Here is a 54,147-nt window from a genome sequence, read left to right as displayed (position 1 = left end):
TAATGCCCATTCCGAATCCCTATGGAGTCGTTGCCTGGGTCTCACTGCCGGGTTCAAGACGGGTGCCGGTTTTCACCTGATTGAGAATCTGAACAACGCGTTCAATGAAGGCGTCGGAGATATCCGCGTCGCTGTCGGTCCAACTCAGGCCGAGCGGCTCGATGGTCGAATCTTTGTAGGTGAGTCCACGTCGGTCGTAAACGTAGATCATCGGGCGGGACGGGTCAGCTGAGAACTTGAGTTCGACAGTCCAGTCTGCTGATGGAAAGTGGTAGGCATTCCACGTCTCTTCTCGGATGCCGCCGTGCGCTTCCCATCCTGTCTCCAGGCTCAGCGCTTCGAGACGGTCGGCGATCAGAGGTTCGATGCGCTTCCTTCGATCGCGAATGAGACGCCCGATGCTGCTGCGCGCTTCCTCGAACGCGGTGATCGCGAGTCGGTGTTCGTCTAGAACGTGCCGCCACTCATCGAGCCGCTGTACTTCATCTTCAAGGTCTGTCATTTCTCTCTCCCCGTGTCGGGCTTCGATGAACTGTTGTAGGAGGTCGAGGCTGCGCCGCTGGTCCGTATCTCCGGGGTTCATCAGGAACTCGACCAGCTCTGGTGCCCGCTTGATCTCAGCGCTCAACTCGGCGTAGGTGACAGCTCGGGACAGGTAGTCGCTCTGTGCTGGGTCGGAATGCTCCCGCGCCTCAGGTGCGAGTACCGCCACGATCACCGTGTCGAAACCGTCGTTCTGGGCGTACTCCGCATACTTTCTTAGCGGGTTATCGAGCACATGGCCGATCTTGTTCTCAAGCACAACCGCAATGCCCAGATCCGGGTTTGCTGCATACACGTCGATGAAATCGACCTGCGTGGCGATCTCCCACGCGTTAGAGCCTTCCGCTTCCTTTGCGATCAACCTCTTGCTGCTGTGACCGCCCGCGTCGATGCCCGGTGCTCCGTCGAGGAGGCGGAGGAGTGCGTCCATTACGAGTGACCCGAGACCATGGCGTTCCGTCGGGTCAAGGAAGAACTGCAGCGTCATGTCGACACGGGTCTCCCGCCACCCCTCACGCAGGATGTCGTACACATTGACCGGCCGCTGGACGCTCCGGGCTGGCGACAGGGAAACCTCAAGGAACGACAAGTCGAGCGTCATGATGTCACGGTACTGGACGCGTATAGAGGACGGGAGGTGCTGCATGGTCAGGTGACGTCTTGATCTGTCACCTAGCCATGCAGCAGATCCCTCATCTAGTAGATTTCGGTCGCGCTTGGGTCGTAAAGCTCGATCTGCGCGACGCCTTCGTGGAGCGTGATCACTCCCGAGGTGCAAAGCGTCCTGCCGCCATCGATGGGCTCGAGAGATCCAACGTCCCACACCACGATTTGGAAGCGTGCGGGGTCGGGATAGTCGCGACCGAGGTTGAGGAACACGTCATCGTAGTCGTTGCCACCTCCGGCAAGCGGCCCGCAGACTCGCTGAATAGTGCCGGCGTAGCCGATGGCCTGGTTCCAGGCAATCCCGCCGCCAGGCTGCTGTGTGGCGGGAGGGGGAACGGCGGCCTCCGCTATGTCGGAGCAGAGGCCGTCTTGGTAGAGGAGCCGGACCGCCTCCATGGTTAGGTACTCGGACAGGAAATCGCACGACTCAACCCCCGTTACGGAAACCGATGTCTTGGCTGAAAGGGACTGCTGTCAGAAGCGTGGAAGTCCGGTGCGCACGGTTGGACTGCAGAGCAGAGGCAAGCCTTCGCCAACGACCTAGACTTCGGACCGTCGCTGGTCGCGGTTACGGACAACGTCAATCAATCGAAGGGTGATCGTGACCCGGCCGTCTGGTTGCCGCCTGCTTCTGCCGTTCACTGTCAGTACGCCACCGAGTGGGTGCTGGTGAAGTATCGGTGGCAGCTATCTATCGACGCCGCCGAGCAGAGTGCGCTCACTAACTTGTTGTCAGGGTCGTGCGGATCAGCCCTAGTGACGCTGCCTGAGGTGGTCGGTCCCGGATGGACGCCGAGTCCGCCGGTGGCAGGCCCTGCAGCTCCTGTCTACCGGTTCTGGAGCGACAAGCACATGGGCCACTTCTACACCATCAGTCAGGCTGAGCGCGACCACATCATGCGGACCTACCCGACCCACGTGTGGAAGTATGAAGGTCCGAAGTACGGCGCGTTCGCAACGCGGCAGCCGGGGACCGTTCCGTTGTTCCGGTTCTGGAGTGACGCGTTCGCTGGCCACTTCTACACCACCAGCGTGGCCGAGCGTGACTACGTCATCAACGCTTATGACGACTACGTGTGGAAGTACGAACGCGTTGCCTACTACGTGTACCCGATGGACACTTCGGTCACCCCCACCAACGCGGTCTCACGGTTCTGGAGCGACACCTACCGGCATCACTTCTACACCGCCAGCGCAACGGAAGCGGCGCACGTGCGAGCAACCTACCCTAGGCACATTTGGCTGTATGAGTCGGAGCGGTTTAGGGTTCCCACCGGCGTGCCGGCAGCAGCGCCGCTCCCCGCACTACCGCCGCCTCCTCCGCCAACGACGCCAGCACCATCTGTCCCGAGCAACCCTGGCGATGTTAAGAACTGCGCCGACTTCGCGAATTATGCGGAGGCGCACGCATGGTTCTGGACCTATCCCCCATTACGGAGACATAGCGCGCCTCGATCAGGACGGCGATCTCATCGCATGCGAAAGCCTTCCCGGCGCTCCTTGACAATGACAAAAGAAGCCGTGGCAGACCATAAAATTACTTGCTTTCTCGATATCGGCCGTGTTCGCTGGTGTCTCTGCCGCCGTAGTACTCGGAGTGTCCATGCGTGCCGAGAGGCTCTCATGTGGGGACAGTGGAGCTTGGCGCTGCGAACGTCTACTCCACGCCGCGAACCGTGAAGCAGGGCGGGTTGTCGAGAGACGGGGCAGAGCCAAGGCTGCAGTTGTTGGGGTTCGGCCAGCACAGGACATATGAGTGAGCCCCGAACTGGGGTGACAGACGGACCTAGCTGTACCCGGTCAGCACGTTGGTGACTGACAGATGAGGAGAAGGCCTCCATTCTGGGTGGTGTCTAACGTCACCCAAGAACTGGAGGCCTTCTCTTGGTCCACCGTAATGCGAGGCTGGCTCCGGCTGGCCGTTTGATCCTTGTCCAGCGAGTCCTTTCGGGCCGTCCGGTGTCGCATGTCGCGAAGGAACTCGGCGTCTCGCGGCAGTGCGCCCACCGATGGGTTGCCCGATATCGACAAGCCGGGCTGGCGGGGCTGATGGATCGCTCCTCGCGCCCGGGCCGCTCCCCGGCAGCGACCGCGCCGAATGTTGCTGCTCGGCTATTGCAATTGCGCCGCGCGGAGCGGTTGGGTCGAGACGAGTTGGCCCGCCGGGTCGGGGTGAGTCCCTCGACCGCGTCCCGAATCATTACTCGGGCCGGGTTGCCGCGACTGCATGAGTTGGATCCGGTCACCGGGATTCGCATCCGCGCCGCCCGCCGCACCCAGCTGCGTTACGAACGCGACCATCCCGGGGATCTGCTCCACATCGACGTGAAGAAACTCGGCCGCATCCCCGAGGGAGGCGGATGGCGGCTGGGCGGCCCGGCCACGATCAATCACAACACCGGGCGGGTCCGATCGAAGAAGCTCGGATTCGACTATGTCCACGTCGCCGTTGATGACCATTCCCGGCTCGCGTTCGCCCAGATCCTCCCCGACGAGAAGGGCAGCACCTGCGCCGAGTTCCTCGCCGACGCGGCAGCGTTCTTCGCCGACCACAACGTCCAGCTCAAAGCGGTCATGACCGACAACGCCCTCAACTACCGAAACTCCAACGACTTCCAAGCCGTCCTGAAGGCGCTAAACGCCAAGCACATCCTGACCAGGCCATACTCACCCTGGCAGAACGGCAAAGCAGAACGCTTCAACCGCACCCTGCAGGAGAACTGGGCCTACCGGCACCCATTCCACAGCAACGAGCAGCGCACCGCAGCACTGGCGCCATGGCTGGACCACTACAACTACGATCGAGCACACACCGCCTGCGGCAGCCAACCCCCAATCAGCCGAGTGTCACCAACCTCATGACCGAGTACACCTAGCGAAGGTTGCCGTATGACCGCTATGGTCGCTACCTTCGACGGAGCAGGTGCGTCGGTCTGTAGCTTGGCCTAGGGTCGCGAGAGTTTCGGTAGCCAAAGAGTACGTGCCCGTGACAGCTGAGCGCTAAGGGGCCTTCCGGATGGTAAAACGTCTACTCGCATCAGTGCTATCGATAGCACTACTGGTCCCGGCGAGTCTGGTCATAGCCGCACCAGCGCACGCATTCCAAGAAACCGTGGTCGTGGACGGGATGAGCTTCTGGGCATTCGGCGACGGTAGTGCAAGGCTCATTTCCTTCGATCCTGCCGCTGGTGGTTCCGATCCCGTCATTCCGAGGCACGTCGAAGGCCAGGCAGGTAATTATGCTGTAACCGAGATTGTTGCGCATGCCTTCGTTGACAAAGCTTTGACATCGGTGGTCATCCCCGATTCGGTCACCAGCGTCGGCTATCAAGCATTCCAGAACAATGCATTGACCTCGGTAGTGATCCCTGATTCGGTCACCACCATTGGCGATTGGGCCTTCTACGCCAACGATTTGACATCCCTGGATATACCCAGATCTGTGACATCGGTCGGGAAGGGTGCCTTCGGATTCAACTCGCTCAGTTCTGTGAACATCCCTGATTCGCTTGCGACTATTAGCGATTGGGTGTTCCGCGACAACGAGTTGTTGTCAATTTCGATCCCTGATTCAGTCACCAGCATCGGCGCGTGGGCGTTCAAGTCGAATGCCTTGACATCGGTGTCAATACCCAGTTCAGTGACGTCGATAGGCGGCGGCGCGTTCGAAGATAACGCGCTCACCTCGGTGGTCATACCCGACTCGGTAACCACGCTCGGCAGCTCCGCTTTCGCGCTGAACGATCTGACTTCGGTGGTCATCCCCAATTCGCTGACCACCATCGCGAATAGTGCGTTTCACAGCAACGCTCTGACAGCGGTTACCATACCGGCCACTATCACCAACATCGAGCCGCACGCATTCGCGGAGAATGCGCTGACGTCGGTGACCATCCCGGAGTCGGTGACCAGCCTCGGCTGGGGAGCGTTCAGGTTGAACGCTCTGACGTCTGTCGTCATTCCGGACTCGATTGGAGTGATCGACGGGGGCACATTCCAGCATAATTCACTGACCGCGGTGGCCATCCCGAGTACCGTTTCCTACATTGGGGAGAACGCGTTCTCGTACAATGCGCTCACGTCCGTAACGATCCCTGACCGGGTAAGCCACATCGGCCAGTATGCGTTTTATACGAACGAGTTGACGTCGGTGGTTATCCCAGATTCCGTGACCAGTGTCGGCGACTCCGCGTTCGCTACGAACGCGCTGACATCTGCGGTCATCCCAGCTTCCGTAACCAGTATCGGTCGCGGCGCATTCTCCGGAAACAAACTACTATCAGTCGACCTACCGGATGCCTTAACCAGCATCGGCGACGGGGCCTTCAGTACTAATAATCTGACGTCGATCGTCATCCCGTCGTCGGTTACGACCATTCCCAAGGGGGCGTTTTCAAGCAACGATCTGACATCCGTGACCATCCCAGATTCGGTCGTAGACATCGCAGACCAGGCTTTTGCATACAACGCTCTCGACTCGGTAGTCATACCGGATTCGGTTTCCAGCATTGGCAAGAGGGCGTTCGAGAGTAACCACCTAACGTCGGTGGTGATTCCGGACGCCATTACTCACGTAGCCGAATACGCATTCGCGAACAACGATTTGACGTCGATCGTCATGCCAAACTCGGTGACCACCATTGACCCACACGCTTTCGAGTCCAATGCGTTGGCGGCCGTAGTGATCCCTGATTCCGTCACCATCATCGACAGATACGCCTTCCGAAACAACCCTCTGACGTCAGTGACCTTGCTAGGGCCGCCGCCCTACATCGAGCCGGCGACTTCGCCGAGCGCATCGTTCTTGTACGGATGGGGTGGTCGGGATACCGGGCTGACCATGTACTACCTTCCCGAATTCGACGCGACTGTGTACCCCAACGGTTACACCTCGCCATCATGGGCGGGATATACCGCGGGAGTGCGGTTCACCACCACCAACCCGACCTTGACCGGTCGCGCACAAGTCGGCGAAACCCTCATCGCATCGACTACAGCATGGACCCCGGCGCCCGCTACGACCGCATACGAATGGTTAGCAGACGGCAAGCCGATCCCGGGCGCCACCGAGCTGACATACAAAATAGGTGCAACAGACCTGGGCAAGAAGCTCTCATTTGCAGTCACAGGCCAAAGGGAGGGTCACGTCACGGCGCGTGCAACGTCTGCAGAAACCGAATCCGTGGCAGCCGGCACCATCACCACTGGCACTGTCACTATCGGCTCCACTGCACAGGTGGGCCAAGTATTGGTCGCAACGACTCACGATTGGAGCCCAACCCCGAGCGCGATCACCTATCAATGGCTTGCGAACGGGGAGGAAATTCCCAACGCCACCGATTCCACTTACGAGATAGATCCGGAATACCTCGGAAAGAAGCTCAGTGTCACGGCGACGGGGACAGCCCCGGGATACGATGAGGCCTCCTCAACGTCGTCCGAGACCGATGCAGTCGCAGCCGGAGAGTTATCCACCGACATTCCGACCCTCTCGGCTGTCACTCCCACGGTGGGGGACACGCTCACGGCCACACCGGGCAACTGGAGCCCCGGAGTGACACTCACATACCAATGGTTGCGAAACGGCACCGAGATCGCCGGAGCCGAGTCCGCGACATACACCGCAGTGGAAATGGACAAGGGCAAGACCCTAGCAGTAGCGGTGACCGGGACAAAGCTCGGCTACCTCAGCGTGACGAAGACAAGCGCTCCGACCGCCGCAGTCGCGTCCGCACCCCTTCCGAAGACCACGCCGGTGTTCAGGTTCTGGAGTGACGCCCATCAAGGACACTTCTATACCGCCAGCGCGGCGGAGCGCGATCACATTATTAAGACGTATCCCTCGCATATCTGGAAATACGAGCGGGTCGCCTATCAAGCATTCACGACACAACAGCCTGGGACGGTGCCGCTTTATCGTTTCTGGAGTAGCACTCTGAACGGACACTTTTACACAGCTAGCGCGTCTGAACGCGATCATGTGATCCGTGCGTACGACGACGCCGTGTGGGCTTATGAGCGTGTTGCGTACTACGTGTATCCGAGCGGATCGGCCTCGGCCGGCACAAACGAGGTCTATCGGTTCTGGAGTGACAGCAAGATGCACCACTTCTACACGGCCAGCGCTGCGGAGAAGGATCACGTCATCCGCACGTATGCGCCCTCGGTTTGGTCGTATGAGCGCGTCGCCTTCCGGGTACCTGGGACAGCGCGGCGATAGCGGATTCTCGACACTGTCTGCAGCGGCTCGAAGAGATGCATCTCTGCCCCTGTCGATCGTAAACGTGGTTGGCCACATCAGGGCTGAGCGCATCCAGGGGCGGGGGCGCTCCAAAGAGAGACCGACCGGGCTCCTCGAAAAGAGGAAAATCCGGAGGGGTGTGGAGGAAAACGACTTCCGCGCATGGGAAAGAGCCCCGCGATACCGGCGGACTTTGAGTTCTTGGAACAGCCCACCAATGGGCCGTTCTAAGAACTGGTCCAAAAACTTCATGCGAAATCCCTTCCGGCAGTTGTCGGGAGGGATTTTGTCGTTTCGGAGTTCGTGTCGACGGCGGTTGATAGCGCCCTCTGCCGGATGCGCGACTCCGGGGATCAGAAGTCCTACACCGGCACCGATGAGAAGGGCGATGAGATAGAGCGCCACCTGGTGTCGTTCCACCCATTCGACCCCAGTACGCATGCTGCCCATTCTCCCAGCCCCGGCATTGATCAGTGACTGCTGTATAGTCATTGGATGCTGACTATAGCTTCTCGTATTGACGTAATGAACCGTCTCGGTCGAGCGATGGCCGATCCGACCCGTTCCCGAATCCTGATGACGCTGCTCGGCGGACCAAGCTACCCTGCCGTGCTTTCGCGGTCGTTGGAACTGTCCCGGTCGAACGTCTCTAATCACCTAACGTGTCTGCGCGATTGCGGAATCGTGGTGGCAGAACCGGAGGGGCGGCAGACGCGATATGAAATCGCGGATCCGCACCTAGCGGCCGCGCTCACCGCACTCGTCGACGTGACTCTAGCCGTCGACGAGAACGCCCCGTGCCTCGACGACTCGTGCACCGTCCCTGGCTGCTGCGGAACGGGAGCGACCGCATGAGCGTGCCACTGACCACTGAGCGTCGTTCCACGCTGCATCGTCGCGTCCGCTTCATCGTCGCTTTCACGATCACGTACAACGTCATCGAAGCCATCGTTGCGATGTGGGCCGGTACTGTCGCGTCCTCCGCCGCCCTGATCGGGTTCGGCCTGGACTCCATCGTGGAAGTGCTGTCCGCGGCCGCGATCGCATGGCAGTTCACCCGCAAAGAACCGGAGCGCTGGGAGAAAGTTACGGTGAAGGCGATCGGTATCGCCTTCTTCGCCCTCGCGGCCTACGTCTCGATCGACGCTGTCCTGAGCCTTGTTCGGGTGGAGGGGCCCGAACATAGTCCTTTCGGACTCGGGATCACAGCGCTCAGTCTGGTCGTCATGCCCCTCCTCGCCTTGTTCGAGATGCACACCGGTCGCGAACTGGACTCGAAGAGCGTCATGGCTGACGCTCGGCAGCTCGTCCTCTGCATCTACCTCTCGGGAGCGGTCTTCATCGGCCTCGCTCTGAACAGCCTGTTCGGTTGGTGGTGGGCCGATTCCGTGGCCGCCCTCGCCGTCGCGGTGCTCGCGATCCGTGAAGGCATCGAAGCATGGCGCGGCGATGTCGAATCGTCCTTCGAGGTCCTCGAGGCCTTGGAGCACGAAGACGATGAACACGAGCCCGAGGAGACGGTCAGATGACGCGCGTCGACCCCATCGAGAACGCTGGGCGTCTGTTGGGCAGTCGCATTGTTGCGCGCTGACCCTGTCAACGTGGATGCAGCGTGGTTAGTATCCGCTAAGAGTGCAGCGTCGTCTCTCGGTGCCGTGAACGTGCCGCGGCGTTGCCGGTAGGAGGACCAGATGAAAGCCGTGCGCTTCACGCAGTGGAAGACCTTCCCCACGCTCGAGGAAGTTGAACGCCCGACGCCCGCCCCCGGCGAGGTGCTGCTGAAGATTGCCGGCGCGGGTGCCTGCCACTCCGACGTCGCGATCTTCGAGCAGTTCGACGAGAGCATGGGGGAGCAGCTGGCCCCCAGCTACACGCTGGGCCACGAGAACTCCGGCTGGGTCGAGGAGGTTGGCGAAGGTGTGACCGGCTTCGAGAAGGGGGAGGCCTACCTGGTCTACGGCCCCATCGGCTGTGGCCGCTGCCCCGCCTGCTCTCGCGGCCAGGACACCTACTGTTACAACGCAGAGACCCAGCCCTACCTCGCGACCGGGCTGGGACGCGACGGCGGCATGGCCGAATACATGACGGTGCCCGCGCGGAACCTCGTCCCACTCGGCGATGCCGACCCGGTGGATGCCGCGCCGCTCGCCGATGCCGCCCTGACCCCGTACCACGCCATCAAATTGTCGCTGCCGAAGCTTGCCGGCGGTGGAAAGACCGCCCTCGTGATCGGGCTCGGCGGGCTCGGCCAGCTGGGGGTCCAGCTCCTGCGCGTGCTCACCGGGGCGACCGTCATTGCGACCGACATGAAGCCGGAGGCGATGGCTGAGGCAGAGAAGGCAGGCGCGGTGACCGTGCCGGGCGGCGACGACCAAGTGGAGCGCATCCGTGAGCTCACCGGCGGGCAAGGTGTCGATGCGGTCTTCGACTTCGTCGGGGTGACCCAGACGATCGGGCTCGCGCAGAAGGTCGTGCGACGCCAGGGGCGCATCACCGTCATTGGGGTCGCCGGGTCGCCCACCCAGTGGGACTTCTACTCGAACCCCTACGAGGCAGAACTCACCAACACCTACTGGGGCACCATCGAAGAACTGCACGAGGTGGCTGCCCTCTACCGCGCCGGCCAGATCACCCCGAGTGTCACCCGTTACTCAATGGATGACGCGCTGCAGGCTTACCACGACCTCCACGACGGCAAGCTCTCGGGCCGTGCAGTCGTCGTACCGCACGCGTGAGCGACTGAGGGAGACCGGCCCCGGTGGTATCGAGGTCCGGAACGAGCAGCGACTTACACGCTGAGGAAGCCGCCAAGTGCTTCGGCTTTGAGTGGTCGTGAGTAGTGGAACCCCTGGGCAATGTCGCAGCCGAGTTCGGTGAGACCCGCGAGTTGCTCACGGGTTTCGACGCCCTCAGCGACGACTGTGACATCGAGTGCGTGGGCGAGTTCGATGCAGCTTGTGATGATCGCAGTCGCTTCCGGGGAGACGCCGAGTTTGCTGACGAAGGAACGGTCAATTTTGATCTCATCGATCGGAAAGTCGGAGAGATACGAGAAACCGGCGTGCCCGGTGCCGAAGTCGTCCACAGAGAGACGGATGCCCAGCTGGTGAAGGCGCTCCAAATTCTCGTGGGCGTGCGGGGCATCCGTGATGACCTCGGCGACGTTTGAGGATGGCGAGTTCCGCATCGACATCGGTGCGGACGGGCCGTTCCAGTCCACGGACGACTTCCTCGCGATCGGCAGCAGCCTCGGTGGTGAGTTCTCACTCGTCGAGGATGGCGACGGCTATGTCATCACCGGACAGCCCTGGAGCGGGTCCGACACTGCCCTCGGAACGGGCACCATGCAGTTCAGCTGCAACTAGCGCCCGGCTTATGGGCTGAACGGACTTGGCATCAGCAACGCCCCGGCGTCTGTAACTGCTCGGCGACGCGTTCGCAGGCACAGGGTGCTTCTGGAAACGACCTTTGACCGCAGCTCAGACGTGAATGTCGAATCCGAGGTCGGCGTCTGCGGCGGGTATTCCGGTGCTCATTCCCCAGTTCTGAGGGTCGATCTCGTGCAGGATCACCGTGACATGGCCGGGTGGGATTCCGGCTGCCTCGTGGAGTCGGTCGCGGAGCTCGGCGAACAGCCGACGCTTGGCATCGATGGTGCGGCCCGCAAAGCAATCGATCGTGACGATCGTGTATCGCTCCGGTTCATTGAGCCCGTCGGGCGTGATGAACCGGCTCGGCGCATGCTCGACAAGAGGTGAGTGGGTCGACCCACCCATCGCGCGCGAATGCCGAGGCGTTCGAGCGGGCGATCGACGAGATCGCGCAGACCACGCGACGGCTGCTCGATGACCTCGTTACGAACGCCCCTCCCAAGAGCCGGGAAGCAGAAGCGCTCAAGGGCCGCGCCCGTCATGAGAAGCGCATGGAGCGCGAGGTGCGCATCCGCACCTCGTCGGCGTGAGGTCGTCAGAAGAGCAGCGAGACCAACGACACGATGAAGCCGGCCACGCCGGTGGCCAGCATGACCATCGCCAGCGTCATGAAGATCCGCTCGGCCTGTGAACGCCTGTGGAACGTCACGCGCTCGGGGCGGGCCGGGGAGACATATCCCGTGACAGTCCAGTCGGAGAGGCGGATGCTCGGGTCGAGCGCCTGCGAGTAGGTGCGGTCGTCGACGGTCCAGATGGCGACGAGGCGCTGTTCGAGGTCGTCGACCACCGTGACCTGCACGGGCTGGCGCTTGCCGCCGGCCACGCGCAGCAGGAGTGCGACCGCGAGGCAGAGAATTCCAACCACGCCGCCGATCCACGACATGAGCTCGCCGATGATGCCGACGGCCTCGGCGGTGGTCATCCTCGGGCGCGAGAGGGACGTGGCGTCAAGGGCCTGCTTTCGACTCGGTGGCGCGGGATGGGAGCGATCGGAGTCTATCTGTGCCCGACCGCTCAGATCCCGAGCAGGTGCTCCAGTGCCGTGACGACGCCGTGCTCCTGGTTGCTGGGCGCGAGATAGCGGGCGTTGTCGCGCACCGTCGGGTGCGCGTTGGCCATCGCGAACGACCAGTCCGCCGCATCCAGCATCTGCAGGTCGTTGAGGTAGTCGCCGAAGACGACCGTCCGGGCCGGCGTGACCCCGGATGCTTCCTGCAGCTTTCGCACACCACGACCCTTGTCGACGCCATCGTTCATGATGTCGACCCAACGCTTGCCCGAGACGACCACCTGGTGGGTCTCGGCGAGCTCGCGGAAGGTCGTGCCCGCGGTGTCCTCCGCATCCGTGAAGTCGCAGATAGCCAGCTTGAGCACGTCGTCGCTGACGTCCATCAGGTCTGCGACGGTCTCAAGGCGGGCATAGTACTTCTGGGCCTCGGCAAGGAACGCCGGTTCGCTGTTGTCGATGTAGGCGCTGGCAAGGCCACACACCACAAGGCCGAGGTTCTTCTCGCTGTGCCGCACTGTCTCGATCACCCGCTGCACGGTGGCGGCATCCATGGCCGTCGACGACAAGACCTTCCCACCCTGCACCACGAGGTTGCCGTTCTCCGCGACATAGGTGAGGTCGCCCGGCACTCGCGAGAACACCTCACTCAGGGTGGCGTACTGGCGTCCGCTCGCGGGCACGAACGCGATCCCGCGTGACTGCATCACCTCGAGGAGGGGCCAGAACGACTCGGGCACGTTTCCGTCATCCGTCAGCAGGGAACCATCCATGTCGCAGACGACGAGACGGATGTCATGCGGCCCCGGCGGGATGGAAGTCCAAGGGCGAGCCATGATGGTTCGGTTCTCGTGCGGGGTGATTGCATCCTCCAGTCGTCGCGTCTCAAGGCTACCCGTGCGGCCACGAAGCGACGGCGGCGTCGATCGCGCTTCGCGTTCGCGCCGGCACGTTCTCGACGATGTCGACGACGGGCTGCTTGTCGCGCGGCATCCGCCAGGTCCCCACGACGACGCCGTCGACCAGGACTGCGGGGCGGAACACGCCGTTGTTTCCGGGGACGAGCGCCGCGAGCATCCGCGGGCTCGCGACGAGCGAGCGGTCTGCGTAGCCGAGGATCCACTCGTCAAAGGCCGGCACGAGCGTGACCCCGCTCGCTTCCGCCGACGTCGCTTCGCCGATCATCCATGCGGTCGCGCCGTCCACCGAGACGGTGACCAGGTCGTCGACGGATGCCACGGCGCGGCGCAGCACGCCGAGCGGCAGTTTCGTCCACCACGCCAGGTCAGCCTCCGTCACGGGCCCCCTCGCCGAGACGTAGCCGCGCACCACCGCGGCGAGCGCCGCATCGGGGTCAGCTGGTTCGTGCGCGGGGGAGAGGGTCAGCAGAAGTGCAGCAGGGCGGCCAGCTGCTCGGGCGTGGTCGCGAAGAGGGTGCCGCGCATGGGCCACGAGCGCACGAGTTCTCCCGCATCGAACGCCGCGCGCACGTCGGCGAGTGTCGTCTCCGCACGCGAGCGGATAGCGATCGCCCGCAGCACGCCGGGGAGGTCCTGTCCCTGCAGGGCCACGGCACGCCGCACGACTTCGGCGGGGGTGAGCGACGAACCGCCCAACAGTTGGGTGTGCCAGCGCTGTCGCCGGGCATCCGTCGCGGTGAGGTCCATTGGAGGCGCCTGTCACTCCCGGGTCGCAGCGAGTGAGCGCTCGAGGAGCTCTCGAAGCACGTCCCGGTCCACCCCGGTGAGGCGGGTGAGATAGAGGCATGCCGTGCTGGCGCGGTGCGGGCCGAGCCTCTCCAACAGGTCCGGCCACTGTTGGGCGAAGTCCCGCTCGAGGTAGATGGTGTGCTTGGTGCCCGTCGCGAAGGCGAGTTCAGGCGCCCGTCCGCCATGGCCGCTCTCGTAGCGGTACTCGTACTCCCCGAAGCCGACGATCCGGCCTGCCCAGACGACGGGCTCGTGTCCGCTGACTTCTCTGTGGAGCGCGAGAAGCTCTTCGGCCTCGGCGCGGCGCGGCCCCGTTGCACGCTCGAGCGCCTCCGCAACGGGCATGTTGGATGGCGACATCGCGGGTTCCTTCGCAGCCACAGTGCGTCTCTCTTCCACTCGTTCACCGGCTCGGATGCCGGTCACACTACCGCCATCCTCAGTCGACGCTGTCGGAGCCCCGCACCTTCGTGTCGCCGATGTCACTGAGCCGGTTGTCGGCCAGCTCGATGTCGTCACCGGCATCGATACGGATGCCATTCGGGGAGCGCTGAATCCTGTTGTCGGTCACCGCAACAGCACGCGGCACGCCTCTGCCTCGGCCGTCGGCTCCGTCATCCTCTCGCAGCCGTATCGCCCAGAAGTCGCCCTCGCCGCCGCTGATCCTGTTGTTGCGGATGATCGTTCCGGGCCCGTTCCGCACTTCGATCCCGACCATCGACTCATCTCCAGCCGTGATGTCGTTGTCCTCCACCACCGTGTCGGGGGTGCCGAGGATGACGAGGATCCCCCGCTCGTTGTTTTTCAGTGTGTTCCCGTGTACCCAGTTGTGTTCGCCGCTCGCGTCGTGCTTGTGCTTCTTGCCGCCGGAGTTGCCGAGCGCATTCCCGGCCCTGTTACCGACCACGAAGTTGTGCCGGGAATCGTCTTCGGCCCGAGGATCGCGCTGGTCTGCCGTGCCCTCGATGGCGATTCCGTAGCCACGTCCGCCCGGCCCGACGCCCGTGGCATCCGCCAGGTGGTTGTCGGCGAGGGTCACCTCACGCGTCGCCTTCGCCGAGATTCCGTGCCGCTCGAACCGCTCGACACGCACGTGCTCGACGAGCATGTGGCTGCTGGGTCGGCCGTCGCGCGGGCCGAGATGGATGCCATACATTGGGCCGCCCCCAGCATCCGCGTCGTTCGGGTCGTCGGCGAGGGGGCCGTCGTGGCGCGACGTAATGGTGAGGTCAGCCACGATGACGTCGGTGACACCGGCACCCCGGATGACGCGGCTGTCGTCGTCGCCATCGAACGACGTGACGAGCACGGTCTTGCTCGCGCCGGCGCCGCGCAGGTGAACTCCGCTGCGGAGCAGGAGGTTCGCCGAGTCGTCATTCGGGTGGGTGGACTTCAGATCGTAGGTGCCCGGTGGAAGCACGACCTCGTCGCCCGAATCTGCCGCCGCGATCGCGTCTCGGATCGCCGCAGCATCATCACCGGACTCGGGCGCCGGGTCGGCACCGAACTCTGTGACGTCGAGCAAATCGCCACCTGCGTCAGCCGCTCGATGTCCCGGATCGGCACCTGGAAGGTGCGGAACGGTCCCAGCGGGGGAGTCGCCTCGCTCGCCTCAGCACGGTGGAACGCCTCCTGCAGGTCGACACCATCGAGCTCGGCGCCCTGTTCAAGGAGAAAGCCGGCCGCCGCGAGCGCCCCGGCCGCATCCGACCAGATGGCGATCTTCCAGAACGCCAGCGGAATCTGCACGCCCCGATAGAGCGGGTCTGCATCTGCGAGCACTGGCCCCGTGAACACCGTCAGGCGCAGCGAGTGGGCCCGCGCGTGCTCCAATACGTGATCCTCGAGGCCAAGTCAGAGGAGCTTCGACTGGTTGAAACCGGATGCCTGGGGTGCGGCGTTCGTGTAGGCGAAGGTGTCGAGGTTTGCTCTCTGCGCAACATCCTGAGCACCCCACACAGGGTCCCGGCGCCGCACCAGGTGCCCGCGATCGAGGTCGTTGTTGCGATAGAGCGCAGGCCCGGCCTGTTCATCGGCGGGGATGCGACTCTCCAGGTGCCAGTCATCGCCCCGCGAGACCTCCACGAGACTGGCGCCATCGATGTTCACGGCGGTTGCGGTCGCGAGGCGTCGCTCCCGATCGTGAAGGACAGTGAAGTGCGTGTAGGGGAGCTCGGCTACGCGGCGTCCGTGCTCGGGTCGCGGCAGCGGCACATTGGTAGCCAGGAAGGTTGACTCGTAGCCGTCCCCGAACTCGTGGTCCATATGCGTGAGAGTAGGTCGCGCCACTGAAGATTCCCACCGCAAGAGCCGTGCGGAGTCGGCTGCGCGCTACCGTTGACCCATGCCCACGAACCTGCTCGGCCCGGAGCCGACCCTGCTGCCCGAAGAGCCTGATGTTGTGAAGGATGTCGCCGACGACGACTTCACGTCGGCCGACGTGGCCCTCGCACACCCCACCTCGTCCCTCGCGTGGGCGCTCCTTGCCGATGAGGCCTACGAGCAGGGCAAGACCCTCGAGTCCTATGCCTTCGCGCGGGTCGGCTACCACCGCGGCCTCGACGCGCTGCGCCGCTCAGGCTGGAAGGGCCACGGCCCCATCCCGTGGTCGCACGAACCCAACCGGGGGGTGCTGCGGGCGCTCTTCGCCCTGCAGCGCGCCGCCGACGCGATCGGCGAAGAGGATGAGGTCGAGCGGCTGGCCAGGTTCCTCGACGACTCCGACCCTGTGGCAGCCGAGAAGATTCGCAGCGGCGAGTAGCTGGCCGCGCCCGATGCGAGCAGCCGACACGCGCATCCGGGGCCTCGATATCGCGCGAGGTGTCGCCGTGCTGGGCATGTTCACCGCCCACACGGTCTCAGTCAGCGAGCCCACGGGGGCGTTCGTCGTGCTCGACGAGCTTGCGGGTGGCACGCGACCGCGGATGCTCTTCGCCCTCGTTGGCGGCATCTCGCTCGGCCTGCTCGTGGCAGGGACTCCGCGTGGCCGTGTGCATTGGCAGGTTGCGATCCGCGGCATCCTGCTGCTGGCACTCGGCCTGCTCCTGGAGTCGTTCTTCTCCGGCGTCAGTGTCGTGATCGACGAGTGGGGCATCCTCTTCCTCCTGATGCTGCCGCTGCTCTTCGTGCCGTCAGCATGGCTGCTGGCCGGCGCTGCCGTGCTCCTGGTGGCCGGACACATCGCGATCCTGGCAGGCGTCGGGCGCACGGTTCCGGTCGGTGACGGCCTGCTTGGGGTGATCGGCGCTGAGGCGATCGGTTGGGTGCTCACGGGCTCCTACCCGATGGTCACCTGGCTCCCGTCCATCATCGCCGGATACCTCCTCGCCCGAGCCGACCTGCTTCGCCCTAGAACCCAGGTGGCGATGGTAATCGCCGGGGCGGTGTTCTTCGCCGTGGGCCTCGCGCTCACCCTCTCCCTCGATCCCGACGGCGGACCCTCGTCGTGGCCGTCCGCTCTCGCCCTGCAACTCTCGGCCCTCGGAGCCGCGGCACTCACCGTCGCCGTCCTGATCTGGATCACGTCGCCACGGGCGGGTACCGCAGGCGGCATCGCCGGACGCATCCTGTATCCCCTCGCCGCAGCCGGCGCCATGCCCCTCACGGTCTACACGACGCACGTGCTCGCGCTCGCCGCCTGGTATGTGCTCGACCCGGCCGGGTGGGGCCCGGATGCCACGACCTGGATGATCTTCACGGCAGTGACGCTCGTCGTCGCCCCCGTGTGGAGGAAGACGATCGGGCAGGGCCCCCTCGAGTGGCTGCTCGCCTTCCTCAGCGGGCGGACGGGATTCGTGGCGCGGCTCGCCGCGAACCGAGCTTAGGCGGCGGGCGCCCCGAACCAGCGGCCGAGGTGCTCTCGCAGTTCAGCCACGTCGTGGCCCGCCCACGCGACGTAGCCGTCTGGGCGCAGCACCACGGCCGGGGCGTCGAGCTCATCGCAGCGCTCGGGAACGTGATCGACGCGGTCGTGCCAACCATCGACGGTGTACCGGCCCGAGGGGTCGATGAGCAGGCCGCGCGCCCCGTGCATCCGCTCGTAGAGCCTCTCGTCGCCCAGGGGCATGTCGCGCAGGTGGGTGCCGATGAGCGGATGCTCGCCCGATTCATAGCGCACATCGACGCCCGTGACCTTCTCGGTGAGCCTGCGGTTGACCTCGTCGATCTCGATGAGTTCCGCGAGGAGACGGCGCACCGCCTGGGCTCCCGGATCGAGCGACATGAGGTGCATCTGGGCGCGCGTGTTGTCGAGCACGGCGGATGCCACGGGCCGCCGTTCGCGCTCATAGCTGTCGAGGAGCCCATCCGGCGCCTGGCCGAGCACCTCGGCGGCGAGTTTCCACCCGAGGTTGGCGGCATCCTGGAGCCCGAGGTTGAGCCCCTGGCCGCCGACGGGAGGGTGCACGTGTGCGGCGTCTCCCGCGAGCAGCACCCTGCCGACGCGGTAGCGCGCCGCGAGTCGGGTGCCGTCACCGAAGCGCGAGAGCCAGCGGGGCGAGTGGGCGCCGAAGTCGGTGCCCGCGGCATCCCGCATCGCCGCTGTGAGATCGTCGAGGCTCGGCGGCACCGAACGATCGCTTGCCACCTCACGCGCCGGCGCCACAACGCGAAAGTAGCCGTCGCCGATCGGGCCCGCCCCGAAGCGAAGCTGCGTCGCGCGAACCTGGGCGACAGTCGCCATGATCTCCTCGAGCGGTGCGCTGAGCGCCACCTCGGCAAGGAGGGTGTCGTTGCGGCTCGGCTCGCCGACGAAGTCGACACCAAGCATCCTGCGCACCCGGCTGCGCCCACCGTCGCATCCGACCAGGTAGCGGGCTCGAAGCGACGAGCCATCTGCGAAATCGACCGTCACGCCGTTGTCGTCCTGCCCCAGGCCGACGACCTCACGCTCGCGCCGTAGCTCGACGCCGAGCTCCTCCGCCCGCTCGAGCAGGATGCGCTCCGTGGTCGTCTGTGGGATGCCCAAGACATAGGGATGTGCCGTGTCGAGCGTAGGCGCGGGAGCCGTCAGCCCCGCGAAGAACCCGCCGACCGGGTATGTCTGGCCGAGCGGGAGCATGCGCTCCAGCAGGCCGCGCTGCGCCATGAGCTCGATGCTGCGAACGTGTAACCCGAGGGCTCTCACAATCTCGGTCGGCTCGGCATCCCGTTCCAGTACGAGTGCCTCGACACCCTGCAGTGCGAGCTCGCACGCCAGCATCACCCCGGTCGGACCGCCGCCGACCACAATCACATCGTGCATCGCATCCCCTTCGCCTCGGCGAACGATCCTGCCCCAGGCAGGGGGTCTTGCGGCAAGCCCCCACTGCGGCCGTACCATGGAACTGCGGGGGAGAGGCGGCGCTTACTTCTTCTTGCGCCGCCGCGTGAGGATCAGGCCCGTCACGGCCGCCGCAATCCCCGCGAGCGTCGGTACCGCCATTACGCCGAGCGCGGGATGATCACTCGCCATTTCGGCGCTCGCCCAGAAGAACAGGATGAGCGCCCCGAGCGCCGAGGCCGGGGCCAGCCACCGGATCATGTCCCGCAGCAGGCCTGGGCGGCGGGCCGTCTCGCGGAGCGGTCCCCTCGCGAGCGCGAGCAGTCCGAGTCCGACCGCGATGACGGAGAGCACCCCGACCACCACCGTCGGCATGTTCTTTTCCGCCTCGATGTCGTCGAGGGCCGAGGCGTCGGGTCCGGCGAAGGTTCCCTCAGGGAAGTCGAGGATCGTGCCGAGGTCGGTCCAGCCGAGACGCGAGGGGTAGCTGTCGTGCTCGCCATGGCGGAGTTCCAGCAGGTGCACCCGCGCGCCATCCTCGCCGCGTGACGTCGTGTCCTCCGTGACGCTGCCCGGCTCGGGAGCGTCGTCCCCGTAGTGGTCGAGGAGTGCGACGGTGCCAAAGGGGATGGGTGCCTCCATCCACTCGCGCACGACCTCGGAGGTGTCGGGGTCCTTCGTCAGCCAGCCGCCGTCACGCACGAGACCTTCGAGCTCCTGCGGGATGCGCAGTTCCAGCGTGAACGGTTCGAGTTCGTCGTCCGGGTCCCAGCCGTAGTCGTACTCCCAACCGTCGACCAGTGCTGCCCACCGCACGCGGTCGACGCGGTCGCCACCGACAGCATCCGCCGCTGTCGCCGCGGACGTATAGCGGTAGTCGATACGCACCTCGTGCTCACCGCTCACAACTTCGACCATGCGGGTGACGATGTAGGTGTCGTCCCCGTCGATGCCTGTGTCGAACGGCACCGCCTTGCCGCCTACTGTCACACGCTCGATCTCGAGGCCGAGGTCGTGGCCATCGTGCACGCGCGGCCACTGGTGCATGTACTGGGGCGGATGCCGCATGCTGTCGTCGAAGTCGACGAGCGCCGTCTGGCTCACCTCGAGCACGGCCCGGTCATCCGCGCCGCGACTCAACTCGGCGCTCGCCTCAAAGGAGCGCACCGTGTGGCCCCAGGTTCCAGGCAGGTCGCCCTCATACATGAGGGCATCCGGCTCGTAGTTGTACGGGCTCGTCATCGTGCTCGCGATGGCGATCGAGCCGCCGACGAGTGCGAGGGCGAGCAGGCGCACGAGGATGCGAGTGGGGGAGAGGTAGCCTTCGGGGTCCGGTTCGCGATCGGCCGCGTCATCCGAAGCAGTCGCCTCCTGCGCGGCAAGCTCGCCCACCCGGCGTGCGGTCGCACGGGGAGCGCCGAAGAGCACGACGTAGGGGAGCAGCCTGTCGCGTGTCGTCGTGCGGTCGAGGAGCTGCGTGCGCTCGGCATAGGCCTCGATGCCGAGCAGGTGCTGCCGAATGAGCGCGCCTTCCTTCGTGAGCGGCCGTGCCGAGAGCGCGATTGCGAGCACGATGAGTGCGATCGCGGACGACACGAGCACGAACGCGACGGGCCACCACACGATCGCGAGCGTCGCCTGGTGCGAGAGCTGGCGCACGAGTCCCCACTGCACGATCGTCAGGGCGGTGGGTGCGGCGATGAAGAGGTCGCGCACGAAGCCATGCGGGATGCGCCGCAGCCCCCTTCTGAGTTGCTCACGGCGTTCCCCCGCGCGTAGGTATCGCGTCAGCGCCCGCGGCAGGTCGCCGACGCGGCCGGCCCGCCGCGCAACCTGCGCGACGCGCACCCGACTGCGACTCTCCAGCGCCTCCGCGAGTTCCATCGTGCGAGGTGCGCGCAGGATCTGCGCGGCGAGACGCGGCGAGACCTCGCGCGGCGGCTCAGCCTGCGCGGTGAACCAAGGGCGCCCGCGCTCATCGCTCCAGGCGACCGCCCGGGCCGCGAGCGCGAACAGGAGTGTGACCGCGAGGAAGGCCAGCGGCGCGAGCGGACCGAAGGTCTGCACCCACCAGAGGGTGGACTTCGGCGGCATCGTGAAGGTCTCGGCCTCGAAGGGCATGGTGAACCACGCGTTCGAGTGCGGTGGCATGTTCTGCTCGTTGGTGAAGTTGTAGACCGCGGTGCCGGGCGGGGCATCCGCCTCTGCCTCGATCCAGTCGCTCGCCGCCAGGAGCGTCCACGCGAGCCCGCCACGCGGCTGCCGCAGCAGTCGCTCGTCGAGTTCCTCCGGCAGCGTGACCGTCACGTCGAGCGCCGCGAAACCCTGCGGCCACGACGGCCCGAACACGTCCCACTCGAGCATGTCGATCGGCGCACCCGAGGCCTCATCCGTCGTCTGGTAAGCCAGATGGTGCAGCGTGTACTCGAGCACGTACTGGTGGTCGCCCGTCAGTTCCTGCTCGCTCATGATCGAGAGCCGAAGCTGGTCGGGCGTCGCGCTGCGCCCCACCTCGATGGGGGCGCCGTCGAGGGTCGCACGGATGTCGCTGGGCGCGAGATCGTGCCCCTGGTAGTTCGTGGCGAGCACGCGTTCGATGCCGCGCTCGCGCACGTCCTCGGGAAAGAGCGCGTCGATCGTCTCGACCACCTCGGCGCGCACGGTGCCGTCGGGTGCGCGCGTGATCGTGTAATCGACGTCGAACTTGCGGGCGATCCACGTCTCGGTCGCGGAGGATGCCGAGGAGGTGATGTCGTCAAGCTCCATGGGCTTGTTGATGACGGGCCCGAACGTGAGCACGAGGCCCGCGACCCCGACCATGGCCCAGAAGGCACGGATGCTGTACTGCAGCTTCTTGCCGCCGTGCGAACGCAGCCACGCCTCGAGCGCGAGCAGCGCTGCGGAGAGGAACGCCCAGACGGGCGTGTGCCTCGGGGCAACGTCGGGAATGCGCTCAGCGTCATCGAGGGTGGGCTCGTCGGCCGAGGAACGCTCGCGGGGCACGCGTGCAGTCTAGCCATCGGTTCGCCAAGCACCTCGCCGCCGAGCGCCAAGCACGGGGGCACTGTGATCACGCGGCCGACGACAGAGCTGTGAGACGTTCGGGCAATACAGAGGTCACGCTCCTACCGTCGCAACACAACGACCAAGGAGGACACGGATGCCCGGAGCAAAGGAACTTCCCTCGACCCTTGAGCGCTCGCCGAAGCACGCGCAGGAGATTTGGATCAAGGCCCACGACTCGGCCGTCGAAAGCTACGGCGAGGGCGAACGCGCCCACCGCACCGCGTTCTCGGCGCTCAAGCACGAGTATGAGAAGGTCGGCGACCACTGGGAGAAGAAGTCATCGAGTGGCCCCTCCGACAAGAAGGCAGCGGGCGGGCGCGGCTCAAAGGGCGAGACGAAGGGGGGCGTCGATGCCAACGCGACCAAGAAGCACCTCTACGACGTCGCCAAGCGCCTCGACGTGCCCGGCCGCTCGCGCATGAACAAGGACGAGCTCGTCGACGCGATCCAGAAGGCCAACGATCGCGAGACGCGCAAGAGCCGCTAGATGAACTCGGCCCGGCAGTTTCACTGCTGGTGGCGCGCGATCTCCGCGCTGTAGATCTGTGGGAAGCTGCCGCCATACTGTACGGGTGACCGACGCATCCGCTACCCCGTCCGCGACGCCCGCTGGCGGCGTCGACCACCGCCCGCAGTTCTTCGTCAAGCAAAAGATCACCATGATGGTGAACCGCTACGAGATCCGCGCAGCCAATCCCGACGGCAGCGAAGGCGTCGTGATCGCGATCGCGCAGCAGAAACGCATGGCCTTCAAGGAGCAGGTCACGTTCTATGCGGACGAAGCCCGCACGCAGCCCGTCTTCTCGTTCAAGGCACGCCAGGCGCTCGACCTCGCCGCCGTCTACGACGTGTTTGACGCATCCGGCGCCGCCATCGGGTGGTTCCAGAAAGACTTCGGGGCGAGCCTGCTGCGCTCCAGCTTTCACCTCGCAGGCCCCGGCATTGACGCCTACGGGCAGGAGCGCAACCAGGCCATCGCGATCATTCGCCGCTTCGTCGAGCTCCCGTTCGCGTTCCACTTCGACTTCACCGACAAGGCCACCGGTCAGCTCGTCATGTCGAGCGAACGGCAAATGAGCCTCCGCGACCGATACACCGTCACCGTGCCCGACACCCGCGTCGACTTTCGCCTCGCCGCCGCCATGGCGGTTGGGCTCGACGCGCTCATGCAGCGGTAGCCGAAGGCACCGACCGAGTCCCGACTGCTCGTCGACACCCCACGCAATGTACCCTCGAAGCGCGGGGGATACGGCGCCACCACCGGCGTCATGGCGAGCATCCGCGAGGGGCGAAGAATGACGGATGCCACGGGCCGCGGTGTGCTCATCACGGGAGCCTCACGGGGCATCGGTCGCGCTACCGCGATCGCCTTCGCGCGGGCGGGCAGTCGCGTCGCTGCGCACTACGGCAGTTCCCGCGAGGACGCCGAGCAGACCCTCGCCCTCCTGCCAGGCGAGGGGCACACGATCATCGGGGGAGACCTCTCGACGCCGGATGCGGCACGCCACATCGTCGACACTGCCGTCGCTGAGCTCGGCACCCTCGATGTGCTCGTCAACAACGCCGCGGTCGGCCCTGACGCGGCCAACGCCCACCCAATCGACGCAGGCGACTGGAACACCTGGGTCGACGCGTGGGACAGGATGACCCGCACGAATCTGCTCGGGCCCGCCCACGTGACCTGGGCCTTCGCGCGGCACCTCATTGAGCGCGGTGCTCCCGGCGCGATCGTCAACGTCGGCTCCCGCGGCGCGTACCGCGGCGAGGCAGACCACGCCGCCTACGGCGCGACGAAAGCGGCCCTGCATGCCTTCGGGCAGTCGATCTCACAGCGGCTCGCGCCGCACGGGATCGCCGTGACATCCGTCGCCCCCGGCTTCGTCGCGACTGAGCGGCAGCAGGAGAAGCTCGCGGGGGAGCGCGGCGACGAGCTGCGCGCCCAGAGCCCCTTCGGGCGGGTCGGCACCCCCGAGGAGATCGCCGACACGATCGTCTACCTCGCGTCGCCCGCCGCCGTCTGGGCCTCCGGCGCGGTCGTCGACCTCAACGGGGCGTCACACCTGCGCTGACGGTGCCTCCTGGCGCCGCACGATCTCCGCGATCCAGATCGGGGCGAACGGCGACGTACAGTTTGGAGGCGTCGGATAGTCCTTGAGCACTTCGAGGCGCTCGCCGATCGCGACCGCCCGGTCGCGGAACTCGGGGTGGGTGATGCCAATCTGGGCGAGGCACGTGTTCATCGCCCACTGCAGCCGGTCGGGGGCATCCTTCATCTCTGCCTCGATTGTATCGAGTAGCCCCGCCAGGTCGAGTCCCTCGGGCCGTTTCACCACTCGCTCGCTCGTGAGCGCCCACCCGGCGCTCGTCACCACCGGGTCGGCATCCGCTAGCCACGCGAGCCGAAGCTCGTCGGCGTGCGGGTTCTTCTTGACGACATAGTTCACGAGCCAGTCATGTGCCTTCGGCGCCCGGGCCTCGCGCAGCATGGCGTCGAGTTCGCCAGCGCTGTAGAGCTTCGGGCGGCAGACAAGCAGGGCGAGAAGGCGGGCGACCGTGACATCCGTGGCCCACAGCTCGACCGCAAGCTCGTGCTGGACTTTCAGCCGCTTGGCGATCGCGCGCAGTTTCGACAGGTTGACCCCGTGATCGTCGCCGTGTCGCTCGTTGACCGCTCGCGCTCGCGGGTCTTCGAGCGACGCGAGTTCGGCCAGCAGTTCGCTCACCTGGGTGTCAGACATCGTGCTCCCTCTTGCGTTGCTCTCAGTCAACCCCACGTCCGCGCGCCCGCGCCACCACCTGCCCCCGCGCCGACGTCGGGAAGCGCGCCAACATCGCTCGCACCTCAGTCGCGGTGACATCTGCGCCGAAGAGCTCCGTGTTGGGTTCGAAGCGCATGCCCTCCGCGAGCGGGCCCGCGTCGACGGGATCGAAGCCGAGGTCGTCGATGAGCTGTGCCACTTCCACCTTCGCTGCCGCGTCGTCGCCGGCGAAGGCAATCGCCTTGCGTCCAGGCGTGCCGGGCGGCCTCGGCTCATCTTCAAGGTCGTGGTACCCGACGTGATTGAACGCCTTCACAACCCGCGACTCGGGGAGGAACGCCTGCACGATCTCACTCGACGAGGTGCGCGGGTCAGCGAAGTCGGGACGGATGCCGTCGGTTTCCCACCAGTAGTTCATTGCGTCCACGACCGTCTTGCCAGCCAGCGCCGACACCGGCAGCGTGCGGTGCGCGCTGAGGGGGAGCGCGAGCACGACGAGATCGGCCCGCTCCGCAGCATCCGCCACCGTGGTCGCGGTGATGCCACCCTCGCGGTCGGCCGCACCCAGCGGGATGAACGCCGGGTCACCCGAACGGGCGAGCAACACACGGTATCCGGATGCCGCGGCGAGCCGTGCGAGCACCATGCCCGCCTTGCCCGCCCCGATGATGCCGAGCGTCGTCACACGCGGCGCCAGGTCACATGGCCTCGCCGATGTAGGAGTACTTGACGAAGACCTCGGCTGCGATGCCCGCCTCCTCGAGGAGCCCCTGTAGGGCGGTCAGCATGTACTTCGAGTCCCAGCCCATGTAGATGAAGTGGCCCTCATCGATCTGGTCCCAGTGGCCCGTCCACGCCTGCTCGTCGAAGATGGGGCCGCCGCGCTGCTCCGTGAAGGCGATGACGGATGCCCGGTCATCCGCCCACAGGCGCTTGAAGACGCGGTTGAAGAGGTACTTGACGTCGTAGACCTCCCAGTGCTCGCCGCGGTACTCGACGTACTCGAACTCGCGCTCCCACCCGCGCGGCCACCCGCTGCGGCGCTGCGCGTCGAGGATCGGCGTGAGACCGTCGTCGTCGATGCCGACCTCCGGCGTGGTGGGCCAGATGCGCAGGAACTCGGATGTCAGGGCCGCCGTGCGCTCGCCGATGGCCGCCGTGCCCCAGGCAGGCAGCTCGGCGAGGTCCCGTGAGATGCCGACCGCGCTGGCGTCGTAGACGGCGCGCTTCTGCGGGAAGGGCGCCTCCATGCCGCGTTCCGCGAGGTGCTCCTCCAGGAGCGTCAGGTTGCCGATCGTCGGGGCGAGGGCGCGGTGGCTGTTCTGTTCGTCCTCGCTCAGTTCGGCCCAGCTGCGCTCGCCGTCGCCCGTCCACGCATCGCCTGGGGCCAGCGGCAGCACGTGGTCGACATCGAGTCCCTCCGTGCTGTCGACGCCCGCGATGCGACCCAGCACGTAGGCGGGGTGGGGGAGCGCCCCGTACTTGAGGGCGACTCGCACACGGGCATCCGATGGCGTGACGCGGGCGATCGCCCGCAGCAGTTGCTCCGCGCCCTCGAGCCGCGCGCGGCACATGCGCGCGACGAGGCGCTTGGTGCTGAGGCCGATGACCGAGCGGCGCAGCAGGAGTGACTGCAGGCGCTCGAGCACCTCGATGAGTTCGTCCCTGCTCGCGGTGCCGCGTGAATAGTCGCGGTAGGCCTGCATCGCGAGCGGGAACATGCCCCGGCCGAAGGTGCCGAGGTATGCGAGGTGGCGCGAGACCGTGGCATCCGTCTCAAGCTCCGGATGCAGCAGGGTGCGGTAGATCTCCGAGAACTCCCGCCACTCGGTCGCCCGGGCCCGCAGCGTGTCGACGTCGAGCCTGGGGAACTCATGGCGGAAGGCGTCGTAGACCGCGCGCGGGATCGCGGTGTCGACCTCGCGTCCCGTCGTCGCGATCAGGTAGTGCCGCCAGAACTCGCCGATCGTCGTGCCCGTGTTGCGCTCGATCGGCAGCCAGAACTCGTCTTCGATCTCGCTCTGCTCGGCGTGCGTGAGCCCCATGAGCACGTAGTTGTGGATGAGTTCGTGGTCACGCAGGGGTGCGCCCGTCGAGTTGAGGCTCTCGAAGATCTGCTGCGCGTTCGCCTCCTCGTGGAGGGCGATCGCGACATGCTCGAGGCGCTGCAGGCCGCGCCAGATGCGGGGCACCTCACTCGCGGGGATCTGGCTGCGGAAGAACGCGTAGTTGTCGTCGAAGCGCGAATCCCGCAGCTCGGCATCCGCCCCACGCCGGTCGAGCACGACACTCTCGAAGACCTGCGCCCACTCGCGGTGGGGCCGCAGCTTGGTGCGGTTCGGGTCGTCTGCCCTCGCGAGCACGGCGCGCAGCTTCTCGGCGAGCGTTACGTCACCCGTGAGCTCCGGATGCTGCAGCACGGCATGGTGCAGGGCAGCAACCAGAAGCATGAGGGTCGTGATGCGCTGCTGCCCGTCGATGAGCACGAGTTCCCGCGAGTCGCCGTCGTGGCTCGCCGACGAGAGGATCGAGCCGATGAAGTGGTGGTGGCCGTCGCGGGAGTCCGCGACCGCACGGATGTCTGCCAGCAGTTGCTCGCATCCGTCGATGTCCCAGCGGTACTGGCGCTGGTAGACGGGAACGACGATCGTGGTGGCGGGATCTGAGAGCCAGCGCATCGTGTTGACAGCGGTGGCATCGACATTCGTGGCTGTGCTCATCGCTCCCGAGTCTATTCACCCCCGGATGTTAGGCTCCCCTTAGTTGGGCCTGTTAAAACGTGCTGGCCCTCAACGAAAGGGATGATCCACCTCATGGGTTACATCAAGTCCGCCGCGCTCGAAGAGACCGGCTACGTCGTCCTCGACAAGTACAACCGCGAAATCGACCCCAAGGAATGGCTCGACATCGAGTATGTCGACTGGAAGTCCTCGGGTGAGACTCGCTTCGCACCCCTGGCCAGCGCCAAGGGCGAGATCGAGGTCAACGGGTTCTGGAACCACACGCCGCCCCGCACCGACAAGGACGGGGTCTGGATCCCGTCGCAGGTCGAGAAGGCCCCCACGCTCACCGAGCGTGCCATGGAGCCGGGCGCCAATGTCGGCCGTTGCCGCGTGATCGAGCTCCTGCCGAACACCTACGCGGATGCCCTGTACAACCTCCACCAGGACGACAACAACCGTCTCAACCCCGATGGCACCGGCTGGGTCGTCCGTGGCTTCTTCAACCTCACGGACGACAAGGACAGCTACTTCGTCCTCCGCGAGAACCGCACCGACCCGAGCGTCGAGTACCGCATCGCGCTGCCCGCCGGCGCACAGATCATCGTCGACACGCAGCGCCTCTGGCACGCCGTCGCCCACAACGGCACCGAGCCGCGATACTGCCTCATCACCTCGTGGGAGTCGGGCGAGGAGCTCGACGCCTACATGGCCAAGTACAACGCGGTCAGCCGGGTGCCCAACGTCGAGGTGCCGCAGGACGTGCTCGACGCGGGCCAGGCCGAGCAGGAGCGTCGCATCGCCGCCCGTGCCGCCTACTACGCGGCGAAGGGCCAGGCCGAGAAGACGGCCATGAGCGAGGCCTGATCCTCCTCTGACGCGAGGAACCCCCGGTGCCCGTCACCGGGGGTTCTCCATGTCCGGACATCGATATCGTTGAGGGCATGGGCAAGAAGGACGACCGCACGCTCGCAATCCGCCAGAAGGCCAACGAGGCTCGCATGCGGGAGAAGAAGGCTGAGGCGCGCCGCCGCGCGCTCATCCAGGGTGGCATCGTCCTCGGCGTGCTCGTCGTCGTCGCGGCGATCGTGATCGCCGTCGTCATGGGCAACCGGGCGGCCAGGGAGGTCACGAGCCCGGAGAACACCGCCACCGTCGCGCTGGGGGAGGCGCGCGACATCCCGTTCCAGATTGCGGGTACGTCCGTGCGCGTGGGTCCGGAGGATGCGCCCGTCACGATCTCGCTCTATGAGGACTTCTCCTGCCCCCACTGCAAGAACTATGAGGCGGCCGTGGGGCAGACGCTGCACGAACTCATCGCCGAAGGTGGCGTCGCGGTCGAGTACCACCCCATCAACGTCGTGAGCGAGTACGGCATCCGGGCCGGCAGTGCCGCCGCCTGCGTCGCCGCCCATGAGCCCGAGAGCTGGACGACCGCGCACGCCTCACTGTTCGCGGTGCACGACGCGTCGACGGATGCCTGGAACAACGAACAGTTCGCCACCTTCCTCAACGGACAGGGCATCGGGGGAGACGAGCTGATCGAGTGTGTCGAGTCGGGACGCTACGCCAACTGGATCAAGCAGAACACGCTCGACGCACGCGACGCCGGGATCGGCTCGACCCCGACGCTGCTCATCAACGGAGAGCGCCAGCAGGCGCTCCTGAGCCCCGAGCAGCTGCGCGCGGCGGTGGAGGAGAGCGCCTCCTGACACCCCAGTTTTCGGGGGTCACGGCGCGTCGCGGAACTGGGGCTTCTTCCGCGGCCGTCTGCATGCTTATGATGTGCGAGACATCGCCGATGCCCTAGCAACATCCGTCCATTCGGGGGATCTCCCCAGGACCGTCAGAAAGACCAGAACAGCCCTATGGACATCGGCAGCATCGTCGTGAACGCGCTTGGATTCATCGGCACCGCGTTCTCGATCCTCATGTGGATCCCGCAGGCCCGGATCACCTGGGGCGCGCGCAACGATCCGGCGAAGCTCGCGGGAATCTCCGAGACGACGCAGTGGCTCCTTACCGGCAGCTATCTGGTGTGGGGCATCTACGGCCTGCTCGCCGACTCCCCGTGGATCGCGGCGCCGAGCGTTGTCGCCCTGCCGATCGCCATCGCATCCGTCATCATCGTGCGCCGCGGACGCCGTCTGCCGCTGACGGTGTCGGTGCCGATCATCTCGGCCGACGAGACGCACTCCAACCTCGACGAGACGCACCTGGATGCCGCGACCGGGCCGATTCTCGTGCCCGTCGCCGAGGAGATCGCCGCGTTCGACATCACGACGCCCATCACTGTGATTCCCGCCGACGCCGAGGCGGAGTCGACCGCGACGGGCACGATCCCGATCCTTGCGAGCGAGCCGCTCCAGGCGGAGGTCGCGGTCGAGGCCCACGGGGACCCAGCCGAGCCGACGCGTGGAACTCCCGCCGCGACCCCGGCCCCCTCAGTCAGCGACACGGGCATCATCACGATCCAGGCGTAGCTCCTCCCTGAGCGCTGCGCCCCTTGCGCGTGCCCGGGAGCAAGGGGAGCCTGTGCTGGTGGACAGCAATCAGTGGGATGTCATCGTCATCGGGGGTGGCTCAGCGGGCCTCAGCGCCGCGCTGCAACTGGGCAGGGCCGGGCGGCGCGTGCTCGTGATCGACGCGGGGGAGTCGAGGAACCGCTTCGCCGAGCACATGCACGGTGTGCTCGGCAGCGACGGACTTTCGCCGCTTGAGTACCTTGAGCGGGGGCGCGAGGAGGTCCGACGCTACGGTGTCGAGCTGCACCACGGTTCGGTCACGACGGTGGGCGAGCAAGGTCGCCTCCTGCACGTCGAGACCGCGACGGGCGAGCACTTCTCGGGCAGGCGGGTGATCGCGGCATCCGGATGCCGTGACGGCGTCGCAGATCTGCCAGGCATGGGAGAGCGCTGGGGCAGGGACGTGCTGCACTGCCCCTACTGCCACGGCTGGGAGTTTCGGGGCGCCCGACTTGGCGTGCTCGCCTCGTCGACCGCGAGCATCCACCAGGCGCTGCTCGTGCGCCAGTGGAGCGAGCGCCTCGTGTTCTTCAACGCCGAGTCGGGAGACCTGCCGGTGGATGTCTCGGCTCGCCTGCAGGCACGGGGCGTGATCGTTGAGTCGCGCCCGCCATCACGGCTCGTCGTCAGGGAGGATCGCCTCACGGGCATCGAGCTGCAGGGTGGCGACGTGATTCCGGTGGACGCGCTCTTCACGACGCCGATCCTGAAGTCCAACGAGGAGTACCTCGACGGCCTTGCCCTCGAACGCGAGGAATCAAAGCTCGGCGGCTTCTTGAAGACCGACAAGGCGGGTCGCACGAGCAACCCGAAGGTGTGGGCGGTCGGCAACGTCGCGCGGCCAGCCGAGACGGTGCCTATGGTGCTGGCCGCCGGATCCGCTGCCGGGGCGGCCGTCAACATGGACCTCATTGAGGAGGAGTTCGAGACCGCGCTGGGCGAGTGATGCGGAGCGCGTGGCTAGTCCCCTGTGCGGGCTGCCGTCGAAGATGGCGCGGGCGGCGGTCTGCGGTTACTGATGCACTTTCGGTGCGACACGCCGTGCGGGAGCGCTCCCAGGCGGCGTGTCGAACGAAAAGGTTGCTGGTCACCGCACGCCCGCACGCAGCAACCGCCACGCGCCTGGGCCCGGCGGCCGCGGCGCGCAGCTGCCTGACAAAAGCGCCTAGCGGTCGCGGCGCGGCTTGCGGCCGCGGTCCGGGGCGATCTCGATGAGCTTGCCGCTGATGCGGGTGTTCTTGAGCTTGCCGAGCACGTCACGGGGCAGGTCGGCAGGCAACTCGACGATCGAGAAGTCGAGCATGATCTTGATCGCGCCGAAGTCCTCCCGGCTGAAGCCGCCCTCATTCGCGAGCGCGCCGACGATCTGGCGCGGCTCGACCTTGTGACGGCGGCCCACCTCAATGCGGTACGGCGCGTACCTGGAGTTGCCGCCGCGCGAGCGGGGCTCGCGACGCTCTCCGCGCTCGGGCCGGTCGTCGCGATCGAAGCGCGCCTGGCGTGCGGGCCGCTCATCTTCCTTCGAGAGGAGCAGCGGGGTCTCACCTTGGGCGACGACCGCGAGCGCCGCGGCGACGTCAAGCTCGGGCACGTCGTGGTGCTGCACGTAGTGCGTGATGATGTCGCGGAACGCCGAGATGCGGCCCGTCTCGCTCAGCGCCGCCGTGATGGCGTCGTCGAAGCGGGTGAGGCGGGTGACGTTCACGTCGTCGACGCTCGGCAGCTGCATCTCGGTGAGCGGCTGGCGTGTCGCGCGCTCGATCGCGGTGAGGAGCCGACGCTCGCGCGGGGTCACGAAGCTGATCGCGGCGCCGCTGCGACCCGCGCGACCCGTGCGGCCAATGCGGTGCACGTAGGACTCGGTGTCGATCGGGATGTCGAAGTTGACCACGTGGCTGATGCGGTCGACGTCGAGGCCGCGCGCCGCGACATCCGTCGCCACCAGGATGTCGAGCTTGCCCGACTTGAGTTGCCCGACCGTGCGCTCGCGCTGGGCCTGGGCGACATCGCCGCTGATCGCGGCGGCCGAGTAGCCGCGAGCGCGGAGCTTCTCGGCGAGGTTCTCGGTCTCGCTCTTGGTGCGGACGAAGACGATCATGCCCTCGAAGTTCTCGACCTCGAGGATGCGGGTGAGCGCGTCGACCTTCTGCGGATAGGAGACGATCAGGTAGCGCTGCGTGACGTTCGCGGAGGTCGTGGTCTTGGTCTTGACCGTGATCTCCTCGGGGTCGTGCAGGTACTTCTGAGAGATGCGACGGATCGCGGCCGGCATGGTCGCCGAGAAGAGGGCGACCTGCTTCTCATCGGGGGTCTCGGCGAGGATCGTCTCGACGTCCTCAGCGAAGCCCATCTTGAGCATCTCGTCGGCCTCATCGAGCACGAGGTACTTGAGTTCAGAGAGGTCGAGGGTGCCCTTGGCGATGTGGTCCATGATGCGGCCGGGGGTGCCGACGACGACATGCACGCCGCGGCGGAGGGCCGAGAGCTGCACGCCGTAGGCCTGGCCGCCGTAGACCGGGAGCACGCTCACGCCGCGGAGGTGCGCCGCGTACTGCTCGAAGGCCTCACAGACCTGGAGCGCGAGCTCACGGGTGGGGGAGAGCACGAGCGCCTGCGGCGTCTTCTGGGCCGGGTCGAGGCGGGAGAGGATGGGCAGGGCGAATGCCGCGGTCTTGCCGGTGCCCGTCTGGGCGAGTCCGACGACGTCGCGACCCGTGAGGAGCACGGGGATCGTCGCGGCCTGGATGGCGGAAGGGGTCTCGTAGCCGACGTCCTTGACGGCGCGCAGGACATTGTCACTGAGGCCGAGATCGGAGAACGTCGTCTGGGAGGTGGCGGCGTCGGTATCGGCCTGCGTGGGGGTGTCGAGCGTGGTCATCCGAGCAACGTTACCGGGGGTAGCCGCGAGAGTGCTGGATCCTCGGCTCGACAGGCGGGACATGCCCCGTCAATCGCGGCAATGTCGGTGGCGCTGCCTACCCTTGGGGTATGGAGATCAAGAACTGCCCCGAATGCGCTGCTGAGACGGTATCCGCCGGCCACGCCCTCTGGGCTGACGGCGACGAGCTCGTCCTCGTGATCGAATGCGTCGAACCCGACTGCGGCTGGGCCACGGTCGAGGCCGAGTGGATCGACACGGGTGCACGCTCGGAACGCGACGGCGTGCTGGCTGCGTAGCGAACTGTCGCGCCCCTATACGACGGGACTCAGACGACGGGGATGCCGCGGCTCCAGCGTCGGCGCGCATCCCGCAGCAGCACGTTGAAGGGAAACTCGCGGAGCCCTCGCGGCAACCGCCGGTTGACCGACGCAACCATCCGGATGAACCGCTCGAAGCGGCGCTGCCGCCGTTCGCTCCAGGGCAGCCCCAACTCGGCCCGGAACTCCTGCGGCAGGAAGCCGAGCGTCAGGAAGCGGTTGAGCTGGCCCGTCATGCGGTCGAGGGGAAACGGCAGGAACGTGGCATCCGCGATGCCGCGGAGGTAGGCCCGCGTGACCTCATCCATGCGGATCGACGCGATCCCGCGCTGCCAGTACCGCTCGAACGCCTCGCGATCCTCCGGCCACGCCTCGGCCGGCACCTGCAGTGTCGTGCCGAGGACGGCACCGGCGCAGTAGAAGTCCTCCACACGATCACCGAGCGGACCGTGCATCCTGACGGTCACATCCTCCATGCCCCAGTACAGGCAGGCCGCCACCCACAACTGCAGGCGCTCATCGAAGGCGTCATACGCGACCTCGTCTCCGGGCCGGGACCGAACCTGCGCGTGCACGCGGTTGATCTCCCGCCGCAGACGCTGGCGATCCTCCTCGGTGCCGCCCGTGGCAACGGCCAGGTAGGTGAGCGTCGTCCGCGCACGCTTGAACGGATGCCGGTCGACCCGGCCAGTCTCGACTCGGCTCTCCGCGACACCCCGACCGACGGGCAGGATCGACAGTTGCATGATGACGTTCGCGCCCGCCGCGAGCAGGGCGACCCCGTCACGCGCGCCGACGCCGTCGTTCGCAGCCTTCGACGCATCCATCTCCCCAGACTGCCACCGGGTCGCTGGCATCACGCGCCTATCGTGTCTCAGCGCTTGGCAAGCCGCCGCACGATCGAGAACGCGGCAACGCCGGCCAGCACCCAGGGCCCCGCGATGAGGATCGAGTCGATCCAGGTGTGCCGGTTGTCGGCGCGACCCCGGCCGAAGCGGGAACGGAAGCCGCCGTGCGTGAGCTCGGCCTTGACGCCCGTCTCGCTGACGGGGTTGTCGGGCCGCAGGGTGAAGAACGAGCGCAGGTGGCTGCCCGCCGCATCCACTCGGTCTCCCGCGATCAGGATGAGCCAGTGGGCGGCGCGCCCCTCGCTGAACTTGTCGTAGGCAAAGCGGCGGATGGCGCCCGACAGGCCGTGCAGCGGTGCTGAGGTGCCGAAGACGGGCGTGACGAAGCGGTGTTCGATGGAGCGTTCGCGCGTCTCGGCGCCGGGCTGGCGTTCGGGAAAGTCCCAGTGCGCCCCGGTCACCTCGGAGGCGAAGCGCTCCTGCGGAAAGGCTGGCCGGTCGGCGGGGTCGAGGTCGACGCCCCAGCCCGGGATGCGCGCCTTCAGCTCTTCATTCGACTCGCGACGGTCGGGTGCCTGTGCGGTGTATGGCATGGTCTCGTTCCTCAGCTCGCGTCCGGCACGATGATGGGTTTGATGCAGTCATCCAGCTTCGACGAGAAGATGTGGTAGCCCTCGGCGATGTGTTCGAGCGGGATGCGGTGGGTCACGAGGTCGTTCGGCTTGAGATAACCGTTCTGGACGTGTTCGAAGAGCCGTGGCCACTGCCGCTTGACGGGGCACTGGTTCATCCGAAGTGTCAAGCCCTTGTTCATGGCGTCGCCGAACTTGACCGCCGAGAAGATCGGGCCGTATGCGCCCATGACGGAGATCGTGCCACCCTTGCGCACGGAGTCAATCGCCCAGTTGAGAGCAACGGGCGAGCCCCCCTGCATCTTTAGCTTGGCCGAGGTGATGTGTTGGGTCAGGTTGCCGTCGGCCTCCGCCCCGACGGCGTCGATCGCGACATCCGCCCCCAGGTAGTCGGTGGTCTTCTTCATCTCGACGACGATGTCGTTGTATTCGTTGAAGTTGAGGGTCTCGGCGTGGGCAAAGGTGCGCGCCTTCTCGAGCCGGTAGTCGAGGTGGTCGATCACGATGACACGGCCAGCGCCCATGAGCCAGGCGGACTTCGCAGCATAGAGACCGATGGGGCCCGCCCCGAACACGGCGACGGTGTCGCCCTCCACGATGTCTCCGAGCTGCGCGCCGAAGTAGCCGGTGGCGAGCGCGTCGGTCATGAGGAGGGCATCTTCCTCTTCCATCCAGTCGGGGATGATCGAGGGACCGACGTCGGCGAAGGGAACCCGCACGTACTCGGCCTGGCCTCCGTCATAGCCTCCGCAGGTGTGCGAGTAGCCGTAGATGCCGCCGACCGCGGTCGCGTTGGGATTGACGTTGTGGCAGTTCGAGTAGAGGCCACGCGCGCAGAAGTAGCAGGAGCCGCAGTAGACGTTGAACGGCACCATGACGCGGTCGCCGACCTTGAGGTTCTGCACCGACGGCCCGACCTCGTGCACGACGCCGATGAACTCGTGGCCGAAGGTCGTTCCGACGCGGGTGTCGGGCATCATGCCGTGATAGAGGTGCAGGTCTGAACCGCAGATCGCGGCGTGTGTGACCCGCACGATCGCATCGTTGGGATGCTCGATCCTTGGGATGTCCTTCTCCTCGACCCGCACCTTGTACGGCCCCCGATACACCATCGCTCGCATCGCATCGATCCCTTCGCTCACAGCGCCATCGTTCACGTCGTGCGGGGCACGGTACCTCCCGCCGAGGGCGGCCGTGCGGAGCAAATTTGCAGAAACCGCCCGGCAGCATCCGCTGGGTAGGCTGGCCAACATGCCCGAAATGGATGACGCCCGTGCGCAACTGCGGCGGCTCTGCGACGGCAGCTTCGAATGGCACATGGATGCCTCGCGGTTCGACTTCGACCGTTCACGGGCCCGCCGCTCCGGGGTGCTCGTACTCTTCGGGCGCCTCGACGCTGTGCCCGCGCGTGCATCGGGCATAGTCGGGCGGGATCTCGACGTGCTGCTGCAGCGTCGCGCCGCGACCATGGGGCATCATCCGGGGCAGATCTCGTTCCCCGGTGGCGGCGTCGAGGAGCAGGACGCGGATGTCACGGCCACGGCCCTGCGCGAAGCGGTCGAGGAGACGGGGCTCGACCCGGCCGGCGTCGAGATCCTCGGCACCCTGCCGGAGCTGCCGCTCGCGGTCAGTCACAACCTCGTGACGCCCGTGCCCGCATGGTGGACCAAGCCCTCGGATGTCGCGGCCATCGACCATCGCGAGGCGGTCGACGTGTTCCGCCTGCCGGTCGCCGACCTGCTCGACCCGGAGAATCGACGCTCGGTCGTGCACCGCGTCGAGGGTCGAACGTTCGCGACCCCCGCGTTCCAGGTGGGGGAGCGTCTCGTGTGGGGCTTCACGGCGATCGTGCTGTCGAACATGTTCGACGCGCTCGGCTGGGCCGTTCCGTGGGATGAGTCCCGCACGGTCACCCCGTAGCGACTACTGGGGGCGCAGCACCCACTTGAGCGCCTCGATCATGGCGCCATACCCGACTCCGGCCATCTCATCGGCCATGCTCTCGTTGCGCTTGACCTCGAGTTCGTTGATCTTGAGGCGCACGGCTTCGTCGTCGGCCTCGGTGTCGAGCACCCAGGTGAGCGCACCCATCGCGCCCGTGTTGCCGAGCACCATCTGCTTCGTCACGAGGCTCCTGCGCTCGGACTTCAGCTCGCTGAGCCACTCTTTGATCTCGTCGGTGTTTTTCATGGTGCCCCTATTGTCCCGCTCCCGAGGTGGGCCGCTTCCCGCGAACCTGAATTTTTGCTGAACGTCTGGGCCGCTGGATGGCGAGCGCGGGTAGCGTCCGACAAAACAGATACCCGCTCAGTTGCGTGCCCAGACCCGGGCGCGACAGCCGCGGGGGAATGGAGCAACAGCACATGGCTACCCTCCTTTGGATCATTGCTGCAATCCTCGTCATCGCCGGCATCGTCGCGATCGTTCGCAGGCAGCTGCTGTGGGGCATCGTCCTCATCGTCGTCGGTCTGCTGGTCGGGCCGGGTGGTGTCAGCCTCTTCACCTGATTCGGCACGCGCGCATCACCGCGCGTGCGGCGCGAATGCCCTCGGCGATACGCCGGGGGCATTCGTGCGTTTCGGTAGCGTGCGTTTTCAGACGGGGTCGTCGGGGTGGATACTGCGGGTCTCGGCGCGGCGATTGCGACTCGTGTACAGGTCGCTCACGTACACCCTGGGCAGCATCTTCGCGATGGCCAGGGCAACGAAGATGATCGTGTTGATCGCGACGACGGTCGACATGACAGCGAAGACCTCGGAGTACAGGAAGGACTCCGGCAGGATGATGCCGACCTTGACGTCAGGCATCTGACACCGCCGTCGGGTTCAGCTGGCGCCGGTCGACATGATTCCACGTGGCCTGTCGGCCCAGCGTGATGTCGATGATGCCCTTGACGTAGATCACGTTGAGCACGAGGTCGAAGATGAGCTCGGGAAAGAACGACAGGGCGAGGAGGCGTGCGGAGCGGCCGCCGTGCCACACCGTGACCACTCGCTCGACAAGGAACAGGAGGCCCATCCCGAGCCAGAACGGGAACCAGATCCAGGTGTCGACGGCGATCAGTGTGAGCGCCATGAAGACGAGGAACAGCCCGAAGGCGAACACTGAGTAGCCGAGTCCGAGTTGCTGCGCCCAGTACCGCACCGTCTGCAGGGAGACACCGTAGGAGCCGATGTTCTCGAGCGCTCCACGTTCCCAACGCAGGCGCTGCTTCCAGAGCATCCGCCAGGTCGGCATGACCTCGGTCACGACCGTGCACTCGCGAGGCGAGATCATGAGGGCGCCCAGTGATTTGAGCGCGATGGTGAGTTCGTTGTCCTCGGTCAGCGCCGCCGTGTCGTAAACGTTTCCGGGAGTTCCCGGGATCGTCGTTCCGCGACTGGCGGCAACCGTCCGCAGTGCGACGGGCCTGAAGAGGGAGGCCGTGCCGGTGAGGATGTAGACGCGGCCGCGGCGCCGGCGGATCTCACGGGAGTATCGGATGTACTCGTTCCGCTGCAACTGGCCGAGGATGCCGCTGCCCTCCTCCCCATAGAAGAGGCCCCCGACCGCCATGAGGGCCCGGTCCCTTGTGAAGGCGTCGACCGCGGCGGCGAGGAAACCGTCGTCGAGTGTCGTGTCGGCGTCCATGATCATGACAACGTCGTTCGGCCCCTGCTCCGGCAGCACGAGCTGCAGTGCTTGGTTCAGGGCGCCGGCCTTCTTGTGCCGGTTGTTGCGCGACTCGATCACCTCGACGCCGAGTTGGCGGGCGAGGGCGACGGTGTCATCAGTGCAGTTGTCCGCCACGACGATGATGCGGTCAGGGCTGTGCGACTGCGTCTTGAGCGAGGTGAGTGTGGCGGGGAGGGAAGCCTGCTCGTTGTGGGCTGGGATCATGACCGTCACGGTGACGGGACCGTCGTAGCGCCCACGGGTCTCCGCCATGATCACCCGCGCCGACAGGGGAGTGCTGCTGTTGTCGAGCGAGCGGCGGGCCTTGCTGGTCGCCTGGTGCTCCAAGAGGGCGATGAGCCCTGCAGCCAGCAGGGCGAGCGCCACCGCCGCGAGAAGTACGCGTGCGGAGGGCGCGGAGGTCACATAGAAGAGGTCCCAGATTCCGAGGAACACGCCGTGGGCGGGTGGCTCAGCTGCCTCTGGATCAGTCCAGGAGACCGCGAACCACAGCAGCACTGCTGCGGCGGCGATGACCACCGCGATCACGATGCCGACCGCGCGATCGAGCCAAGCCTTCTTCACTCTACCGATGCTATCGGGGGACAAGCCCGGAGCGTCGGGGTACAAGTGCTGGGGCAGTATTGCTTCATGACTCCAGCCGAGCCCCCGGTGTTTCGAGCCCCCATGCGCTCGCGGGATCACAGCATCCCTGACGGCGCTGCAGTCGAGCGCGCCCTGAAGGTCGGCGTGTGCGGCGTCGGCGGGCGCCTCTCGCGGGTGCCCGCACGCCTCGCGGATGCCGCGATCGCCGTCGCGTCGGAACATGACGAGCGGATCGCCCGCCGCCTCGAGAGATTCACGGATGCGCCCGACGGCTCCTATATATGGACGCGAGACGTCGACGGTGTTGCCTGGCTCGGTCGGCTGGCCGGCTCGTGGCGCTACGACGACTCCCGTGAAGCCCACGACGTGGACCTTGTGCACGTGCGGCCGTGCGAGTGGGTGGGGCGGCCGGTCCCCGAAGCGAGCGTGCCGCCCGCCGCGCAGCTCACCTTCCGCCGCGGAGGGCGCAACTGGCAGCAGACCCACGACCCGCACGTCTCGGCCCAGACGGCGGCCGTATGGCGTGAGATGACGAAGGGGCCGGATGCCGCGGCATCCGACCCCCTCTCGCTCGCGTGAAGCGACTCAGCCGAGTGGCGTGAAGTCGCGGCTCGCGATGTGCGTCGGCCGCGGCGACTTGGCCGCGTAGGGCTCACGAAGCGTGTTCTCGACGCTGTTGAAGACGAGGAACACGTTCGAGCGCGGGTAGGGCGTGATGTTGCTGCCCGAGCCGTGCATGATGTTCGAGTCGAACCACAGGGCGGAGCCGGCGGCGCCCGTGAACTGGTCGATGCCGTAGCGGCGAGCCAGCTCGGTGACCGCTTCCTGGCTGGGCACGCCCGCCTCCTGCGCCTTGAGCGACTCCTTGTAGTTGTCGTCAGGCGTCTCACCCACGCTCGGCACGAAGGTCTTGTGCGAGCCAGGCATCACCATGAGGCCGCCGTTGTAGGGGTAGTTGTCGGTCAGGGCGATCGACAGGCTCACAGCGCGCGGGATGGGCATGCCATCCTCCGCGTGCCAGGTCTCGAAATCTGAGTGCCAGTAGAACCCCGTGCCCTTGAAGCCGGGCATGTAGTTGACGCGCGTCTGGTGCAGGTAGACCTCGGAACCGAGGATCTGGCGGGCCCGGTCGAGCACCTTCGGGTTGCGGGCGAGCGCGGCGATCGGCGCGCTGAGCGACTCCACCTGGAAGACGGAGCGCACGGCGCCCGTCGCCCGCTCTGTGATGAGCCGGGCGTCGCCCTTCAGGGACTCGTCGGCTGCAAGGCGGTCGAGCTCATCGCTGTAGAGCTGTATCTCGTCGCTCGAGATGAAGTCGTCGAGGATCGTGAACCCGCGCTCCTCGTGCTTGCCCAGCTCATCGGCGCTGAAGGGGCCGTCTGCGGGAGACCCCCACACGGCGGGCTGCTCACGCTCGATCATGTCGCTCGGTTCGGCGAGCCGGGTCGGGAACAGGTCCTCGGCGGTCGTCGCGGTCATTGACATTCCTCCTCCTTCGTTGTTGTTCCGTGCGGCGTGTGCCGGTCAGGCTACCTCTGTCACCAGCGGGTAGACACCGTTCTCGTCGTGCACCTCGCGGCCCGTGATGGGCGGGTTGAAGACGCAGACGGTGCGCATCTCGGTGCGCGGGCGAACCTCGTGCTTGTCGTGATTGTTGAGGAGGTATAGGGAGCCTGGGCGCAACTGATGCGTCTCGCCTGTCGCGAGGTCCGTGATCTCGCCCTCGCCCTCCACAATGAAGACCGCCTCGATGTGGTTGGCGTACCAGAACTGGTTCACCGTGCCGGCATAGAGGGTTGTCTCGTGCACCGAGAACCCGACCTTCTCCTTTGCGAGCACGATGCGCTTGCTGCGCCAGTTCTCGGTCTTGATGTCGGCCTCGGTGTCGGTGATCTCGTCGATGCTGCGAACGATCATGCGCTCGTCGTCTCCTTCTGGGTTGTCGTGGCGGTGGGCTCGGCGTTGTCGAGCACGGCGGCGACGGACTCTTCGATGATGCTGAGGCCACGCTCCAGCTCGTCGTCGGTGAGCGTCAGGGCAGGGAGGATCTTCATGACCTCACCCTCGGGGCCCGAGGTCTCCATGAGCAGGCCACGCTCGAACGCCTCGCGGCATACGGCGTCGGCGAGGTCTCCCGTCGCGAACTGGAGGCCGCGGGCGAGGCCGCGACCCTTCGCGATGAGGTCGTGCTCGGGGTAGCGGGCCACGAGGCCGTTGAAGCGGCTCTCGACCTTGACACCCTTGGCGATCGTCGACTCCTTGAGCGCGTCATCCTGCCAGTACGTGCGGATCGCTTCTGCGGCGGTCACGAAGGCGGGGCTGATGCCGCGGAAGGTGCCGTTGTGCTCGCCGGGTTCCCAGATGTCGAGCTCGGGCTTCACGAGCGTGAGCGCCATCGGCAGGCCGTAGCCGCTGATGGACTTCGAGAGGCACACGATGTCGGGAACGATGCCCGCCTCCTCGAAGCTGAAGAAGTCGCCCGTGCGGCCGCAGCCCATCTGGATGTCGTCGAGGATCAACAGGATGCCCCGCTCCTTGCAGATGTCGGCGAGCGCGCGAAGCCACTCCGCCCGGGCTGCGTTGATGCCGCCCTCACCCTGCACGCTCTCCACGATGACGGCGGCCGGCATGTTGAGTCCGCTGCCGCTGTCGTCGAGCAGGCGCTCCATGTAGAAGAAGTCGGGATAGTCCCCATTGAAGTAGTCGTCATAGGGCATGGGCGTCGCGTGCACGAGCGGCACACCAGCTCCGCCACGCTTGAGCGAGTTGCCCGTCACCGAGAGCGCGCCGAGTGTCATGCCGTGGAACGCGTTGGTGAAGTTGATAACCGACTCGCGACCCGTCACCTTGCGGGCAAGCTTGAGCGCGGCCTCGACCGCGTTCGCGCCGCCGGGACCGGGGAAGACGACCCGGTAGTCGAGGTTGCGCGGCTTCAGGATCACCTCGGAGAAGGTGTGCAGGAAGTCATTGCGTGCGCTCGTGAACATGTCGAGCGAGTGCACGACGCGGTCGTCACTGAGGTAGTCGATGAGCGCCTTCTTGAGCACGGGGTTGTTGTGCCCATAGTTGAGGGCTCCTGCCCCGGCGAAGAAGTCGAGGTAGGCGCGACCGTCTTCGTCGTACATGGTGCTGCCGACGGCGCGGTCGAAGACGACGGGCCAGGAACGCGAGTAGCTGCGCACCTGGGATTCGAGATGAGTGGATGTTGCCATTTCTGTGTTCTCCTCCTGTGTGGTGTCGTGCGGAGTGCACGCCACGCCCCGTGAAGGGCGATGGGTGGGTGATGGTCTTCAGTCCTGAGCGGCGAGGGGGCCGATCTCATAGAGGGGCTCGGGCTCGTGCTCGCCCTCTTCGGGAAAGTGGCCGCGCTCGAAGAGCGGCCGCACCGTGACGGATGCCCCGCCCCAGCGCTCGGCGAAGGATGCAAAGGTCCTCTGCGAGGGGGCGTTGTCATCGGTGATGGTGGTCTCCAGCATGCGGATGGAGCCGTCGGCGACGCCGTCCTCGACGAGGCCGTCGAGCATCCGCCCGGCGAGCCCGAGCCCGCGGAACGCCTCATCGACGGCGACCTGCCAGACAAAGACGGTCTCGGGGCTCTCCGGCCGCCGGTAGCCGATGACGAAGCCGGCGACCTCGCCCTCGACGACGGCAACGCGACAGGTCGAGGCGAAGTCACGTGCATACAGGATGTAGGCGTATGACGAGTTCAGGTCGAGGGTCTGCGAGTCGCGGGCGATGCGCCACATGGCGGCGCCGTCGCCGATGCGCGGAGGCCGGATGAAACTCTCGGGGGAAGTCAGAGCGTGTCACCATCCCGGGTCGGCGTGGCGGGGCCCGGCTGCCAGGGGAGCGCCCCCGTGATGGGGTCGGCGACGACCGCCTGCAGGAAGTCGCGCGTGCGCTGCTCCTTCGGGTTCGTGAAGAACTCCTGCGGGGTGCCCTCTTCGACGATGCGGCCGCCGTCGAACATGAGGATGCGGTTCGAGACGTCGCGGGCGAACTGCATCTCGTGGGTGACGATCAGCATCGTGATGTCCGTCGTGTCAGCGACGTCCTTGAGGATGCCGAGCACGTCACCGACAACCTCCGGGTCGAGGGCCGAGGTCACCTCGTCGAGCAGCAGGATCTCCGGGTCCATGGCGAGGGCCCGCGCGATCGCGACGCGCTGCTGCTGGCCGCCCGAGAGCTCAAGCGGGTGGGCGTCCTCCTTGTCGGCGAGGCCCACCTGTTGCAGGAGTCCGCGCGCCTTCTCCTTGGCGTCATCCTTCGACATCCCGAGCACGTGCACGGGGGCTTCGATGATGTTCTCCATGACGGTCATGTTGGGGAACAGGTTGAACTGCTGGAAGACCATGCCGATCCGCTTGCGGATCTCGTTCTTGTGCTTCTCCTTGAGTTCGACCCGATCGCCGTCGACCTCGTCGTGGCTGAGCGGTTCGCCATCGATGTAGATGTAGCCGCCGCTCAACTCCTCGAGGGTCATGACGAGGCGAAGGATGGTCGTCTTGCCCGACCCGGACGGGCCGATCAGCGTGACGCGGTCACCCTTGTTCACGGTGAAGTTGAGCCCGTCGAGCACGACCGTGTCGCCGAATCGCTTCTCGACGTCTTCGAATCTGATGGCGGGCACGTTCCCGCCATTGGTGGTGTCAGTGCTTGAAGGCAAGGCGCTTTTCCAATCTGCCGATAAGAAGCGATGTCGGGTAGCTGGCAAGCAGGAAGATGATGCCAGCGAGCGTGATTGCTTCGATGTACTTGAAGTTGTTGCCGCCGAAGATCAGGCCGGCCTGCACCATCTCGACAACGCCGATCATGAGGAGGAACGGCGTCTCCTTGAACATCGAGATCGCGTAGTTGCCGAGCGCGGGCACCGTGGCCCGCACAGCCTGGGGAATGATCACGGCGACCCACGTGCGGGTGGGCGACATGGAGAGAGCCTTGGTGGCCTCCCACTGGCCCTTCGGCACGGATTCGATCCCGGCCCGGTAGACCTCCGCCATGTAGGTGGCGTAGTGGATGCCGAAGACGATGATGCCGATCGTCAGTGGGGTGATCGAGGTGAACGTGAAGTACGCGAAGATCAGCTGCACGACGATGGGCGTCATGCGGATGAAGTCAATGACGAACTTCAGGATCATGGCGAGCGGCTTCGGCAGCGACATCCGGAGTATCGCGAGGATGAGGCCGAGGACGGCAGCGATCGCGGTGCTCACGACCGTGACCAGGAGTGTCACCGTGAGGAAGCTCGTCAAGAGCCGGGGGAGGGCCTCGAGGGCGAGGTCCCAGTTCCAGAACTCGTTCATGACTTGGCCGCCTCTCCCGTTCCGACTCCCGTATCAGGGGAGCGGAGGCTCAGGGCCTCCTTGAGCGACTCACCGCGTCCGAGGCGGTGCTTCGCCTGCACCTCGAGCGCGTTCATGATGAGCGTGAGGATGTAGGCGAGCACGAAGTAGATGACGAGACCCAGTCCATAGGCGAAGAAGGTGTTGGTGTCACGCTGGAGCGAATCCAGGCGGAACGTGAGGTCGGTGATCGTGATCGTGCCGACGACGGCCGTGCCCTTGAGAAGGTGGATGAGGAGGTTCGTGAGCGACGGGATCATGAGTGCCCACGCCTGCGGAAAGATGACCCGGCGCATCCGCTGGGCCCTCGTCATGCTCAGCGCGGTCGTCGCCTCCCACTGCCCGGCGGGCACGGAATTGATCGAACCGCGCACGACCTCGGCGGCATAGGCGCCGTAGTTGAGGCCGAGGGCGAGGATGCCGGCCGTCATGGGGTGGAGTTCGACGCCGAGCTGCGGCAGCACGAAGAAGAACCAGAAGATCTGCACCACGAGCGACGTGCCGCGGAAGAACTCGATGATCGCGCGCGCGAAGCTGCGAACGATTGTCCGCGGGCTGCGCGCGAGGATCCCGAAGATCACCGCGATGACCATGGCCAGTGCGGCGCCGCCGAGGGTCAACTGGATCGTGATCCACACGCCATCCAGGATTCTCGGCAGCGCCGCCACCAGCGCTTCGATATTGCTATCCATGGGAGAGGGTGTTAGCCCAGGTCACCCGCGCACAGCATCTCGGTCGTGAGGTCAGCGGGAGGCATGTTCTCCTTGGTGAAGCCGTACTCGCCCACCAGCTCGAGGTACTTCTCCTCGCTGTCCATGATCTTCGCGAGCTCCTCGTTGTAGGCGTCGAGGAGCGTCGTGTCACCCTTGCGGAAGACCGTCGATCCGGCACCGACCTGCTCAACGCCGTCGATCTCCTGCACGAAGGCCTGCGTGGTCTCCACGCCAGCGTCGGGGTTGTTCTCGACCATCCAGTTGAGCGAGATCGCGGTCATCGCGAATGCGTCGGCGCGGCCGTTGGCCACAACATCCATGCCGGACTGCGCATCCGGAACGCTCTGCACGTTGGTGATGCCGAGGGACTCGGCGTAGCCGGCCTCGATACCGCCGGCGAGCACGGCGAGGTTCACGTCGCCTGCTTCAACGACCGAGTCGAGATCGGTGAGGCCCTTGGGGTTGCCCTCGGGAACCATGAGGGCGGTCGTGTACATGATCTCCGGGTCGCTGAATGCGGCCTGCTCGCAACGGTCGGGGAGGATCGACATTCCGGCGCTGACGGCGTCGAAGCGGCCGGCGTTGAGGCCGGGGATGAGGGAGTTCCAGTCGACCTGTACGACCTCGACGTTGTCGATGCCCAGGTTTCCGAAGATCTCCTTGTGCATTGCGATCGTCGCGCCGGTCGGCTCGTCGCCGTCAAGCCACGAGTAGGGACGCTCATCGGCGATGGCCACCGTGATGGTGCCGGAGTCCTGCAGGGATGTCAGGAGGTCTTCGTCGGAGTCGGCTCCGCCGTTTCCTCCCGAGCCGCTGCAGGCGGTGAGTGCGAGTGCCGCGACCCCCGTCGTGGCGATTGCTAGACGAGCCCTCTGGCTCCGTCGCTTGTTCATCATGCTCCTCATTCGGTCGTGTAGGACGAACCTCGTCTGCGGACTAGGGACACGCAGACAGACCCGACCCGAAGTGGTGATGGGCCCCCACCATACGCACGCCCTCCGACGGGATGCCACCCCTCGCTGGCCGTGCGGGTGGCGACTCGCCGGGGCTGGGACGAACCTTGCTGCGTCTCCTGAAGCGTGCTAGCGAAGGGCTCAGTACCCAGTGGGACCCAGGCGATTCGAGCGGGTTCTGAGGCATTTTTGCCCGCTCGTCGGCACCGTCTTCTCGCCTATGCTCGCGGCGATCGACGGGGGTCGCGCAACTCGCTATATGGAGGAGTGCTCAGTTTTTCTGCCGCGCGGCTCTCGCGACATGAAGCGTTCAGTCGCGACCGCCTCGGCGGTCGAATGTCACATTCCGATAACAGATCGAATTTTCGGGCGGATTCGCCTACGATGTCGCGAATCGAGTCGCATTCGTTGAGCCTGATTGTTCGATTCCTGCGGCAACACCCCGGTGCGCATAGGCTGGAAGGGACGACCGAGAGCAGGACGACCATCACCCCCGCGACACCCATGAACACCGCGCTGGCCCCCGCCGAGGTCGGCGCCATCCGCGCAGACTTCCCGAGCCTTGAGCAAGAGGTCAACGGGCATCCGCTTGCCTATCTCGACTCCGGAGCCACCTCGCTCAAGCCGAGGCAGGTGTTGGATGCCGAACGAGAGTTCTATGAGCGGCACAATTCTGCAGTGCACCGCGGCGCCCACACGCTCGCCGCACTCGCGACCGAACGCTTCGAGGATGCTCGTGCGACCGTCGCCCGCTTCATCGGTGCGGCGGAGGATGAGGTCGTCTGGACCTCGAATGCGACGGAAGCCATCAACCTCGTGGCCTACGGCATCTCGGCCGCGAGCGCGCGCGGCGGCGCTGACGCGGTCAGCCTCCGCGCAGGAGACGAGATCGTCGTGACCGAGCAGGAGCACCACGCGAACCTCATCCCCTGGCAGGAACTCGCGGCCCGCACCGGGGCGACACTGCGCTTCATCCCCGTCGACGACGCGGGCGAGCTCATGCTCGACAGGCTCGATGAGACCATCACGGAACGCGCGCGGGTCGTCGCATTCACGCACGTGTCCAACGTGCTCGGCAGCATCAGTCCCGTGGACCGCATCGTGGCCCGCGCCCGCGAGGTCGGGGCCATCACGGTGCTCGATGCGTGCCAGTCCGTTCCCCATATGGCCGTTGATGTGGCATCCCTCGACGTCGACTTCATGGCCTTCTCGGGGCACAAGATGCTCGCGCCGACCGGCATCGGGGTGCTCTACGGGCGCCGCGAGTTGCTCAACGCGCTGCCGCCGTTCCTCACTGGTGGCTCCATGATCACGACCGTGACGATGGAGCGCGCCGAATACCTCCCCGCGCCGCAGCGCTTCGAGGCCGGCACCCAGCGCGTCTCCCAGGCGATCGCCCTCGCGGCGGCGATCGACTACCTCGAGGCAATCGGGATGCACAGGATCGCAGCCCACGAGGCCACGCTCGGCGTCCGGCTCGCCGACGGCCTCGCCGCAATCGAGGGGGTGCGGATGCTCGGTCCACGGGCGGACGCCGAGCGCGTCGGCCTCGCGAGTGTCGACGTCGCGGGCATCCACTCGCACGATGTCGGCCAGTTCCTCGATGACCGGGGTATCGCGGCGCGCGTCGGCCATCACTGCGCCCAGCCCCTGCATCGCCGGCTCGGCGTCACCTCCTCGACACGGGCGAGCACCTATATCTACACGACAGAGGAGGAGGTCGACCGCTTCATCGAGGCGATCGCCGACTCCCGTGATTTCTTCGGAGTGCGCCCATGAGTTCCTCAGAACTGCAGTCCCTCTACCAGGAGATCATCCTGGACCACTCCCGCCAGCCGATCGGCTTCGGGCTTGTCGGCAACGCTGACGGGAGCTCGCACCAGCTCAACCCGACCTGTGGCGATGAGGTCACGCTCGAGATCGCGGTCGACGAGGACGGTCTTGCGCACGTGCACTGGGAGGGTCACGGTTGCGCCATCTCCCAGGCCTCCGCGTCGCTCTTCAGTGAGATGGTCGGGGAGGGCATGGCCCTGGACGACCTGGATGCGCGCATCGAGAGTTTCCGCACGGCCATGCGCTCGCGCGGCAAGATCCAGCCCGACGAGGAGCTCCTCGGCGACGCGGCCGCCCTCGGGGGAGTCTCGCGGTACATCGCGCGCGTCAAGTGCGCCATGCTCGCCTGGGTGGCGGCGGAGGATGCGATCGCGCAAGCGCGCGCCTGAGCAAACGCGCTCATACCGGCTGGTCGGTTTGGGTGCTAGCGTCGATAGGGGTCCAGCGCCGGACCCCACCGACAGGAGGCATCGTGGCATCACCCGACCATTCCAAGAGCATCCAGATCCAGCTCGCCGAGCGCCCGAGCGGCTGGCCCACTGACGACACCTTCCGCACCGTCACGGTCGACCTTCCCGAACTCGCCGAAGGCGAGGTGCGGGTCGCCAACGAGTTCGTCTCGGTCGACCCCTACATGCGCGGCCGCATGGACGACGTGAAGTCCTATGTGCCTCCCTACGTGCTCGGCGAGACGATGGAGGGCGGGGCTGTCGGCCGCGTCGTCGCGAGCAACTCGGAGCGGCTGGCCGTCGGTGACCTCGTGCTGCACTCACTCGGCTGGCGCGATGTCGCCCAGGGCGAGGCATCCGCGTTCCGTCGGGTCGAGGAGATCCCCGGCATCATCCCGTCGGTCTACCTCGGGGCGCTCGGGATGCCCGGCTTCACCGCCTGGGTCGGCCTGCGCAAGATCGCCCGGCTGCAGGAAGGTGACATCGTCTTCGTCTCCGGCGCTGCCGGGGCGGTCGGCAGCTCGGTGGGACAGATCGCCCGACTTGCCGGGGCTTCGCGGGTCGTCGGCTCGGCTGGGTCGGAGGAGAAGGTGCGCACGCTCACGGAGCGCTACGGCTTCGATGCGGCGATCAACTACAAGGAGGGCCCCGTGCGCAAGAGCCTGCGCGAGGCGGCCCCCGACGGCATCGACGTGTACTTCGACAATGTGGGCGGCGAGCACCTTGAGGCCGCGCTGGGGGCCTTCCGCGACGGCGGCCGCGGCGCCATCTGCGGCATGATCTCGCAGTACAACGCGACCGAGCCTGCACCCGGGCCGCGCAACCTCGCGAACCTCATCAAGCGTGGGCTGACCCTGCAGGGCTTCACTGTGAACCGCTACAACGAGCACTTCAAGGAGTTTGCGGCGGAGGTCACGCCCTGGGTGCGCTCGGGTGAGCTCATCTACGACGAGACCGTCGTCGAGGGGATCGAGAACACCCCCGCGGCGTTCCTCGACATGATGCACGGGGCCAACATCGGCAAGATGGTCGTGCGCGTCAGCTGACGCTGAAAACGCGTTCGGCCCCCACGCTATGATGGGGCCACACATACACACACGGGAGTCCGGTGAGCCGGGCTGAGAGGAAGCTACTCCAAGCTTCGACCGTCGAACCTGATCTGGATAATGCCAGCGCAGGGAGGGAACTATGAACACTACAACTGCACCTGTCGTCGCGTCCGCCAAGGCGAAGCCGAGCCTTCGCTGGAGGGTTGTCGACATCGTCGTCGCGAGCGTGATCGGCGTCGCGTCCGGTCTCATCTTCCTGGCCTGGAACGTTGCCCACGAGCCCCTCAGCGGGCTCGTCGGATTTCTGCCCGGCCTCCAGGCGCTCTTCGGAGGCGGATGGTTGTTCGCGGGCGTGCTCACGGCGCTCGTCGTGCGCAAGCCCGGCGCGGCGATCTACGGCGAGATGATCGCGGCGACCGTCTCGGCCCTCGTGGGCAACCAGTGGGGCGCGCTCACGCTCGTCTCCGGTTTCGTGCAGGGGCTCGGCGCCGAGCTCATCTTCGCGCTCTTCGTCTACATGAACTGGCGACTGAGCGGTGCCATCCTCGCGGGCATGGGAGCCGGCCTCGCAATGGCGATCACCGACCTCACGCTCTGGTACCCGGGCGCGGCACCGCTGTTCGCGACCGTCTACACGATCTCTGCGATCATCTCGGGCGCCATCCTCGCCGGCGTGCTCTCCTGGCTCGCCGTCCGCGGACTCGCGAGGGCCGGGGCGCTGAACCGCTTCGCCTCGGGGCGCGTCCCCGCGCGGCGCTGACGACCATGGAATCCCGGATGCCCGGGGCCCGCGTCAGCGCCCGGGGCTGGGGGTGGCGGCACGCCGGTCGGGACGACTGGGCCGTGCGCGACCTCGATCTCACGATCGAGCCGGGGGAGCGAGTGCTGCTGCTCGGCGCCTCCGGCGCTGGCAAGTCGACCGTCATCCACGGACTCGCCGGCGTGCTCGGCGGGGACGAGGAGGGCGAGAGCACGGGACAGTTGACGCTCGACGGCGACCATCCCGCGTCCCGCCGGGGCCGAGCCGGGCTCGTGCTGCAGGACCCAGACTCGCAGGTCATCCTCGCGAGGGTCGGCGACGACGTGGCCTTCGGCTGCGAGAACCTCGGCGTGCCGCGCGAGGAGACCTGGCGCCGCGTGCGCGAGGCACTCGCGATCGTGGGCCTGGACCTGCCACTCGAGCACTCGACGGAGGCGCTCTCGGGCGGGCAGAAGCAGCGGCTCGCCCTCGCGGGTGTGCTCGCCATGCGGCCCGGCCTCCTCCTCCTCGACGAGCCGACCGCCAACCTCGACCCCGAGGGAGTGCGCGAGGTCGTGGATGCCACGCGCCGCGTGCTCGACGAGACCGGCGCGACCCTCGTGGTCGTCGAGCACCGCGTCGAGGTGTGGCGAGAACTGGTCGACCGTGTGATCGTGCTCGGCGCCGACGGGGGAGTGCTCGCCGACGGGGACCCCGCACGGGTGCTCACCGACGAGGGCGAGGCGCTCGCGGCATCCGGGGTCTGGGTTCCGAGCCACCCACCGCGGATGCCCGTGCGGCGACAGCACGGCAGCGGCGAGTCCCTCGTGTCGGCCGAGCAGCTGTCGGTCGCTCGAGGCAAGCGTGTCGTGCAGGAGCGGGTCGACCTCACGGTCGGCGCTGGGAAGGCGATCGCCCTCACGGGAGCGAACGGTGCCGGCAAGTCGACGCTCGTGCTGACCCTCGCGGGGCTGCTCGCGCCGGCGGCGGGCCGGGTGCTCGCGCATCCCGTACTGGCAGACGGGGCGGGGGATTCGCCGCTCAAATGGCGATCGCGGCACCTCCTCACGCGCATCGGCACGGTGTTCCAGGACCCCGAGCACCAGCTGCTCACCGGGCGGGTGCGCGACGAACTGGCGATCGGGATGCGCGCGCTCAAGATCAGCCGCGCCGAACAGGGGGCACGCATCGACGAACTGCTGCAGCGGCTCCGGCTCGCACACCTCGCCGACGCGAACCCCTTCACGCTGTCAGGCGGCGAGAAGCGGCGGCTCTCCGTCGCGACGATGCTCGCGACGCGCCCGCCCGTGCTCATGCTCGACGAACCCACCTTCGGACAGGACTCCCGCACGTGGGAGGAACTTGCGGCAATGCTCGCCGCCCTGCTCGATGACGGCAACGCGATCGTCATGGCGACGCACGACGAGCGGCTCGTCGACGCGCTTGCGACATCGACGCTCCGCTTGCAGCCGCGCGCGGAGGTGCTCGCATGACGGCGGTTGCCGCGCGCCCCGACCGAGCGGTCGCGACGATCAATCCCGTCGCGAAGCTGGCGACGGCTCTCCTCGTCGCCGGGGTGCTCGTGCTCACGATCGACTGGGTCTCGGCAACCGTGGCCCTCGTGCTGGAGGTCGCGCTCTTCGCCTTCGCGGGCGTGAGCGCCCGCACCTTCTGGCTGCGCACACTGCCGATCTGGATCATGGCGCCGCTCGCCGGCGTGACGATCGCGCTCTATGGCGAGGCATCCGGCGCCACCTACTTCGAGTGGCTCTTCGTGCACGTGACAGAGGGTTCAGTCACGCTCGCGGTCGCGACCGTCTTGCGCGTGCTCGCGATCGGCCTCCCCGCCGTCGTGCTCTTCATCACGATCGACCCGACCGACCTTGCCGACGGGCTCGCGCAGGTCGCCAAACTGCCGAGCCGTTTCGTGCTGGGCGCGCTGGCGGGGCTCCGGCTCGTGGGCCTGCTGATCTCCGACTGGCGCAGCCTTGAACTCGGCCGCCGCGCCCGCGGCGTGAGCGATCACGGGCGTGTTCGACGGCTGCCGGGGCAGGCCTTCGCGCTCCTCGTGATCGCGATCCGACGGGGCAGTAAGCTCGCGACGGCCATGGAGGCCCGCGGCTTCGGCGGCACGACCCCGCGCTCGTGGGCGCGAGCGTCACACTTCGGCCGCCCCGAGGTGTTGCTGCTCATCATCGGGGCTGCGATCGCGGCGACCGCCGTCGCGGTCTCGGTCGCGACCGGCCACTGGAACTTCATCTGGGCGAGGGCATGAGACCGGATGCCACGCCCGCACCCGCGTCAGGGCAGCAGCCAGAGACGGCGCATGCGATCGTGACGCACGTGCCCCGCATCGTCGACGCCGTCGTGGCGGATGCCCGCCCGGTCGTGCTCATCGACGGCCGTTCCGGCTCGGGGAAGACGACGCTCGCCAGGGCGCTCGCGGCGGCGATCGAGGGCGCACAGCTCGTGCGGCTCGACGACATCTACCCCGGCTGGGACGGGCTCGACGCTGGGAGCGCGATGGTCGTCGCCGACGTGCTGCGGGCGGACGACCCCGGGTGGCGAGGCTGGGATTGGAATGTGGGCCGGCCAGGCACGTGGCATCCGCTCGATGCGGCGCGGCCGCTCGTGATCGAGGGTTGCGGTTCGCTCAGCCGGGCGTCGCGTGCGCTCGCGACCTTCGCCGTATGGGTCGAACTCGACGGCCCCACCAGGAAGCAGCGCGCCCTCGCCCGGGATGGCGAGGGCTATGCGCCGTACTGGGACCGGTGGGCGCGCCAGGAGGATCGTTTCATCGCGCGCGAGGACCCGCGCTCACTCGCCGACGTCGTGATTGACGAGACCGCCACGGCCTGAGCGCACCAGCTGGCTCGCCCCGGCTGACCCCCATTCGAGGCGCGTGCTCGGCCCTACACTGGAGCCATGCTTGTTGCCTTCTCTGTCTCGCCAGGCGGCACCGGCCGCACCGATGGGTCCGTGCATGACGCGGTCGCGGCCGCCGTCAAGGTCGTGCGCGAATCCGGCCTGCCACACCGCACCGACGCGATGTTCACGACGATCGAGGGTGAGTGGGACGAGGTCTTCGATGTCGTCAAGCGAGCGACGGATGCCGTCGGTGAGTTCGGCTCGCGCGTCTCGCTCGTGCTCAAGGCCGACATCCGCCCCGGCTACACGGGAGAGCTCGACGGCAAGGTCGAGCGTCTCGAACAGGCCATCTCCGGGGAGTAACGCCGCGGCGTTATAACGCGTTACTCGGTCGCGCGCGTGGGCTCGCCGAGCGTGCGGCGCGCGAGCAGGGTCGCCCCCGCGACGGCGGCCGGCATGGTGGCGACGGCACCGAGCGGCACGAGGAACAGCACGAACGCTGCAACCCCGAAGCCGAGTGTGACCGAGCGGCGCTGGCCGAGCATCCGTCGCCGTGCACCGAAGCGGATGCCGCGGCGCTCGAATGCCGTCGCCGTCAGTTCGAGCGCCAGGAACCACCCGCCCGTGAAGGCGCCGATGACTGCGGCCGTGACACTGCCCGCGATCGGGATGAGCCCGAGCAGGAACAGGCCGAGCCCGATGAGGACGGTGAGCGCCAGCACTGCGATCGCCTCGCCGACGCCGCGCAGGATGCCGCGAAGCATGGGCACCTCTGGCGCCTCGGTCACGGGCGAGATGCGGTCGTCGACGGCGCGGGAGATGTGCTCGAAGAACGGTGCCCCGATCGTCAAGGTGACGACCGTGAACGTGTAGACGGCCACGAGGGCCGCCGCGCCGATGATCCCGATGCCGACGGCGATCTGGATGACCGTGCGCCACAGTTCGTCCCAGTCGTCGGCGAAGCCCGTGATCCACGACACGAGGTGATCGAGGTTCATCAGCAGGGTGATGATGGCGGCACCGAAGACGAGTGAGGTGATCAGGCCGGGCACAAGGCCGATCAGCATCGCGCGCGGGGTGGAGCCCCAGGCTCGGAAGCCACGGAACAACAGCCCGACACCCTCAAGGAAGCCCCGCAGCATGCCCGGCGCCTTCGGGGCGGTGTCGGCGGCGGGCATACCTCGAGAATATCCGCCGAGGCATGCCCGCGCGGTGCACCCCGGGACCGCGTAGACGTCAAGAAACGTCACGCGAGGTCATCTAGTGGGCCGGTGCGACGCCCTCGCCGGGGACCATGTCTGCGGGCTTGCGAACGAAAAGCGCCAAGACCACAGCGG

61 protein-coding genes, 1 pseudogene and 1 riboswitch (1 of these 63 running past the window's edge) are annotated in these 54,147 nt (G+C 66.6%); of the genes and pseudogenes, 29 read left to right on the top strand and 33 right to left on the bottom strand.

Annotated features, from left to right (window positions below; all coding sequences use genetic code 11):
* Positions 1-19: 19 nt before the first annotated feature.
* Together ACIQK7_RS12995 and ACIQK7_RS12990 are read right to left on the bottom strand one after the other, a co-directional pair.
* On the bottom strand, positions 20-1,144 hold the full coding sequence (locus tag ACIQK7_RS12995; RefSeq protein WP_403025574.1) for a PD-(D/E)XK nuclease family protein: 1,125 nt from the start codon (positions 1,142-1,144) through the stop codon (positions 20-22).
* A 95-nt stretch (positions 1,145-1,239) separates the two neighbouring features.
* Positions 1,240-1,605, bottom strand: coding sequence for a hypothetical protein (locus tag ACIQK7_RS12990; RefSeq protein ID WP_403025572.1), 366 nt, complete (start codon positions 1,603-1,605; stop codon positions 1,240-1,242).
* Between the two features lie 267 nt (positions 1,606-1,872).
* Between ACIQK7_RS12990 and ACIQK7_RS12985 the strand changes: the two genes are divergently transcribed.
* The 6 genes from ACIQK7_RS12985 to ACIQK7_RS12960 all read left to right on the top strand — a co-directional run bounded on the left by ACIQK7_RS12985 (position 1,873) and on the right by ACIQK7_RS12960 (position 10,185).
* Positions 1,873-2,889 (top strand): hypothetical protein, encoded by a 1,017-nt coding sequence (locus ACIQK7_RS12985; protein WP_403025569.1) that lies wholly within the window; start codon positions 1,873-1,875, stop codon positions 2,887-2,889.
* Between the two features lie 204 nt (positions 2,890-3,093).
* On the top strand, positions 3,094-4,071 hold the full coding sequence (locus ACIQK7_RS12980) for an IS481 family transposase (protein ID WP_403025566.1): 978 nt from the start codon (positions 3,094-3,096) through the stop codon (positions 4,069-4,071).
* 265 nt (positions 4,072-4,336) lie between these two features.
* Positions 4,337-7,429, top strand: coding sequence for a leucine-rich repeat protein (locus ACIQK7_RS12975; protein ID WP_403025721.1), 3,093 nt, complete (start codon positions 4,337-4,339; stop codon positions 7,427-7,429).
* Between the two features lie 516 nt (positions 7,430-7,945).
* On the top strand, positions 7,946-8,305 hold the full coding sequence (locus tag ACIQK7_RS12970; protein WP_403025564.1) for an ArsR/SmtB family transcription factor: 360 nt from the start codon (positions 7,946-7,948) through the stop codon (positions 8,303-8,305).
* Positions 8,302-8,979, top strand: coding sequence for a cation transporter (locus ACIQK7_RS12965; RefSeq protein WP_403025561.1), 678 nt, complete (start codon positions 8,302-8,304; stop codon positions 8,977-8,979). The genes ACIQK7_RS12970 and ACIQK7_RS12965 overlap by 4 nt, the downstream gene beginning before the upstream one ends.
* A 162-nt stretch (positions 8,980-9,141) precedes the next feature.
* On the top strand, positions 9,142-10,185 hold the full coding sequence (locus ACIQK7_RS12960; RefSeq protein ID WP_403025559.1) for an alcohol dehydrogenase catalytic domain-containing protein: 1,044 nt from the start codon (positions 9,142-9,144) through the stop codon (positions 10,183-10,185).
* A 53-nt stretch (positions 10,186-10,238) separates the two neighbouring features.
* On the opposite strand, the gene ACIQK7_RS12955 is transcribed toward ACIQK7_RS12960, so the two are convergent.
* Positions 10,239-10,571: an EAL domain-containing protein gene (locus ACIQK7_RS12955; protein WP_403025557.1), complete on the bottom strand. Its 333-nt coding sequence runs from the start codon at positions 10,569-10,571 to the stop codon at positions 10,239-10,241.
* A 28-nt stretch (positions 10,572-10,599) separates the two neighbouring features.
* Between ACIQK7_RS12955 and ACIQK7_RS12950 the strand changes: the two genes are divergently transcribed.
* On the top strand, positions 10,600-10,815 hold the full coding sequence (locus tag ACIQK7_RS12950; RefSeq protein WP_403025556.1) for a hypothetical protein: 216 nt from the start codon (positions 10,600-10,602) through the stop codon (positions 10,813-10,815).
* 114 nt (positions 10,816-10,929) lie between these two features.
* Here the strand turns inward: ACIQK7_RS12950 and ACIQK7_RS12945 are convergent, their stop codons facing one another.
* Positions 10,930-11,226 carry a tautomerase family protein gene (locus ACIQK7_RS12945; RefSeq protein WP_403025554.1) on the bottom strand — a complete coding sequence of 99 codons (297 nt, stop codon included), beginning with the start codon at positions 11,224-11,226 and terminating at the stop codon, positions 10,930-10,932.
* On the opposite strand from ACIQK7_RS12945, the gene ACIQK7_RS12940 reads away from it, so the two are divergent.
* Entirely contained in the window at positions 11,205-11,411 is a 207-nt protein-coding gene (locus ACIQK7_RS12940; RefSeq protein WP_403025551.1) for a DUF2277 domain-containing protein, read from the top strand. The two genes, ACIQK7_RS12945 and ACIQK7_RS12940, sit on opposite strands and share 22 nt — an antisense overlap.
* Positions 11,412-11,416: 5 nt before the next feature.
* On the opposite strand, the gene ACIQK7_RS12935 is transcribed toward ACIQK7_RS12940, so the two are convergent.
* The 7 genes and pseudogenes from ACIQK7_RS12935 to ACIQK7_RS12905 all read right to left on the bottom strand — a co-directional run.
* Positions 11,417-11,803: a hypothetical protein gene (locus ACIQK7_RS12935; RefSeq protein WP_403025549.1), complete on the bottom strand. Its 387-nt coding sequence runs from the start codon at positions 11,801-11,803 to the stop codon at positions 11,417-11,419.
* A gap of 92 nt (positions 11,804-11,895) precedes the next feature.
* Entirely contained in the window at positions 11,896-12,723 is an 828-nt protein-coding gene (locus ACIQK7_RS12930; RefSeq protein WP_403025547.1) for a Cof-type HAD-IIB family hydrolase, read from the bottom strand.
* Between the two features lie 55 nt (positions 12,724-12,778).
* Positions 12,779-13,339 (bottom strand): DNA glycosylase AlkZ-like family protein, encoded by a 561-nt coding sequence (locus ACIQK7_RS12925; RefSeq protein WP_403025544.1) that lies wholly within the window; start codon positions 13,337-13,339, stop codon positions 12,779-12,781.
* Complete coding sequence (locus ACIQK7_RS12920) at positions 13,270-13,554, bottom strand: DNA glycosylase AlkZ-like family protein (RefSeq protein ID WP_403025541.1); 285 nt, start codon at positions 13,552-13,554, stop codon at positions 13,270-13,272. The genes ACIQK7_RS12925 and ACIQK7_RS12920 overlap by 70 nt, the downstream gene beginning before the upstream one ends.
* Before the next feature lie 12 nt (positions 13,555-13,566).
* Entirely contained in the window at positions 13,567-13,956 is a 390-nt protein-coding gene (locus ACIQK7_RS12915) for a DUF1801 domain-containing protein (RefSeq protein WP_403025539.1), read from the bottom strand.
* Positions 13,957-14,035: 79 nt separating this feature from the next.
* Positions 14,036-15,121, bottom strand: a complete 1,086-nt coding sequence (locus tag ACIQK7_RS12910; RefSeq protein ID WP_403025536.1) for a right-handed parallel beta-helix repeat-containing protein — start codon at positions 15,119-15,121, stop codon at positions 14,036-14,038.
* 47 nt (positions 15,122-15,168) lie between these two features.
* Positions 15,169-15,861: pseudogene (locus ACIQK7_RS12905) on the bottom strand (DNA/RNA non-specific endonuclease); the annotation flags it as partial.
* Positions 15,862-15,940: 79 nt separating this feature from the next.
* On the opposite strand from ACIQK7_RS12905, the gene ACIQK7_RS12900 reads away from it, so the two are divergent.
* Both ACIQK7_RS12900 and ACIQK7_RS12895 read left to right on the top strand, forming a co-directional pair.
* Positions 15,941-16,357 (top strand): DUF3151 domain-containing protein, encoded by a 417-nt coding sequence (locus tag ACIQK7_RS12900; protein WP_403025533.1) that lies wholly within the window; start codon positions 15,941-15,943, stop codon positions 16,355-16,357.
* A 13-nt stretch (positions 16,358-16,370) separates the two neighbouring features.
* Positions 16,371-17,420, top strand: a complete 1,050-nt coding sequence (locus tag ACIQK7_RS12895) for a DUF418 domain-containing protein (protein WP_403025530.1) — start codon at positions 16,371-16,373, stop codon at positions 17,418-17,420.
* Here the strand turns inward: ACIQK7_RS12895 and ACIQK7_RS12890 are convergent.
* Positions 17,417-18,838: an FAD-dependent monooxygenase gene (locus tag ACIQK7_RS12890; RefSeq protein WP_403025528.1), complete on the bottom strand. Its 1,422-nt coding sequence runs from the start codon at positions 18,836-18,838 to the stop codon at positions 17,417-17,419. The genes ACIQK7_RS12895 and ACIQK7_RS12890 overlap by 4 nt on opposite strands.
* Positions 18,839-18,940: 102 nt before the next feature.
* Positions 18,941-21,859 carry a DUF2207 domain-containing protein gene (locus ACIQK7_RS12885; RefSeq protein WP_403025526.1) on the bottom strand — a complete coding sequence of 973 codons (2,919 nt, stop codon included), beginning with the start codon at positions 21,857-21,859 and terminating at the stop codon, positions 18,941-18,943.
* 157 nt (positions 21,860-22,016) lie between these two features.
* On the opposite strand from ACIQK7_RS12885, the gene ACIQK7_RS12880 reads away from it, so the two are divergent.
* From ACIQK7_RS12880 to ACIQK7_RS12870, 3 genes are all read left to right on the top strand, one after another.
* On the top strand, positions 22,017-22,409 hold the full coding sequence (locus ACIQK7_RS12880) for a ChaB family protein (protein ID WP_403025523.1): 393 nt from the start codon (positions 22,017-22,019) through the stop codon (positions 22,407-22,409).
* An 85-nt stretch (positions 22,410-22,494) separates the two neighbouring features.
* Positions 22,495-23,100 (top strand): hypothetical protein, encoded by a 606-nt coding sequence (locus tag ACIQK7_RS12875; protein WP_403025522.1) that lies wholly within the window; start codon positions 22,495-22,497, stop codon positions 23,098-23,100.
* Between the two features lie 117 nt (positions 23,101-23,217).
* Positions 23,218-23,991, top strand: a complete 774-nt coding sequence (locus tag ACIQK7_RS12870) for an SDR family NAD(P)-dependent oxidoreductase (RefSeq protein ID WP_403025520.1) — start codon at positions 23,218-23,220, stop codon at positions 23,989-23,991.
* On the opposite strand, the gene ACIQK7_RS12865 is transcribed toward ACIQK7_RS12870, so the two are convergent.
* The 3 genes from ACIQK7_RS12865 to ACIQK7_RS12855 are packed head-to-tail and all read right to left on the bottom strand — an operon-like array spanning position 23,977 to position 27,401.
* Positions 23,977-24,660: a DNA alkylation repair protein gene (locus ACIQK7_RS12865; RefSeq protein ID WP_403025518.1), complete on the bottom strand. Its 684-nt coding sequence runs from the start codon at positions 24,658-24,660 to the stop codon at positions 23,977-23,979. The two genes, ACIQK7_RS12870 and ACIQK7_RS12865, sit on opposite strands and share 15 nt — an antisense overlap.
* Before the next feature lie 22 nt (positions 24,661-24,682).
* Entirely contained in the window at positions 24,683-25,366 is a 684-nt protein-coding gene (locus ACIQK7_RS12860) for an NADPH-dependent F420 reductase (protein WP_403025515.1), read from the bottom strand.
* Positions 25,367-25,379: 13 nt separating this feature from the next.
* On the bottom strand, positions 25,380-27,401 hold the full coding sequence (locus ACIQK7_RS12855; RefSeq protein WP_403025513.1) for a DUF262 domain-containing protein: 2,022 nt from the start codon (positions 27,399-27,401) through the stop codon (positions 25,380-25,382).
* Between the two features lie 93 nt (positions 27,402-27,494).
* Between ACIQK7_RS12855 and ACIQK7_RS12850 the strand changes: the two genes are divergently transcribed.
* The 4 genes from ACIQK7_RS12850 (at position 27,495) to ACIQK7_RS12835 (ending at position 30,872) form a co-directional block, all read left to right on the top strand.
* Positions 27,495-28,268: a hypothetical protein gene (locus ACIQK7_RS12850; RefSeq protein WP_325208895.1), complete on the top strand. Its 774-nt coding sequence runs from the start codon at positions 27,495-27,497 to the stop codon at positions 28,266-28,268.
* Between the two features lie 77 nt (positions 28,269-28,345).
* Positions 28,346-29,113, top strand: coding sequence for a DsbA family protein (locus ACIQK7_RS12845; protein ID WP_403025511.1), 768 nt, complete (start codon positions 28,346-28,348; stop codon positions 29,111-29,113).
* 156 nt (positions 29,114-29,269) lie between these two features.
* Positions 29,270-29,884 (top strand): hypothetical protein, encoded by a 615-nt coding sequence (locus ACIQK7_RS12840; RefSeq protein WP_403025510.1) that lies wholly within the window; start codon positions 29,270-29,272, stop codon positions 29,882-29,884.
* Between the two features lie 58 nt (positions 29,885-29,942).
* Entirely contained in the window at positions 29,943-30,872 is a 930-nt protein-coding gene (locus ACIQK7_RS12835; protein ID WP_403025509.1) for an NAD(P)/FAD-dependent oxidoreductase, read from the top strand.
* Positions 30,873-31,091: 219 nt separating this feature from the next.
* On the opposite strand, the gene ACIQK7_RS12830 is transcribed toward ACIQK7_RS12835, so the two are convergent.
* Positions 31,092-32,804 (bottom strand): DEAD/DEAH box helicase, encoded by a 1,713-nt coding sequence (locus ACIQK7_RS12830; RefSeq protein ID WP_403025508.1) that lies wholly within the window; start codon positions 32,802-32,804, stop codon positions 31,092-31,094.
* Between the two features lie 110 nt (positions 32,805-32,914).
* On the opposite strand from ACIQK7_RS12830, the gene ACIQK7_RS12825 reads away from it, so the two are divergent.
* Positions 32,915-33,103: a hypothetical protein gene (locus tag ACIQK7_RS12825; protein WP_403025505.1), complete on the top strand. Its 189-nt coding sequence runs from the start codon at positions 32,915-32,917 to the stop codon at positions 33,101-33,103.
* A gap of 29 nt (positions 33,104-33,132) precedes the next feature.
* On the opposite strand, the gene ACIQK7_RS12820 is transcribed toward ACIQK7_RS12825, so the two are convergent.
* Genes ACIQK7_RS12820 through ACIQK7_RS12810 form a run of 3 tightly spaced genes read right to left on the bottom strand, consistent with a single transcriptional unit; the run spans position 33,133 to position 35,725 of the window.
* The gene (locus ACIQK7_RS12820) at positions 33,133-33,981 is read right to left on the bottom strand and encodes an oxygenase MpaB family protein (RefSeq protein ID WP_403025502.1); all 849 of its coding nucleotides are present in this window, start codon (positions 33,979-33,981) and stop codon (positions 33,133-33,135) included.
* 17 nt (positions 33,982-33,998) lie between these two features.
* Positions 33,999-34,565, bottom strand: coding sequence for a hypothetical protein (locus ACIQK7_RS12815; RefSeq protein ID WP_403025499.1), 567 nt, complete (start codon positions 34,563-34,565; stop codon positions 33,999-34,001).
* A gap of 11 nt (positions 34,566-34,576) precedes the next feature.
* Positions 34,577-35,725 carry a zinc-dependent alcohol dehydrogenase gene (locus tag ACIQK7_RS12810; RefSeq protein ID WP_403025718.1) on the bottom strand — a complete coding sequence of 383 codons (1,149 nt, stop codon included), beginning with the start codon at positions 35,723-35,725 and terminating at the stop codon, positions 34,577-34,579.
* A gap of 130 nt (positions 35,726-35,855) precedes the next feature.
* Here ACIQK7_RS12810 and ACIQK7_RS12805 point away from each other — a divergent pair, with 130 nt between their 5' ends.
* Positions 35,856-36,524, top strand: a complete 669-nt coding sequence (locus ACIQK7_RS12805; RefSeq protein WP_403025496.1) for an NUDIX hydrolase — start codon at positions 35,856-35,858, stop codon at positions 36,522-36,524.
* Positions 36,525-36,527: 3 nt separating this feature from the next.
* Here the strand turns inward: ACIQK7_RS12805 and ACIQK7_RS12800 are convergent, their stop codons facing one another.
* Positions 36,528-36,794: a hypothetical protein gene (locus ACIQK7_RS12800; protein WP_403025493.1), complete on the bottom strand. Its 267-nt coding sequence runs from the start codon at positions 36,792-36,794 to the stop codon at positions 36,528-36,530.
* Between the two features lie 173 nt (positions 36,795-36,967).
* Here ACIQK7_RS12800 and ACIQK7_RS12795 point away from each other — a divergent pair, with 173 nt between their 5' ends.
* Positions 36,968-37,111 (top strand): GPGG-motif small membrane protein, encoded by a 144-nt coding sequence (locus ACIQK7_RS12795; protein ID WP_168220068.1) that lies wholly within the window; start codon positions 36,968-36,970, stop codon positions 37,109-37,111.
* An 87-nt stretch (positions 37,112-37,198) separates the two neighbouring features.
* On the opposite strand, the gene ACIQK7_RS12790 is transcribed toward ACIQK7_RS12795, so the two are convergent.
* Together ACIQK7_RS12790 and ACIQK7_RS12785 are read right to left on the bottom strand one after the other, a co-directional pair.
* A complete protein-coding gene (locus ACIQK7_RS12790) occupies positions 37,199-37,411 on the bottom strand; it encodes a hypothetical protein (RefSeq protein WP_403025490.1) in 213 nt (70 codons plus the stop codon).
* A complete protein-coding gene (locus ACIQK7_RS12785) occupies positions 37,404-38,843 on the bottom strand; it encodes a glycosyltransferase (protein WP_403025487.1) in 1,440 nt (479 codons plus the stop codon). Before ACIQK7_RS12785 ends, ACIQK7_RS12790 begins: the two co-directional genes overlap by 8 nt.
* A 66-nt stretch (positions 38,844-38,909) precedes the next feature.
* On the opposite strand from ACIQK7_RS12785, the gene ACIQK7_RS12780 reads away from it, so the two are divergent.
* On the top strand, positions 38,910-39,443 hold the full coding sequence (locus ACIQK7_RS12780) for a GAF domain-containing protein (RefSeq protein ID WP_403025484.1): 534 nt from the start codon (positions 38,910-38,912) through the stop codon (positions 39,441-39,443).
* Positions 39,444-39,449: 6 nt separating this feature from the next.
* On the opposite strand, the gene thpD is transcribed toward ACIQK7_RS12780, so the two are convergent.
* The 8 genes from thpD to ehuB all read right to left on the bottom strand — a co-directional run bounded on the left by thpD (position 39,450) and on the right by ehuB (position 45,812).
* A complete protein-coding gene (gene thpD / locus ACIQK7_RS12775) occupies positions 39,450-40,349 on the bottom strand; it encodes an ectoine hydroxylase (RefSeq protein ID WP_403025482.1) in 900 nt (299 codons plus the stop codon).
* Between the two features lie 39 nt (positions 40,350-40,388).
* Positions 40,389-40,781, bottom strand: coding sequence for an ectoine synthase (locus ACIQK7_RS12770; protein ID WP_403025479.1), 393 nt, complete (start codon positions 40,779-40,781; stop codon positions 40,389-40,391).
* A complete protein-coding gene (ectB, locus tag ACIQK7_RS12765; RefSeq protein ID WP_403025476.1) occupies positions 40,778-42,076 on the bottom strand; it encodes a diaminobutyrate--2-oxoglutarate transaminase in 1,299 nt (432 codons plus the stop codon). The genes ACIQK7_RS12770 and ectB overlap by 4 nt, the downstream gene beginning before the upstream one ends.
* A 78-nt stretch (positions 42,077-42,154) precedes the next feature.
* Positions 42,155-42,643, bottom strand: a complete 489-nt coding sequence (gene ectA / locus ACIQK7_RS12760; RefSeq protein ID WP_403025715.1) for a diaminobutyrate acetyltransferase — start codon at positions 42,641-42,643, stop codon at positions 42,155-42,157.
* Positions 42,644-42,660: 17 nt separating this feature from the next.
* Positions 42,661-43,494 (bottom strand): ectoine/hydroxyectoine ABC transporter ATP-binding protein EhuA, encoded by an 834-nt coding sequence (ehuA, locus tag ACIQK7_RS12755; RefSeq protein ID WP_403025474.1) that lies wholly within the window; start codon positions 43,492-43,494, stop codon positions 42,661-42,663.
* Between the two features lie 19 nt (positions 43,495-43,513).
* Positions 43,514-44,167, bottom strand: coding sequence for an ectoine/hydroxyectoine ABC transporter permease subunit EhuD (gene ehuD, locus ACIQK7_RS12750; protein ID WP_403025472.1), 654 nt, complete (start codon positions 44,165-44,167; stop codon positions 43,514-43,516).
* Entirely contained in the window at positions 44,164-44,898 is a 735-nt protein-coding gene (ehuC, locus tag ACIQK7_RS12745; protein ID WP_403025471.1) for an ectoine/hydroxyectoine ABC transporter permease subunit EhuC, read from the bottom strand. Before ehuC ends, ehuD begins: the two co-directional genes overlap by 4 nt.
* A gap of 11 nt (positions 44,899-44,909) precedes the next feature.
* The gene (gene ehuB / locus ACIQK7_RS12740) at positions 44,910-45,812 is read right to left on the bottom strand and encodes an ectoine/hydroxyectoine ABC transporter substrate-binding protein EhuB (protein WP_403025469.1); all 903 of its coding nucleotides are present in this window, start codon (positions 45,810-45,812) and stop codon (positions 44,910-44,912) included.
* Between the two features lie 564 nt (positions 45,813-46,376).
* Here ehuB and ACIQK7_RS12735 point away from each other — a divergent pair.
* The 8 genes from ACIQK7_RS12735 to ACIQK7_RS12700 all read left to right on the top strand — a co-directional run bounded on the left by ACIQK7_RS12735 (position 46,377) and on the right by ACIQK7_RS12700 (position 53,173).
* Positions 46,377-47,651, top strand: a complete 1,275-nt coding sequence (locus ACIQK7_RS12735; RefSeq protein WP_403025468.1) for an aminotransferase class V-fold PLP-dependent enzyme — start codon at positions 46,377-46,379, stop codon at positions 47,649-47,651.
* Positions 47,648-48,094 (top strand): Fe-S cluster assembly sulfur transfer protein SufU, encoded by a 447-nt coding sequence (gene sufU / locus ACIQK7_RS12730; protein WP_403025465.1) that lies wholly within the window; start codon positions 47,648-47,650, stop codon positions 48,092-48,094. The genes ACIQK7_RS12735 and sufU overlap by 4 nt, the downstream gene beginning before the upstream one ends.
* An 83-nt stretch (positions 48,095-48,177) precedes the next feature.
* Positions 48,178-49,200, top strand: coding sequence for an NADP-dependent oxidoreductase (locus tag ACIQK7_RS12725; protein WP_403025463.1), 1,023 nt, complete (start codon positions 48,178-48,180; stop codon positions 49,198-49,200).
* Positions 49,201-49,241: 41 nt separating this feature from the next.
* A riboswitch (TPP riboswitch) is annotated at positions 49,242-49,352 on the top strand.
* Positions 49,343-49,963 (top strand): ECF transporter S component, encoded by a 621-nt coding sequence (locus ACIQK7_RS12720; RefSeq protein ID WP_403025461.1) that lies wholly within the window; start codon positions 49,343-49,345, stop codon positions 49,961-49,963. Its footprint overlaps the riboswitch before it by 10 nt.
* 17 nt (positions 49,964-49,980) lie before the next feature.
* Positions 49,981-51,435: an ABC transporter ATP-binding protein gene (locus ACIQK7_RS12715; RefSeq protein WP_403025458.1), complete on the top strand. Its 1,455-nt coding sequence runs from the start codon at positions 49,981-49,983 to the stop codon at positions 51,433-51,435.
* The gene (locus ACIQK7_RS12710) at positions 51,432-52,217 is read left to right on the top strand and encodes an energy-coupling factor transporter transmembrane component T family protein (RefSeq protein ID WP_403025455.1); all 786 of its coding nucleotides are present in this window, start codon (positions 51,432-51,434) and stop codon (positions 52,215-52,217) included. The genes ACIQK7_RS12715 and ACIQK7_RS12710 overlap by 4 nt, the downstream gene beginning before the upstream one ends.
* Positions 52,214-52,801 (top strand): ATP-binding protein, encoded by a 588-nt coding sequence (locus ACIQK7_RS12705; RefSeq protein WP_403025452.1) that lies wholly within the window; start codon positions 52,214-52,216, stop codon positions 52,799-52,801. Before ACIQK7_RS12710 ends, ACIQK7_RS12705 begins: the two co-directional genes overlap by 4 nt.
* Before the next feature lie 66 nt (positions 52,802-52,867).
* Positions 52,868-53,173 carry an MTH1187 family thiamine-binding protein gene (locus tag ACIQK7_RS12700; RefSeq protein ID WP_403025449.1) on the top strand — a complete coding sequence of 102 codons (306 nt, stop codon included), beginning with the start codon at positions 52,868-52,870 and terminating at the stop codon, positions 53,171-53,173.
* Positions 53,174-53,193: 20 nt separating this feature from the next.
* Here the strand turns inward: ACIQK7_RS12700 and ACIQK7_RS12695 are convergent, their stop codons facing one another.
* Positions 53,194-53,988, bottom strand: coding sequence for an EI24 domain-containing protein (locus ACIQK7_RS12695; RefSeq protein ID WP_403025446.1), 795 nt, complete (start codon positions 53,986-53,988; stop codon positions 53,194-53,196).
* Between the two features lie 82 nt (positions 53,989-54,070).
* Positions 54,071-54,147 carry the end of an MDR family MFS transporter gene (locus ACIQK7_RS12690; RefSeq protein WP_403025443.1) on the bottom strand. Its footprint extends 1,411 nt past the window's final position, so 77 of the gene's 1,488 nt are visible here — the last part of the coding sequence; its start codon lies beyond the right edge, outside the window; it ends in the stop codon at positions 54,071-54,073.

It is taken from the genome of Salinibacterium sp. GXW1014, assembly GCF_044769865.1.
Taxonomy (GTDB): Bacteria; Actinomycetota; Actinomycetes; order Actinomycetales; family Microbacteriaceae; genus Homoserinimonas.
The sequence above is the reverse complement of the archived record's forward strand: the minus strand, read 5'-3'. Positions and strand labels throughout refer to the sequence as shown.

Excerpts from the sequence above, each read along its gene's own strand:
- ACIQK7_RS12995 (WP_403025574.1), bottom strand. The coding sequence starts at position 1,144 with ATGACGCTCGACTTGTCGTTCCTTGAGGTTTCCCTGTCGCCAGCCCGG.
- ACIQK7_RS12990 (WP_403025572.1), bottom strand. The coding sequence starts at position 1,605 with ATGGAGGCGGTCCGGCTCCTCTACCAAGACGGCCTCTGCTCCGACATA.
- ACIQK7_RS12975 (WP_403025721.1), top strand. The coding sequence starts at position 4,337 with ATGAGCTTCTGGGCATTCGGCGACGGTAGTGCAAGGCTCATTTCCTTC.
- ACIQK7_RS12970 (WP_403025564.1), top strand. The coding sequence starts at position 7,946 with ATGCTGACTATAGCTTCTCGTATTGACGTAATGAACCGTCTCGGTCGA.
- ACIQK7_RS12965 (WP_403025561.1), top strand. The coding sequence starts at position 8,302 with ATGAGCGTGCCACTGACCACTGAGCGTCGTTCCACGCTGCATCGTCGC.
- ACIQK7_RS12960 (WP_403025559.1), top strand. The coding sequence starts at position 9,142 with ATGAAAGCCGTGCGCTTCACGCAGTGGAAGACCTTCCCCACGCTCGAG.
- ACIQK7_RS12950 (WP_403025556.1), top strand. The coding sequence starts at position 10,600 with ATGACCTCGGCGACGTTTGAGGATGGCGAGTTCCGCATCGACATCGGT.
- ACIQK7_RS12945 (WP_403025554.1), bottom strand. The coding sequence starts at position 11,226 with ATGGGTGGGTCGACCCACTCACCTCTTGTCGAGCATGCGCCGAGCCGG.
- ACIQK7_RS12935 (WP_403025549.1), bottom strand. The coding sequence starts at position 11,803 with ATGACCACCGCCGAGGCCGTCGGCATCATCGGCGAGCTCATGTCGTGG.
- ACIQK7_RS12930 (WP_403025547.1), bottom strand. The coding sequence starts at position 12,723 with ATGGCTCGCCCTTGGACTTCCATCCCGCCGGGGCCGCATGACATCCGT.
- ACIQK7_RS12920 (WP_403025541.1), bottom strand. The coding sequence starts at position 13,554 with ATGGACCTCACCGCGACGGATGCCCGGCGACAGCGCTGGCACACCCAA.
- ACIQK7_RS12915 (WP_403025539.1), bottom strand. The coding sequence starts at position 13,956 with ATGTCGCCATCCAACATGCCCGTTGCGGAGGCGCTCGAGCGTGCAACG.
- ACIQK7_RS12900 (WP_403025533.1), top strand. The coding sequence starts at position 15,941 with ATGCCCACGAACCTGCTCGGCCCGGAGCCGACCCTGCTGCCCGAAGAG.
- ACIQK7_RS12895 (WP_403025530.1), top strand. The coding sequence starts at position 16,371 with ATGCGAGCAGCCGACACGCGCATCCGGGGCCTCGATATCGCGCGAGGT.
- ACIQK7_RS12890 (WP_403025528.1), bottom strand. The coding sequence starts at position 18,838 with ATGCACGATGTGATTGTGGTCGGCGGCGGTCCGACCGGGGTGATGCTG.
- ACIQK7_RS12880 (WP_403025523.1), top strand. The coding sequence starts at position 22,017 with ATGCCCGGAGCAAAGGAACTTCCCTCGACCCTTGAGCGCTCGCCGAAG.
- ACIQK7_RS12870 (WP_403025520.1), top strand. The coding sequence starts at position 23,218 with ATGACGGATGCCACGGGCCGCGGTGTGCTCATCACGGGAGCCTCACGG.
- ACIQK7_RS12865 (WP_403025518.1), bottom strand. The coding sequence starts at position 24,660 with ATGTCTGACACCCAGGTGAGCGAACTGCTGGCCGAACTCGCGTCGCTC.
- ACIQK7_RS12855 (WP_403025513.1), bottom strand. The coding sequence starts at position 27,401 with ATGAGCACAGCCACGAATGTCGATGCCACCGCTGTCAACACGATGCGC.
- ACIQK7_RS12850 (WP_325208895.1), top strand. The coding sequence starts at position 27,495 with ATGGGTTACATCAAGTCCGCCGCGCTCGAAGAGACCGGCTACGTCGTC.
- ACIQK7_RS12845 (WP_403025511.1), top strand. The coding sequence starts at position 28,346 with ATGGGCAAGAAGGACGACCGCACGCTCGCAATCCGCCAGAAGGCCAAC.
- ACIQK7_RS12840 (WP_403025510.1), top strand. The coding sequence starts at position 29,270 with ATGGACATCGGCAGCATCGTCGTGAACGCGCTTGGATTCATCGGCACC.
- ACIQK7_RS12830 (WP_403025508.1), bottom strand. The coding sequence starts at position 32,804 with ATGACCACGCTCGACACCCCCACGCAGGCCGATACCGACGCCGCCACC.
- ACIQK7_RS12825 (WP_403025505.1), top strand. The coding sequence starts at position 32,915 with ATGGAGATCAAGAACTGCCCCGAATGCGCTGCTGAGACGGTATCCGCC.
- ACIQK7_RS12820 (WP_403025502.1), bottom strand. The coding sequence starts at position 33,981 with ATGCCAGCGACCCGGTGGCAGTCTGGGGAGATGGATGCGTCGAAGGCT.
- ACIQK7_RS12815 (WP_403025499.1), bottom strand. The coding sequence starts at position 34,565 with ATGCCATACACCGCACAGGCACCCGACCGTCGCGAGTCGAATGAAGAG.
- ACIQK7_RS12810 (WP_403025718.1), bottom strand. The coding sequence starts at position 35,725 with ATGCGAGCGATGGTGTATCGGGGGCCGTACAAGGTGCGGGTCGAGGAG.
- ACIQK7_RS12805 (WP_403025496.1), top strand. The coding sequence starts at position 35,856 with ATGCCCGAAATGGATGACGCCCGTGCGCAACTGCGGCGGCTCTGCGAC.
- ACIQK7_RS12800 (WP_403025493.1), bottom strand. The coding sequence starts at position 36,794 with ATGAAAAACACCGACGAGATCAAAGAGTGGCTCAGCGAGCTGAAGTCC.
- ACIQK7_RS12795 (WP_168220068.1), top strand. The coding sequence starts at position 36,968 with ATGGCTACCCTCCTTTGGATCATTGCTGCAATCCTCGTCATCGCCGGC.
- ACIQK7_RS12790 (WP_403025490.1), bottom strand. The coding sequence starts at position 37,411 with ATGCCTGACGTCAAGGTCGGCATCATCCTGCCGGAGTCCTTCCTGTAC.
- ACIQK7_RS12780 (WP_403025484.1), top strand. The coding sequence starts at position 38,910 with ATGACTCCAGCCGAGCCCCCGGTGTTTCGAGCCCCCATGCGCTCGCGG.
- thpD (WP_403025482.1), bottom strand. The coding sequence starts at position 40,349 with ATGTCAATGACCGCGACGACCGCCGAGGACCTGTTCCCGACCCGGCTC.
- ACIQK7_RS12770 (WP_403025479.1), bottom strand. The coding sequence starts at position 40,781 with ATGATCGTTCGCAGCATCGACGAGATCACCGACACCGAGGCCGACATC.
- ectB (WP_403025476.1), bottom strand. The coding sequence starts at position 42,076 with ATGGCAACATCCACTCATCTCGAATCCCAGGTGCGCAGCTACTCGCGT.
- ehuD (WP_403025472.1), bottom strand. The coding sequence starts at position 44,167 with ATGAACGAGTTCTGGAACTGGGACCTCGCCCTCGAGGCCCTCCCCCGG.
- ehuC (WP_403025471.1), bottom strand. The coding sequence starts at position 44,898 with ATGGATAGCAATATCGAAGCGCTGGTGGCGGCGCTGCCGAGAATCCTG.
- ehuB (WP_403025469.1), bottom strand. The coding sequence starts at position 45,812 with ATGAACAAGCGACGGAGCCAGAGGGCTCGTCTAGCAATCGCCACGACG.
- ACIQK7_RS12735 (WP_403025468.1), top strand. The coding sequence starts at position 46,377 with ATGAACACCGCGCTGGCCCCCGCCGAGGTCGGCGCCATCCGCGCAGAC.
- sufU (WP_403025465.1), top strand. The coding sequence starts at position 47,648 with ATGAGTTCCTCAGAACTGCAGTCCCTCTACCAGGAGATCATCCTGGAC.
- ACIQK7_RS12720 (WP_403025461.1), top strand. The coding sequence starts at position 49,343 with ATGAACACTACAACTGCACCTGTCGTCGCGTCCGCCAAGGCGAAGCCG.
- ACIQK7_RS12715 (WP_403025458.1), top strand. The coding sequence starts at position 49,981 with ATGCCCGGGGCCCGCGTCAGCGCCCGGGGCTGGGGGTGGCGGCACGCC.
- ACIQK7_RS12710 (WP_403025455.1), top strand. The coding sequence starts at position 51,432 with ATGACGGCGGTTGCCGCGCGCCCCGACCGAGCGGTCGCGACGATCAAT.
- ACIQK7_RS12705 (WP_403025452.1), top strand. The coding sequence starts at position 52,214 with ATGAGACCGGATGCCACGCCCGCACCCGCGTCAGGGCAGCAGCCAGAG.
- ACIQK7_RS12700 (WP_403025449.1), top strand. The coding sequence starts at position 52,868 with ATGCTTGTTGCCTTCTCTGTCTCGCCAGGCGGCACCGGCCGCACCGAT.
- ACIQK7_RS12695 (WP_403025446.1), bottom strand. The coding sequence starts at position 53,988 with ATGCCCGCCGCCGACACCGCCCCGAAGGCGCCGGGCATGCTGCGGGGC.